The 57,671-nt window shown below is 59.9% G+C and carries 50 protein-coding genes and 1 pseudogene (1 of these 51 running past the window's edge); 35 read left to right on the forward strand and 16 right to left on the reverse strand.

The annotated features are described in order from the left end of the window. Positions 1-208 precede the first annotated feature (208 nt). The 5 genes from QD357_RS10715 to QD357_RS10735 all read left to right on the forward strand — a co-directional run bounded on the left by QD357_RS10715 (position 209) and on the right by QD357_RS10735 (position 2,420). A complete protein-coding gene (locus QD357_RS10715) occupies positions 209-361 on the forward strand; it encodes a hypothetical protein (protein WP_183938121.1) in 153 nt (50 codons plus the stop codon). Between the two features lie 76 nt (positions 362-437). Then, on the forward strand, positions 438-752 hold the full coding sequence (locus tag QD357_RS10720; RefSeq protein ID WP_183938122.1) for a plasmid stabilization protein: 315 nt from the start codon (positions 438-440) through the stop codon (positions 750-752). 30 nt (positions 753-782) lie between these two features. Beyond that, entirely contained in the window at positions 783-1,073 is a 291-nt protein-coding gene (locus QD357_RS10725) for a DUF3175 domain-containing protein (RefSeq protein WP_414124277.1), read from the forward strand. Positions 1,074-1,101: 28 nt separating this feature from the next. Beyond that, positions 1,102-1,839 carry a glutathione S-transferase gene (locus tag QD357_RS10730; protein ID WP_414124279.1) on the forward strand — a complete coding sequence of 246 codons (738 nt, stop codon included), beginning with the start codon at positions 1,102-1,104 and terminating at the stop codon, positions 1,837-1,839. Beyond that, positions 1,836-2,420, forward strand: a complete 585-nt coding sequence (locus tag QD357_RS10735) for a methyltransferase family protein (protein WP_183938125.1) — start codon at positions 1,836-1,838, stop codon at positions 2,418-2,420. The genes QD357_RS10730 and QD357_RS10735 overlap by 4 nt, the downstream gene beginning before the upstream one ends. Here the strand turns inward: QD357_RS10735 and ligD are convergent. From ligD to QD357_RS10760, 5 genes are all read right to left on the reverse strand, one after another. Continuing rightward, positions 2,417-3,304: a non-homologous end-joining DNA ligase gene (gene ligD / locus QD357_RS10740; RefSeq protein WP_414124280.1), complete on the reverse strand. Its 888-nt coding sequence runs from the start codon at positions 3,302-3,304 to the stop codon at positions 2,417-2,419. The genes QD357_RS10735 and ligD overlap by 4 nt on opposite strands. Before the next feature lie 102 nt (positions 3,305-3,406). After that, complete coding sequence (locus QD357_RS10745; RefSeq protein WP_183938127.1) at positions 3,407-4,201, reverse strand: SDR family NAD(P)-dependent oxidoreductase; 795 nt, start codon at positions 4,199-4,201, stop codon at positions 3,407-3,409. A 157-nt stretch (positions 4,202-4,358) separates the two neighbouring features. Then, the gene (pcaF, locus tag QD357_RS10750; protein ID WP_414124281.1) at positions 4,359-5,564 is read right to left on the reverse strand and encodes a 3-oxoadipyl-CoA thiolase; all 1,206 of its coding nucleotides are present in this window, start codon (positions 5,562-5,564) and stop codon (positions 4,359-4,361) included. 116 nt (positions 5,565-5,680) lie between these two features. Then, positions 5,681-6,370, reverse strand: coding sequence for a CoA transferase subunit B (locus QD357_RS10755; RefSeq protein WP_183938129.1), 690 nt, complete (start codon positions 6,368-6,370; stop codon positions 5,681-5,683). Next, positions 6,367-7,074 (reverse strand): 3-oxoacid CoA-transferase subunit A, encoded by a 708-nt coding sequence (locus tag QD357_RS10760; RefSeq protein WP_183938130.1) that lies wholly within the window; start codon positions 7,072-7,074, stop codon positions 6,367-6,369. The genes QD357_RS10755 and QD357_RS10760 overlap by 4 nt, the downstream gene beginning before the upstream one ends. A 150-nt stretch (positions 7,075-7,224) precedes the next feature. Here QD357_RS10760 and QD357_RS10765 point away from each other — a divergent pair, with 150 nt between their 5' ends. Further along, the gene (locus QD357_RS10765; protein WP_414124282.1) at positions 7,225-7,980 is read left to right on the forward strand and encodes an IclR family transcriptional regulator C-terminal domain-containing protein; all 756 of its coding nucleotides are present in this window, start codon (positions 7,225-7,227) and stop codon (positions 7,978-7,980) included. Positions 7,981-8,217: 237 nt separating this feature from the next. On the opposite strand, the gene QD357_RS10770 is transcribed toward QD357_RS10765, so the two are convergent. Beyond that, a complete protein-coding gene (locus tag QD357_RS10770) occupies positions 8,218-9,105 on the reverse strand; it encodes a helix-turn-helix domain-containing protein (RefSeq protein ID WP_183938304.1) in 888 nt (295 codons plus the stop codon). Positions 9,106-9,217: 112 nt separating this feature from the next. Here QD357_RS10770 and pobA point away from each other — a divergent pair, with 112 nt between their 5' ends. Next, complete coding sequence (gene pobA, locus QD357_RS10775) at positions 9,218-10,390, forward strand: 4-hydroxybenzoate 3-monooxygenase (protein WP_414124283.1); 1,173 nt, start codon at positions 9,218-9,220, stop codon at positions 10,388-10,390. 5 nt (positions 10,391-10,395) lie between these two features. Here the strand turns inward: pobA and pcaQ are convergent, their stop codons facing one another. Then, the gene (gene pcaQ, locus QD357_RS10780) at positions 10,396-11,322 is read right to left on the reverse strand and encodes a pca operon transcription factor PcaQ (protein WP_183938133.1); all 927 of its coding nucleotides are present in this window, start codon (positions 11,320-11,322) and stop codon (positions 10,396-10,398) included. Between the two features lie 93 nt (positions 11,323-11,415). On the opposite strand from pcaQ, the gene pcaD reads away from it, so the two are divergent. The 14 genes from pcaD (at position 11,416) to QD357_RS10850 (ending at position 26,810) form a co-directional block, all read left to right on the forward strand. Further along, positions 11,416-12,225, forward strand: coding sequence for a 3-oxoadipate enol-lactonase (gene pcaD / locus QD357_RS10785; RefSeq protein WP_414124284.1), 810 nt, complete (start codon positions 11,416-11,418; stop codon positions 12,223-12,225). Continuing rightward, a complete protein-coding gene (pcaC, locus tag QD357_RS10790) occupies positions 12,222-12,626 on the forward strand; it encodes a 4-carboxymuconolactone decarboxylase (protein WP_183938135.1) in 405 nt (134 codons plus the stop codon). The genes pcaD and pcaC overlap by 4 nt, the downstream gene beginning before the upstream one ends. A gap of 12 nt (positions 12,627-12,638) precedes the next feature. Then, a complete protein-coding gene (pcaH, locus tag QD357_RS10795; RefSeq protein ID WP_414124285.1) occupies positions 12,639-13,388 on the forward strand; it encodes a protocatechuate 3,4-dioxygenase subunit beta in 750 nt (249 codons plus the stop codon). A gap of 2 nt (positions 13,389-13,390) precedes the next feature. Then, complete coding sequence (pcaG, locus tag QD357_RS10800; RefSeq protein ID WP_183938305.1) at positions 13,391-14,002, forward strand: protocatechuate 3,4-dioxygenase subunit alpha; 612 nt, start codon at positions 13,391-13,393, stop codon at positions 14,000-14,002. A 3-nt stretch (positions 14,003-14,005) separates the two neighbouring features. Next, entirely contained in the window at positions 14,006-15,055 is a 1,050-nt protein-coding gene (locus tag QD357_RS10805; RefSeq protein WP_414124286.1) for a 3-carboxy-cis,cis-muconate cycloisomerase, read from the forward strand. 63 nt (positions 15,056-15,118) lie between these two features. Beyond that, complete coding sequence (locus QD357_RS10810; protein WP_414124287.1) at positions 15,119-16,306, forward strand: IS701 family transposase; 1,188 nt, start codon at positions 15,119-15,121, stop codon at positions 16,304-16,306. Between the two features lie 332 nt (positions 16,307-16,638). Then, positions 16,639-17,811 (forward strand): ABC transporter substrate-binding protein, encoded by a 1,173-nt coding sequence (locus tag QD357_RS10815; RefSeq protein ID WP_183938138.1) that lies wholly within the window; start codon positions 16,639-16,641, stop codon positions 17,809-17,811. 108 nt (positions 17,812-17,919) lie between these two features. Next, a complete protein-coding gene (locus tag QD357_RS10820) occupies positions 17,920-18,783 on the forward strand; it encodes a branched-chain amino acid ABC transporter permease (protein ID WP_183938139.1) in 864 nt (287 codons plus the stop codon). A gap of 1 nt (position 18,784) precedes the next feature. After that, the gene (locus tag QD357_RS10825; RefSeq protein WP_183938140.1) at positions 18,785-19,789 is read left to right on the forward strand and encodes a branched-chain amino acid ABC transporter permease; all 1,005 of its coding nucleotides are present in this window, start codon (positions 18,785-18,787) and stop codon (positions 19,787-19,789) included. Beyond that, a complete protein-coding gene (locus QD357_RS10830) occupies positions 19,786-20,550 on the forward strand; it encodes an ABC transporter ATP-binding protein (protein WP_414124288.1) in 765 nt (254 codons plus the stop codon). The genes QD357_RS10825 and QD357_RS10830 overlap by 4 nt, the downstream gene beginning before the upstream one ends. After that, positions 20,531-21,247, forward strand: coding sequence for an ABC transporter ATP-binding protein (locus tag QD357_RS10835; protein ID WP_183938142.1), 717 nt, complete (start codon positions 20,531-20,533; stop codon positions 21,245-21,247). The genes QD357_RS10830 and QD357_RS10835 overlap by 20 nt, the downstream gene beginning before the upstream one ends. 152 nt (positions 21,248-21,399) lie before the next feature. After that, positions 21,400-25,026 carry a hydantoinase B/oxoprolinase family protein gene (locus tag QD357_RS10840; RefSeq protein ID WP_414124289.1) on the forward strand — a complete coding sequence of 1,209 codons (3,627 nt, stop codon included), beginning with the start codon at positions 21,400-21,402 and terminating at the stop codon, positions 25,024-25,026. Positions 25,027-25,167: 141 nt separating this feature from the next. Next, the gene (locus QD357_RS10845; protein ID WP_183938144.1) at positions 25,168-25,698 is read left to right on the forward strand and encodes a winged helix DNA-binding protein; all 531 of its coding nucleotides are present in this window, start codon (positions 25,168-25,170) and stop codon (positions 25,696-25,698) included. Between the two features lie 281 nt (positions 25,699-25,979). Further along, the gene (locus QD357_RS10850) at positions 25,980-26,810 is read left to right on the forward strand and encodes an MBL fold metallo-hydrolase (RefSeq protein ID WP_414124290.1); all 831 of its coding nucleotides are present in this window, start codon (positions 25,980-25,982) and stop codon (positions 26,808-26,810) included. Between the two features lie 57 nt (positions 26,811-26,867). Here QD357_RS10850 and QD357_RS10855 read toward each other — a convergent pair whose 3' ends face one another. Together QD357_RS10855 and QD357_RS10860 are read right to left on the reverse strand one after the other, a co-directional pair. Further along, positions 26,868-27,617: a polysaccharide deacetylase family protein gene (locus QD357_RS10855; protein ID WP_183938146.1), complete on the reverse strand. Its 750-nt coding sequence runs from the start codon at positions 27,615-27,617 to the stop codon at positions 26,868-26,870. Then, entirely contained in the window at positions 27,607-28,710 is a 1,104-nt protein-coding gene (locus tag QD357_RS10860; RefSeq protein ID WP_183938147.1) for a glycosyltransferase family 4 protein, read from the reverse strand. Before QD357_RS10860 ends, QD357_RS10855 begins: the two co-directional genes overlap by 11 nt. A gap of 199 nt (positions 28,711-28,909) precedes the next feature. On the opposite strand from QD357_RS10860, the gene QD357_RS10865 reads away from it, so the two are divergent. Together QD357_RS10865 and QD357_RS10870 are read left to right on the forward strand one after the other, a co-directional pair. After that, the gene (locus QD357_RS10865; protein WP_183938306.1) at positions 28,910-30,634 is read left to right on the forward strand and encodes an adenylate/guanylate cyclase domain-containing protein; all 1,725 of its coding nucleotides are present in this window, start codon (positions 28,910-28,912) and stop codon (positions 30,632-30,634) included. A gap of 85 nt (positions 30,635-30,719) precedes the next feature. Continuing rightward, positions 30,720-31,598, forward strand: a complete 879-nt coding sequence (locus QD357_RS10870) for an FkbM family methyltransferase (RefSeq protein ID WP_414124291.1) — start codon at positions 30,720-30,722, stop codon at positions 31,596-31,598. A 3-nt stretch (positions 31,599-31,601) separates the two neighbouring features. Here QD357_RS10870 and QD357_RS10875 read toward each other — a convergent pair whose 3' ends face one another. Continuing rightward, positions 31,602-32,081, reverse strand: a complete 480-nt coding sequence (locus QD357_RS10875; RefSeq protein ID WP_414124292.1) for a class I SAM-dependent methyltransferase — start codon at positions 32,079-32,081, stop codon at positions 31,602-31,604. Between the two features lie 135 nt (positions 32,082-32,216). Between QD357_RS10875 and QD357_RS10880 the strand changes: the two genes are divergently transcribed. From QD357_RS10880 to QD357_RS10935, 12 genes and pseudogenes are all read left to right on the forward strand, one after another. Continuing rightward, positions 32,217-33,422, forward strand: coding sequence for a DUF3095 domain-containing protein (locus tag QD357_RS10880; protein WP_183938150.1), 1,206 nt, complete (start codon positions 32,217-32,219; stop codon positions 33,420-33,422). 347 nt (positions 33,423-33,769) lie between these two features. After that, on the forward strand, positions 33,770-35,110 hold the full coding sequence (locus tag QD357_RS10885) for an adenylate/guanylate cyclase domain-containing protein (protein WP_414124293.1): 1,341 nt from the start codon (positions 33,770-33,772) through the stop codon (positions 35,108-35,110). A 162-nt stretch (positions 35,111-35,272) separates the two neighbouring features. Beyond that, positions 35,273-37,171 (forward strand): ABC transporter ATP-binding protein, encoded by a 1,899-nt coding sequence (locus QD357_RS10890; RefSeq protein WP_414124294.1) that lies wholly within the window; start codon positions 35,273-35,275, stop codon positions 37,169-37,171. Further along, a complete protein-coding gene (locus QD357_RS10895; protein WP_414124295.1) occupies positions 37,168-39,084 on the forward strand; it encodes an ABC transporter substrate-binding protein in 1,917 nt (638 codons plus the stop codon). Before QD357_RS10890 ends, QD357_RS10895 begins: the two co-directional genes overlap by 4 nt. Next, positions 39,077-40,075 (forward strand): ABC transporter permease subunit, encoded by a 999-nt coding sequence (locus QD357_RS10900; RefSeq protein WP_183938153.1) that lies wholly within the window; start codon positions 39,077-39,079, stop codon positions 40,073-40,075. Before QD357_RS10895 ends, QD357_RS10900 begins: the two co-directional genes overlap by 8 nt. Continuing rightward, positions 40,072-41,247, forward strand: a complete 1,176-nt coding sequence (locus QD357_RS10905) for an ABC transporter permease (protein WP_414124296.1) — start codon at positions 40,072-40,074, stop codon at positions 41,245-41,247. The genes QD357_RS10900 and QD357_RS10905 overlap by 4 nt, the downstream gene beginning before the upstream one ends. A gap of 348 nt (positions 41,248-41,595) precedes the next feature. After that, positions 41,596-42,978 (forward strand): transposase, encoded by a 1,383-nt coding sequence (locus tag QD357_RS10910; RefSeq protein WP_004126092.1) that lies wholly within the window; start codon positions 41,596-41,598, stop codon positions 42,976-42,978. A 14-nt stretch (positions 42,979-42,992) separates the two neighbouring features. Beyond that, positions 42,993-44,141 (forward strand): annotated as a pseudogene (locus QD357_RS10915) (glycosyltransferase family protein); the annotation flags it as partial. A 17-nt stretch (positions 44,142-44,158) separates the two neighbouring features. Beyond that, entirely contained in the window at positions 44,159-45,418 is a 1,260-nt protein-coding gene (locus QD357_RS10920) for a glycosyltransferase (RefSeq protein ID WP_414124297.1), read from the forward strand. After that, a complete protein-coding gene (locus QD357_RS10925) occupies positions 45,400-46,572 on the forward strand; it encodes a glycosyltransferase family protein (protein WP_414124298.1) in 1,173 nt (390 codons plus the stop codon). The genes QD357_RS10920 and QD357_RS10925 overlap by 19 nt, the downstream gene beginning before the upstream one ends. Positions 46,573-46,807: 235 nt before the next feature. Continuing rightward, a complete protein-coding gene (locus QD357_RS10930; protein WP_183938158.1) occupies positions 46,808-49,522 on the forward strand; it encodes an ABC transporter ATP-binding protein in 2,715 nt (904 codons plus the stop codon). 52 nt (positions 49,523-49,574) lie between these two features. Then, a complete protein-coding gene (locus tag QD357_RS10935; protein ID WP_183938159.1) occupies positions 49,575-50,051 on the forward strand; it encodes a cyclic nucleotide-binding domain-containing protein in 477 nt (158 codons plus the stop codon). Positions 50,052-50,310: 259 nt separating this feature from the next. On the opposite strand, the gene QD357_RS10940 is transcribed toward QD357_RS10935, so the two are convergent. From QD357_RS10940 to QD357_RS10965, 6 genes are all read right to left on the reverse strand, one after another. Beyond that, positions 50,311-51,453, reverse strand: a complete 1,143-nt coding sequence (locus QD357_RS10940; RefSeq protein WP_414124299.1) for a fumarylacetoacetate hydrolase family protein — start codon at positions 51,451-51,453, stop codon at positions 50,311-50,313. Between the two features lie 177 nt (positions 51,454-51,630). Then, positions 51,631-53,001, reverse strand: coding sequence for an alpha-glucosidase/alpha-galactosidase (locus QD357_RS10945; protein ID WP_414124300.1), 1,371 nt, complete (start codon positions 52,999-53,001; stop codon positions 51,631-51,633). A 19-nt stretch (positions 53,002-53,020) separates the two neighbouring features. Continuing rightward, positions 53,021-54,691 carry an ABC transporter ATP-binding protein gene (locus QD357_RS10950; protein WP_183938162.1) on the reverse strand — a complete coding sequence of 557 codons (1,671 nt, stop codon included), beginning with the start codon at positions 54,689-54,691 and terminating at the stop codon, positions 53,021-53,023. Positions 54,692-54,704: 13 nt separating this feature from the next. Beyond that, a complete protein-coding gene (locus tag QD357_RS10955; protein WP_414124302.1) occupies positions 54,705-55,835 on the reverse strand; it encodes an ABC transporter permease in 1,131 nt (376 codons plus the stop codon). After that, positions 55,835-56,845: an ABC transporter permease gene (locus QD357_RS10960; protein ID WP_414124303.1), complete on the reverse strand. Its 1,011-nt coding sequence runs from the start codon at positions 56,843-56,845 to the stop codon at positions 55,835-55,837. Before QD357_RS10960 ends, QD357_RS10955 begins: the two co-directional genes overlap by 1 nt. Positions 56,846-56,999: 154 nt before the next feature. Then, positions 57,000-57,671 carry the 3' end of an ABC transporter substrate-binding protein gene (locus tag QD357_RS10965; RefSeq protein WP_414124304.1) on the reverse strand. Its footprint extends 1,416 nt past the window's final position, so 672 of the gene's 2,088 nt are visible here — the last part of the coding sequence; its start codon lies beyond the right edge, outside the window — the gene reads right to left on this strand; it ends in the stop codon at positions 57,000-57,002.

The following is a 57,671-nucleotide window of genomic DNA, read 5'->3' on the forward strand; positions in this document are numbered from 1 at the left end:
CCGGGCCGTTGTCTTTTGGCGGCACGTTACAAAATTTCCCAAGGATTTCGGTAAATTATGCGTATCGCGTGAATAGATGTCACATACCGATGGTACTCGATGAAGAGGGAGCTCGCCATGGGTAATAACGATATGAATCGCGTTGAAGTCTTCGTTCTGGCTGTCGCCGGGGCGAGCTGCCGCGTCATGGCTATACTGATGTAATTCCATGCTATCGCTCCTCGTTCTCGCCATCCTTTATTTCTTTGCGGCGCTGGTTCTGATCCTCATCATCGACCGTTCCGTCGGCATCATGTTCCCCGCATCGGTTGATGATGCGGGCACTGCCGCGGCGCCATCGCTTCCCGATGTTTCGAACTGATCGCGTATTCCGCTGAAACCGGAACTTTTTCCGCGGCGCTGGGTTGGCTTTCTCATAGGCAATAAGGAGAAAGACCATGCCACGAGGAGACAAATCCGCGTACACCGACAAACAGAAGCGCAAGGCTGAACATATCGAGGAAAGCTATGAAAGCCGCGGCGTTCCCGATGAAGAAGCCGAACGTCGTGCCTGGGCCACCGTGAATAAGGAAAGCGGCGGCGGTAAAAAATCCGGCTCCGGCCGAGGCCACAGCGAAAGCCATGCATCCTCTGAAAAAGGCGGACGCATTGGCGGCAAGGCATCGGCGAGCCGCCCTGCGAGCGAACGTTCCGCATCGGCAAAGAAGGCCGCGGCAACGCGCAAGCGCAACGAGCACCGCGCTCATCACTGACATCATATTCTTGAGGAAGGGAGCCCTGCTATGGCCCGGTCCCAAAAGAAGAAATGGTCACATGATGTGACTGAGAACAGCGACGCCTTGGATTTGAAAGACGGCATCTTCAAATCGCGCGATCCCAAGGCCATAGCCGACTCTCTCAAGCATTCCGCAGAGGCGAGCGATCGCCGCAAATCCAGCCCCTTCCGTTCCGCCATGTCGATGCTAAATTTCTATATCAATCGCGCCGGCAGCCATCTCAGCAAGCGGCAGAAAGAGACGCTCGAAGCCGCCAAGGATGAGTTGTGCAAGGATTTTGGCCGCGAACAGAAATAGACCTGCAACGGGACGGAAGGATTCTTGAATGCCCTATGAGCTTTATTATTGGGACGGCATCCAGGGCCGTGGCGAGTTTGTGCGCTTGGCGCTCGAAGAAGCGGGGGCCGACTATATCGACGTCTGCCGCGGTCCGGCGAGCGAAGGCCAAGGCATTCACGCGATGATGGCGGTGATGAAGAGCAAGTCCGAGGCGCATATCCCGCTGGCTCCGCCCTTCCTGAAGGACGGCGACCTCTTCATCTCCCATGTCGCCAACATTCTGATGTATCTCGGGCCTAAGCTCGGTCTGACGCCGGAGGATCAGGGCGCGCGCCATGTCGTGAACGGCCTACAGCTCACGATCACCGATCTTGTTGCCGAAGTGCACGATACGCACCACCCCATCGCCACCTCGAAATATTATGAGGAGCAGAAAGAGGAAGCCAAGGCTCGTGCGGCCGAATTCATCGATAACCGCATGCCGAAATTCCTGGGTTATTTCGAACGCGTCCTGCGGCAAAACCCGAAAGGACCGGCCCATATATTCGGCGATCGGCTCACCTATGTCGATCTGTCATTGTTTCAGGTGTTCGAGGGGCTTCGCTACGCCTTTCCCCGTGCGACGGCGCATTTGACCACCCAATATCCGCATCTGGCCGCCCTGCATGATGCTGTCGCGGAACGACCGAACATCGCCCGCTATCTCAAATCCGAACGCCGCATTCCCTTCAACGAAGATGGTATCTTCCGGAACTATCCCGAGTTGGATAAGAATGCGGCATGAGCGAAGCAACATTGCTGGCCCTGTTCCTGCCGGTCTGCTGGGGCATTTGGGCACTGATTTGGTTGATCGCATCGTTCCGCGTCAAGAAGACGACGCGGAGCGAGGACCCGTTGTCGCGGATGTCGAATACGGCACCAATCTGGATCGGCGCATTTTTGCTGGCGGTGCGGCCGTCCTGGCTCGGCCCCCTGTCGTTCCGGCTCGTCCCGCAAAATCTGGCCTATTATGGCATTGGCGCGGTGCTGACCATCATCGGCCTCACCTTCGCCGTCTGGGCGCGTTATCACATCGGCCGTAATTGGAGTGGCGTGATCACCGTCAAGGAAGATCATGCGCTGATCCGCACCGGCCCCTACGCCATCGTTCGTCATCCAATCTATTCCGGACTGCTGCTTGCCATCATCGGCTCGGCACTCGCCCGCGGCAATATCGCCGCGATGCTGGCGATCGCGTTCATGCTGTATGCCGTTTTGCGCCGTGTCAGTATCGAGGAGCGCTGGATGGGCGAGACATTCGGCCAAGCCTATGCCGACTACAAAACCAAAACGCCGGCGCTGGTACCGTTCGTTGCATATGGCTAGCTCTTCAGCGGTTCAGCCGCCTCGAAGAAATCGGCCCACGGGTCGGCGGAGCGTTCGTCGAGCCGCGAGGCCGCATTTTTCACCTTAAATGAAGACGGGCCGGTGCGATCCGTCAAGTCGTCCCATGCGAGCGGCATCGACACCGCCGCTCCCGGCCTTGCGCGCGTCGAATAGGGTGCGACTGCCGTGTTGCCACGGCCATTGCGCAGGTAGTCGATGAAGATGTGGCCGGTCCGTTTCGCCTTCGCTGCAACGGAGAGGTATTTTTCCGGATTGTCGGCACTCATGCCCTCCGCGATTGCCTCCGCCGCGACTTTGACATCCGGCCATGTCGCCTTCGGCTTGAGAGGGGCGACGACATGCAACCCCTTGCCGCCGGAGGTCTTGACGAAGGAGGCGAGGCCCAAAGCCTGGAGCCGTTCCTTTATTTCCTTCGCCGCCGCGATGACCGCGCTCCAGGCGACATCTTCGCCGGGATCGAGATCCATGATGATCATGTCCGGCTTCTCCCAATGTGCCGTCGTCGTGCCCCAGGGGTGGATTTCGAGCGAGGCGGATTGGACAAGTGCAACAAGGCCGTCGAAATCCTTGATCCGCAGCAGCTTTTCACCGCCCTCGTTTTCTGGATCGACTATCTCTTCAATATGCGGATTGATGCCTTTCCAAGCATGTTTCTGGAAGAAACGCGGACCCTTTATACCATCCGGGCAACGCAGCAATGCCAAGGGCCGATCGACCACGAAGGGCGCCATACGCGACCAGGCAAGCGCATAGTAATCGACAAGATCCTGTTTGCTGACGCCGTCATCCGGCCAATAGATCCGCTCCGGATGTGTCAGTTGCACGGAGGTCTTCGCAAGGTTCTGAGTGGGCGTCTTTGCCATGCCGCGTACGCTCCATCATGGATGTGCACATCGCCCTAAAATGACTGTGCCGGGTAAAGGTTACCATTGCCCGGCACAAAAAGTCGATCGCTGGCCCTCGCCTCACGGCATGAGCTGGCCGCCGTTGACCTCGATGACCTGCCCGGTGATGTAGCCGGAGAGGGTCGGAGAAGCCAGGAAGAGGTAGGCGCCGACGCAATCTTCCGATGTGCCGACAAAGCCCATCGGGATGGTCTTGCGCTGCAGTTCCATCTGCTCGTCGTTGGTATAGCGCTCATGGAAAGGCGTGGCGATGACGCCTGGCGCCACGGCATTGACGCGGATCTTGTCGGCGACGAATTCCTTGGCATGACCATGGGTGATGGTCGAGACGAAGCCCTTGGATGCCGCGTAGAGGATCGCGCCGTTGCCGCCGCCATTGCGGGCGGCGATCGAGGTGGTGTTGATGATGAAGCCGCCCTGCTTTTTGAGATAGGGATGCGCGGCGCGCGTGGCGGCGAGGACCGAGCGGGCGTTGAGGTTCATCACGCGCTCATAATGTTCGTCAGTCATCGCCGAGGTCGGCAGGCGACCGAGCATGCCGCCGGCATTGTTCACCAGACCGTCGAGGCCACCGAACGCTTCCGCTGTCTCATTGACGACGCGTTCGGTCTCGCCATCCTGCGAAACATCACCTTGGACCAGATGCACATGGCCACCGCCGGCGGTGATCTCCGCCGCCAACTTTTCGGCCGGCTCACGGCTKGCGTTGAAATGGATGCCGACTTTCATCCCTTGCTGCGCAAAAGCCCTGGCAAGGGCCGCACCGATGCCCGTGGACGCGCCGGTTATTAGTACCCGTTTGCCAGCGAGATCGGGAATGCGGATGGACGCAAGTAGTTGCGCGAGTTCTGCCATGACGACTCCTCCAGAATGTCAAAAAAAGGTCAGGGAGAAAGATAGTTGGTATTGGTAATATCATTCGAAACCGCGGCCAGGCAATGCATTCGGCGCAAACAAAAAGCGGGCGGCCGGGAAAACTCCCCGCCGCCCGCCGTCAAATTCCCGTGATGCCTCAGACCCGTTCGAGCGCGATCGCGATGCCTTGGCCGACACCGATGCACATGGTCGAGAGCGAGTAACGTCCGCCGGTCTCCTTCAGTTCCAGCGCCGCCGTGCCGGTGATGCGAGCGCCGGACATGCCGAGCGGATGGCCGAGCGAGATGGCGCCGCCATTGCGATTGACCCGGACGTCGTCATCGGCAATGCCGAGTTCGCGCAGTACGGCAAGACCCTGCGAGGCGAAGGCTTCGTTGAGTTCGATGACATCGAACTGCTCTTGTTTCAGGCCGAGGTGGGCCATGAGCTTGCGGGATGCCGGGACCGGGCCGATGCCCATGATGCGCGGCGGCACGCCGGCGGCGGCCCCGCCGAGGATGCGGGCGATCGGCGCCAGACTGTATTTCTTCGCTGCCGCTTCCGAGGCGATGATCAGCGCTGCGGCGCCATCATTGACGCCGGAGGCATTACCGGCGGTCACGGTACCGCCCTCCTTTTTGAAGGGCGTGCCGAGCTTTGCCAGCGCTTCCATCGTCGTTGCGCGCGGATGTTCGTCCTTGCCGACGACGATCGCATCGCCCTTACGCTGAGGAATGGTGACAGCGGTGATCTCCTTGGCGAGACGGCCATTTTCCTGCGCTGCCGCAGCCTTGGCTTGCGAGCGGACCGCGAAAGCGTCCTGGTCTTCGCGGCTGACCGTGTAGTCTTCGGCGACATTCTCCCCGGTTTCCGGCATGGAATCAACGCCGTATTGCTTTTTCATGAGGGGATTGATGAAGCGCCAGCCGATGGTGGTGTCATAGATTTCGGCATTACGGGAAAAGGCGCTGTCGGCCTTGGGAATGACGAAGGGCGCGCGCGACATGCTTTCGACGCCGCCGGCGATCATCAGCTCTGCCTCGCCGGCGCGAATGGCACGGGCCGCCGTGATGACGGCGTCCATGCCCGAGCCGCACAGGCGATTGATCGTCGTACCCGGGACGGAAACCGGCAACCCCGCAAGCAGCGTCACCATTCGGGCGACGTTTCTGTTATCCTCGCCCGCCTGGTTGGCGCAGCCGTAGATTACATCGTCGACGGCTTCCCAATCGATGGAACCATTGCGCGCGATCAACGCCTTCAGCGGCACGGCGCCGAGATCGTCGGCACGAACAGAAGAAAGCGAACCACCGAAACGGCCGATCGGCGTGCGGATATAGTCACAGATAAAGGCTTCGGTCATGGGTCTTCTCCCTGCTGCACGTCGGGCAAAAATATGCGGCGATTTGCGATAACGACATGCGAAATTATTATAAGCTTAAAGCATATCGAGCGAATCCGAAAGATCGCAACGTGCTTTTAGAGCGTCGGCACGACGAGGTCGGCAACGGGGCGGTCGGTATGGAGCGGAGCGCCGGTCATCGCCTGCAACTCGTTCATCGTCATGGCAGCGAGCTTTTCGCGAACGACGAAACCTTCCTTGGCAATGTCGATAACCGCATGGCTCGTATAGACCCGGGTGATGCAGCCGACGCCGGTTAGTGGGAAGGTGCAGGCCTCCACCAGTTTCGGCTTGCCGTCCTTGGTGACATGTTCGGTGATGACGAAAACTTGCTTGGCGCCGTGCACCAGATCCATGGCCCCGCCAACGGCAGGCACGCCCTTGGAGCCGACGCGCCAGTTGGCGAGGTCGCCATTCTGCGCCACTTGGTAGGCGCCGAGGATTGCGACATCCAGATGGCCGCCGCGCACCATGGCGAAACTATCGGCGTGATGGAAGAAGGAGGCGCCGGGCTTTAGCGTCACGGCCTTCTTGCCGGCATTGATCAGATCCCAATCTTCCTCGCCCTCCGCGGGCGGCTCGCCGAAGTTCAGGATGCCATTTTCGGTGTGGAAGATCGCCTGACGGCCTGGAGGCTGGTAGCGGGCGACCATTTCCGGAAAGCCGATGCCAAGATTCACATAGGCGCCATCCTGGATATCCTGAGCCGCGCGCCAGGCGATCTGGGCGTTGGAGAGTTTGATGTCTTCGCGTGTGTCGATGGTCATACGTATACCATTCCGGCTCGAATGAGGTCTTCTTCTTGTTGCGGATCGGCGACTTCCACGACGCCGTTGATGAAGATGCCGGGGGTAATGATGTGCTCCGGATCGAGCTCGCCGGCGGCGACGATTTTCGAGACCTGCGCGATCGTTTTGGTCGCGGCCATGCACATCAGCGGATTAAAGTTGCGACCGGCCTTGTTGTAGATGAGATTGCCCTGCACATCGCCGACATGCGCTTTGACGATAGCGAAATCCGCCTTGAGCCAGCGTTCCTGAACATAGTGTCGGCCGTCGAATTCCGCGATGACCTTGCCGCTCGCAAGTTCGGTACCGTAGGCGGTTGGAGTGTAGAAAGCCGGAATGCCCGCACCGCCGGCACGGATGCGTTCGGCGAGAGTCCCCTGAGGCACCAGTTCCAGCTCGATTTCGCCGGCCAGATAGCGGTCCGTGAAAGCGCGTGGATCGGATGAGCGCGGGAAGGAGCAGATCATCTTCCTGACCATGCCGGCATCGATCATCGCCGCGATGCCGATACGCCCGTTGCCGGCATTGTTGTTGATGACGATCAGGTTCTTCGGGCCTTTATCGATCAGCGCATGAATGAGTTCGATCGGCGCGCCGGAGCCACCGAAACCGCCGATCATTACGGTCGCGCCATCGCCAATATCCGAGACGGCAGCCGTCGTGCTCGCAATTGTCTTGTCCATAGGGATTCTCCCGTTTGCCCTTGCGGGCGGATTGGGGCGCCCCGCCCTCTTCTTTTGAATAGATCAGCATGGGTTGGGCGGCAATCATTTTGTGCGGTATTTGACTTTTGTTCATATATCGCACAAAATGTTTCCGCGTGAGGGATGACTATGCGTGAAACCGATTTTGTAAGCAGCTTTGCCAAAGGATTGAACACAATCGAAGCTTTCGGCGAGACCCGTCAAAGACTGTCGATTGCCGAAGCGTCAAAGCTAACGGGGCTGGACCGTGCCACGGTCCGCCGCTCGCTACTGACGCTCGCTGAACTCGGCTATGCCGAATACGACGGAAAGTTCTTCACGCTGACGCCGAAGATCTTGCGGCTCGGCCACGCCTATCTGTCGGCCACGCCGCTTCCGACGATCATCCAGCCCTATCTCGATCAGCTCTCGGAGCGGGCCGGTCACAATGCATCGGCTTCGGTGCTGGACGGCACCGAAATCGTCTATATCGCCCGTGCGTCACAACGCCGGGTGATGTCGATCAATCTCACTCCCGGCAGCCGCCTGCCCGCCTATTGCGCCTCCATGGGGCGGGTCCTGCTGAGCGGCTTGCCAGAAAGCGAGGCGCGCGCCGTGCTCGCCCGCTCGGAGATCAAGGCCAATACAGCGAACACCAAGACGGATACCGAAATGTTGATGGCTGAGTTTCGCCAGGTACGGGCGCAGGGTTATGCCGTCATCGACCAAGAGCTGGAAATCGGCCTCTGCTCCATCGCCGTTCCAGTGGAGAACGATCGTGGGCAGGTGGTCGCTGCCATCAATATCGGCGCACCAGCCGCTTACGTAGCCGCGGCCGATATGGCGGAACGTTATCTGCCGCTGCTGCGGGAAACGCAGAAGATGTTGCGACTGGTTCTGCGTTAGCCTTCACGTCCCTCGGGGCCATCCTCGTGGTTCGAGGGTCGCTCCTTCGACAAGCTCAGTCGCTCCCACCTCTGGATGAGGATGGAGCGAGCCTCGTCTTCGATATGGCTTACTGCGTTTTGATGTCGGAGTGAGGAGGTAGCCCTCATGGTGAGGTGGCGCGCAAGCGCCCTCGAACCACGAGGGCGGATGGTTGGTTCCTTATTTTCCGTCCATTGGCATAGGCGATTGCCTTGCTCACATTCCGAGCCTCTCTCGTTCCTCAATTCGCCATGCGCGCGGTGCCTGGCCGGTTTGCTTGACAAAGAAACGTGAGAAGTAAGTGGGATCGGTAAAGCCCAGGCGATAGCTGATCTCCTGCACGCTGCCCAGGGTAAAGACCAGTTCGCGCTTGGCCTCGTCGACCAGCTTGCGGGCGATGAGCTCATGGGCGCCATGGCCGGTTTTGGCGCGTACGATGCGGTTCAGATGTGTCGTTGAGATACCAAGCGCTTCGGCATAAAAGGCGGCAGTCTCATGCGAACGGAAATGGCGCTGAATGAGGCCGTAGAGCATCTCCATCCGCCGCTCACCTTCATCGGACGCACCCTGTCCTTCGCCTCCCTGCTGGGAAAGACGAGCGGTCAGCAGCAGCGCCGAGGTCAGATAGGCTTCGAGCAGGTCATTGCGGCCGCTGCGGCGATTGGCGAATTCCTCTCCAAGGCGCTTCAAAGTTCCGGCGACATGAGCGGCGTCGCCATTGCCCATATCGAGTGGCGTCAGATGCGGCGCCCCMAGCCATTCGCCAAACCGGCTACGGTCACCGGGCGCTGCCTTGAGATGCGAGATCAGCACGGTGATGACGAAGCCATCAATGTCCCTGGAGAAACGGAAGCCGTGATTGAGACGCGGCGGGATGGTGATGACAGCCGGGGGCACGATGGCGTGGCTTTCGCCATCAAAAATCGCATCTCCGGACCCGGCATCTATGTACAGGATCTGAAAGAAGCGCTCATGGCGATGCGGTCGGATTTCCCAATGGTGCAAGCTGCTGCGCGACGGGATTGTTTCGCAATGCAGCCAGAAATCCGGTTTTTTGCCAGCATTTTCGCCGTAGAGTTCATAGGTCGGCACCGATTTCGACACGGCTCTCCCCTTCACCATGTTCGATTTGTGCAATTTCTTGGGTGAAATGTCCATTGTTGGCATTCGCTCCACCGCGCAGAATTGGAAAAAAGACGAAGCGCGGGAGGAGATCATGCGCACTCAGGTGGCCATCATCGGTTCGGGCCCATCCGGCCTGCTCCTTGGCCAATTATTGACGGAAGCCGGCATCGACAATGTCATCCTCGATCGCGTCGGCAAGGACCATATCCTCGGACGCGTCCGGGCCGGCGTTCTGGAGGAAGGCACGGTGGGGCTGATGGATAAGGCGAAATCCGGCACGCGTCTGCATGCCGAAGGCCTGCCGCATGACGGCTTCTCGCTGGCCTTCGACGGCCGTGATCATCGCATCGATCTCCATGGCCTCACCGGCGGCAAGCGCGTCATGGTATACGGCCAAACGGAACTCACCCGCGATTTGATGGCTCACCGCGAACAGAGCGGCGCCTTGACGATCTACGATGCGGCCAATGTTCAGCCCCGTAATTTCGACGGAAGCACACCCTATGTCACCTACGAGAAAGATGGCGTAAGCCACCATATTGATTGCGATTTTGTCGCCGGCTGCGACGGTTTTCATGGTGCGAGCCGCAAGGCGGTTCCGGAAAAATCGATGCGCAGCTTTGAGAAAATCTATCCCTTTGGCTGGCTCGGGCTGCTCGCCGACGTTCCGCCGGTCAATCACGAACTGATCTATGCCAACCATCCGCGTGGTTTTGCGCTCTGTTCGATGCGGTCGATGACGCGCAGCCGCTATTACATACAATGCCCGCTGGACGAGAAGATCGAAAACTGGAGCGACGCTCGCTTCTGGGACGAGCTGCGCCGCCGCCTGCCGGCGCACCATGCCGAAGCGCTGATCACCGGGCCTTCATTCGAGAAATCGATCGCACCGCTGCGCTCCTTCGTCGCCGAGCCCATGCGCTTCGGCCGCATGTTCCTCGTCGGCGACGCTGCGCATATCGTACCACCGACTGGGGCCAAGGGGCTCAACCTTGCCGCAAGCGATGTGCACTACCTCTTCTCGGGCCTTGCCGAACATTATCAGGATCGCTCCAACGCTGGCCTCGACGCCTATTCCGCCCACGCCATTGCTCGTGTCTGGAAGGCCGTGCGCTTCTCCTGGTGGATGACGACGATGATGCATCGTTTCCCCGACACCAGCGATTTCGACCAGAAGATCCAGGAGGCGGAGCTGGATTATCTCACCCATTCCCGCGCCGCCTCGACCGCTCTCGCGGAAAACTATGTGGGTCTGCCGTATTAGGCAGCTCAGCTCTTCTTGGCGACTTCGATTGCCGCCTCCCGGATCGTCTGCATCAGGATCGACAGCGGCATGGTGGGAATGGCGTCGGTGCGCATGGTGAGCCCTACGGGGCCTTTCGTTTCGCTGGCGTCGATCGGCAGCAGGCTGAGCAAACCATCCTCGACATCGCCGGCGACGACGCCGGTCGAGATGATCCAGACGGCGTCGCTCGATCGCACGAAGGCGCGGCCGAAGGAATCCGATACGGTCTCGATCTGGTTTGGCAGGCTGGAGACGCCATTGGCGATCAGGAAGCTCTCGACAAAGGGCCGAATGATCGAGCCGCGTGTCGGCATCAGGATCGTGTACTTGCTGAGATTAGAAAACAATGATTGTTTCGCCGCAAGCAGCGGATGCCCTGCCCGCACCACGAAGACCACCTGCTCAGAATAAAGATGCTCGAAGGAAAAGCCAGCCATCTTGTCGGGACCGGCCAGGCGGCCGACGACGAGATCGAGATCGCCGACGCGCAGTTGCTCCAGCAACACCGCGTTTTCGCCGGTGACGATCTTGATGCGGCTCCAGGTTTGCTCCTTCAGGAACAATTCCATTGCCCTCGGCATGATCCGCGTCGAAACGGTTGGCAAGGCACCGATCCTGATCGGCGGTGCTTCGCCAGACCGCTCCTGCGAAATAGAGTCGAAACCCTGCCTGAGCGCCGTAAGCGCCGCCCCGGCATGGCGCAGGAAGACCTCACCGTAGCGTGTGATCTTGATGCCGCGCCCGTCGCGTTCGAAAACAGCGACGCCCAGCGCCTCTTCCAGCTCGCGGATAGTCTTGGTCACCGCAGGCTGGCTGACATGCAGGAGTTCGGCCGCCTTGATCACGCTTTTCTGGCGCGCGACCTCGACAAAGGTCTGGAGATGGCGGAATTTGACGCGGAAGTCGATCATGGTTTTCATAACCCTGGAGTTATTGAAAAGCCATGAAATATCATTTTACCTAACCAGATTAAACATCCAATCTCGTTGTCGAGGAGATTTCCAGTGCAGTTCGCCCGTATCAACAACGTTACGATCCACTATCAGATCATCGGCGCTGCCGGCGACAAGCCGGTGCTTGTCTTTATCAATTCGCTCGGCACTGATTTCCGGATCTGGCGTGATGTGATCGTGCGGCTGGCCGGCGATTTCGCCATCGTGCTCTACGACAAACGCGGCCATGGCCTCTCCGATCTCGGCCAGATGCMCTACACGATGGAGGATCATGCCTCCGATCTTGCCGGACTGCTGGACCTGCTTGCGGTGAAGAACGCCGTTATCTGCGGGCTCTCGGTCGGCGGACTGGTTGCGCAATCACTTTATCGGCAGCGGCCGGATCTGGTGCGGGCACTKATCCTTTGCGACACGGCCCATAAGATCGGCACCATCGAGAGTTGGAGCAACCGCATCGCCAAGGTCGAGGCTGAAGGTATCGAGTCGATTGCCGACGGCATTCTCGAGCTTTGGTTCACGCCGGCCTTTCGCCGTCCTGAAAATACTGCCTTCGGCGGCTATCGCAACATGCTGATCCGCCAGCCGGTGGAAGGCTATGTTGCCACTTGCGCCGCTCTTCGCGACGCCGATTTCACCGAGGCGGCGAAGAAGATCGCGGTGCCGACCATCTGCATCGTCGGCGATCAGGACGGCTCGACCCCGCCGGAACTGGTGCTGTCGACCGCCAAGCTCATTCCGAACGCGCGCTATGAAGTGATCAAGGATGCCGGACACATCCCTTGTGTCGAGCAGCCCGAGGCACTGACCGCGATTATCCGCGCTTTCATCGATTTCGCCTTGCATGGAGAAAAAGGCCCATGAATGATCCCCTCGCCCCGTCCGAGCGCTATCTCCAGGGCATGGCGACGCGCCGCGCCGTTCTTGGCGACGACCATGTCGACCGCGTCCAGTCGGGATCGACGGATTTCGACCGGCCGTTCCAGGACCTGATCACGGAAGCGGCCTGGGGGCATGTCTGGTCACGCCCGACACTCAGCAAGCGCGAGCGCTCGATCGTGACGATCGCGCTTTTGGCGGCGCTTGGCCAGGATGATGAGGTGGCGATGCATGTTCGCGCCACGAGCAATACCGGCGCGACGCGCGACGATGTCTGCGAGGCGCTGTTGCATGTGGCAATCTATGCCGGCGTGCCGGCTGCCAATCACGCGATCAAGATCGCCAAGCAGGTTTTCGACCAGATGGACGCCGAAAAGGCGGCGTGAAACGAGGCAAATATGTCCGACAAAACCAACAGCAAACCGGAAACCGGCGCCTTTTTCGCCCGCGATCGTGCCTGGCATCCACCGGCCTTCGCGCCCGGCTACAAGACCTCGGTTCTTCGCTCGCCGCAACGCGCGCTCCTGTCGCTGGACGGAACGATCTCCGAAATCACCGGGCCCGTATTTGGACATTCCATTCTCGGCGAACTGGACAACGATCTGATCCATAACTTCGCCAAGCCGGGCGAAAGCGCGATCGGCGAGCGCATTATCGTGCATGGCCGTGTGCTGGATGAGCGGGGCCGGCCGGTTCCGGGCGTCCTGCTCGAATTTTGGCAGGCCAATGCCGGTGGGCGTTATCGCCACAAGAAAGAAACCTATCTTGCCGCCATCGATCCGAATTTCGGCGGCTGCGGCCGTGCCATCACCGATGAGGACGGTCATTATGCCTTCCGCACGGTGCGGCCAGGCGCCTATCCCTGGCCGAACGGCGTCAACGACTGGCGGCCGGCGCATATTCATTTCTCGGTCTTCGGCCACGGCTTTGCGCAGCGGCTGATCACGCAGATGTATTTCGAGGGCGATCCGATGATCTGGAAATGTCCGATCGTCGGCACGATCCCGGACAAAGCGGCGATTGAGCAGCTCATCGCGCCGCTCGACTGGGGTAATACGATCCCGATGGACGCCCGCGCTTATAAATTCGATATTGTGCTGCGCGGCCGCCGCTCGACGCTGTTCGAAAACCGGCTGGAGGGCAATTGATGGTGCAGGAAATCGGCTACCTCAAGGAAACGCCGTCGCAGACGGCCGGTCCTTATGTCCATATCGGCCTCACCCCGAACTATTGCGAGATCGGCGGCGTGTATGATACCGATCTCGGCGCATCCATGGTCAACGACAAGACGCTCGGCGAGCGTATCACCGTCAAGGGTTGCGTCATCGACGGTGCCGGTACGCCGGTGAAGGATGCCGTCGTTGAGATCTGGCAGGCAGACAGCGCCGGGCTTTATAGCAGCCCTTCCGAGATGCGCGGTACGGCCGATCCGAATTTTGCCGGCTGGGGTCGCTGCCCGACCAGCGCCGAAGATGGCGTCTTCCGCTTTGAGACGGTGAAGCCCGGCCGCGTTCCCTACAAAGACGGCCGCAAGATGGCGCCGCATATCACGCTCTGGATCGTGGCGCGCGGCATCAATATCGGATTGCACACACGCGTGTATTTTCCGGACGAGGCTGGAGCGAATGCGGAGGATCCCTTGCTTGCCCGCATCGAACATCGCGATCGCGTCGCCACCCTGATCGCGAGCCAAGAAGGATCGGTCTATACGTTCGATGTGCATTTGCAGGGCGACAAGGAAACCGTTTTCCTCGATATATAGCCCATGAGCATTTCCGCCTTCGATCACCCGTTTCTCTCCGGCCTCCTCGGCGACGAGGAGGTCTCAGCATATTTTTCAGCGGAAGCAGATATCCGTGCGATGCTGACATTCGAGGCGGCGCTGGCGAAGGCGGAGGCGCGACACGGTATCGTTCCGCAAGAAGCGGCGCAGCGGATTGTTGAGGTTTTCGCGCATTTCCAGCCCGATGTCGCCAGCCTGAAGTCCGCAACGGCAATGGATGGCGTCGTCGTTCCGGACCTCGTGAAGCAATTGCGCAAAGCGGTTGGCGGCGAGGCAGCACAGCATCTGCATTTCGGCGCCACCAGCCAGGATGTCATCGATACCAGCCTGATGATCCGCCTGAAGGCGGTCGCCTTCCTTTTCACCGGCCGCCTCTTCGCTGTTACATCAGCGCTGGGAAAACTCGAAAAGAAGTGCGGCTCGAACCGCCTGATGGGCCATACCCGTATGCAGGCGGCCATCCCGATCACCGTGTCTGACCGGCTGCGCACCTGGCGCGATCCGCTGGACAAGTACCGCGATCGGCTGACACAGGAGACTTTTCCAATCCAGTTCGGCGGCGCGGTCGGCACGCTGGAAAAATTGGGATCGAAAGCTGCGGCTGTTCGTGCATCGCTGGCGCAGGAACTCGACCTCGCGGACGAAGCGCAATGGCAGAGCCAGCGGGCCAAGATTGCCGAACTCGCCAACCTGTTCTCCCTGATCTCCGGCAGCCTCGGCAAGATCGGCCAGGACATTGCCCTTCTCGCGCAGGCCGGTAACGAAATCGAACTCGCCGGCGGCGGCGGCTCCTCGGCCATGCCGCACAAACAGAACCCGGTCGCGGCCGAGGCACTCGTATCGCTCGCCCGTTTCAACGCCGTCCAGCTTTCCGGCATCCATCAATCGCTGGTCCACGAGCAAGAACGCTCAGGCGCCGCCTGGACGCTCGAATGGTTCCTGTTGCCGCCGATGGCAATGGCAACGGCGGCGTCGCTGCGATTGGCACGAGAACTGATCGGCAAAGTGAAGCGGTTGGGAGGGGCTTCTTAGTACTACAGTTGCGTTTATATCGAAATCGTGATTCACTTCTTGTATTTGACAGGAGGGAATTCAATGTCGGTTGGGGGTTGGTCTGGATCATCGCTGGCTTGGCAGCAAGAACTGGATGCCTTGAAGGAGCGGTTGGGGCCGGTTTTTGGTCGGCGTGAACTGCGCGCGTCGGCGAGTTCCTTTCTGGATGGTTTGCTGTCGGGAGTGGAGCGCAAGACTGGCTGGCTCATGGCTGAGCAGGCGGGACTGGAGCGCCCTTATCGGATGCAATCGCTGTTGGGGCGCAGCCAGTGGGATGCCGATACGTTGCGCGACATGGTTCGCGCTTATGCAACAGAGTCCCTTGGTGATGCGGACGGCGTTCTTGTGGTCGATGAGACTGGGTTCCTGAAGAAAGGCACGCATTCGGTTGGTGTCGCGCGACAGTATTCCGGCACGGCCGGCCGCATCGAGAACTGTCAGGTCGGCGTTTTCCTTGCCTACGCAAGCCGCTACGGTCAAACCCTGATTGATCGGCAGCTTTATCTGCCCAAGGAGTGGGCTGAAGACGAAGCGCGCCGTGCATCTGCCCACATCCCGCAGAAGCATGCCTTCGCGACCAAGCCAGCTATTGCAGCCAAGCTCATTGCCGATGCGCTTGATGCTGGCGTGCCTTGTGCCTGGGTATTGGCCGATGCGCTTTATGGTTCGGACTCCAAGCTGCGCCGTATGCTGGAAAGCCGCGGCCAGCCCTATGTTCTCGCAGTTCGCTCTAATCATTGTCTGCGCTTTGTCCGTGAACAACACTTCGAGCAAACCGATCCGGAAACGATGGCTGCGGAATTAAAGCCGGAGGCCTGGTCAAGTCACGCAGCTGGAGAAGGCGCCAAGGGCCTCCGGCTCTACGATTGGGCTCGTATTCCTCTGAGCTCTCGCGCGGATGCACAATGGGAGCGCTGGCTTCTGATCCGTCGCAGCCGGCGCGATCCTGACGCACAGGCCTATTATTTTGTCTTTGCACCCGCCGGCACCGAACTGAGCGAATTAGCTGGTGCTGCCGGACTACGCTGGACAGTAGAAGAATGCTTCCAGCGCACCAAGGACGACCTTGGCCTAGATCATTGCGAGGCGCGCTCCTGGCATGCCTGGAATCGACACATGACGCTTGTCATGGCAGCTGCAGCATTCCTCGCCAAGCTCGGCGCCGATCTACGCCGTATTGCTGCTGGCAAACCGAACGAAAGGAGTCCAAACCCGCCAATCGCCGCCTGACCAACACCATCGCACTGCTGCCCAGCGTCGCAGAGATCCGCTATCTGATGACACGTCTCCTCATGCCGCCACCGATCAGAGCTCGCTTCATTCTCGCATGGTCACTCTGGCGACGCATGCATCAAGCGTCTGCAATGCTCGCTCACTACAAATTAAGAGATAAAACGCAACTGTAGTATTAGGCTGAAAGCTAGGCACTAAACATAACTTCCAAATTATGAATATGAGCTTTTATTTCATTTTACATTACCATTTCGCATGCCAAATTGGTGGTCACAAAGTTTATCAAAGCAAGCCGGTCCGGGAGTAGATTGGCTGCGGGAGGAGAAAATATGAGACGGCTCGTTTTGGCTGCGGTCGCGGCTATCGCCATGGGAGGTGCGGCTTATGCCGATACGATCAAGATCGGCGTTATCGGCCCGTTTTCTGGCCCTTTCGCCCTGCAGGGCAAGAATTTCAAGGCCGGTATCGATGCCTATATGGCGATGCATGGCAATAAGGTCGGCGATAACGAGATCGAGGTGATCTATCGCGACGTGCCGCAGGCTGATCCGGCACAATCAAAATCCTCGGCGCAGGAATTGGTCGTCAAGGAGCATGTGCAGTATCTAGCCGGCTTTTATTTCACCCCGGACGCCATGGCCGTGACGCCGATCCTGAAGCAGGCGAATGTGCCGATGGTGATCTTCAATGCCGCCACATCGGCGATCGTCACCAAGAGCCCGCTGGTGGTGCGCACCTCGTTCACTACCTGGCAGACCTCCACGCCGATTGCCAAGGTCGCGCATGACAGTGGCGTCAGCAAGGTCATCTCCGTCGTCAGCGATTACGGGCCGGGCATCGATGCCGAAAATGCTTTCAAGGCAGGTTTCGAAAAGGCGGGCGGCCAGGTCGTCGAGACGGTCCGCATGCCGCTGTCGACCAATGATTTCAGCCCGATCATGCAGCGCATCAAGGATTCCGGCGCACAGGGCGTGTTTGCCTTCCTGCCCTCCGGCCCGACCACGCTTGGTTTCGTCAAGGCCTACAACGAAAACGGCCTGAAGAGCGCTGGCATCAAGCTGTTTTCCCCCGGCGACCTGACGCAGGAATCGGACCTGCCGGCGCTCGGCGATGCAGCGCTCGGCATGCAGACCACCTTCCATTATTCGATCTCGCACGACTCCCCGGAAAACAAGGCCTTCGTCGCTGCCGCCGGCAAGGCGATCGGCAATCCGGCAGAACTCACCTTCCCGGCCGTCGGCGCCTTCGATGGCATGTATGTCATCTACAAGATGATCGAGGCGACCGGTGGCAAACAGGATGCGCTGAAGGCCGTCGATGCGGTGAAGGGCCTTTCCTGGGTCAGCCCGCGCGGCCCGGTCACCATCGACCCGGAGAGCCGCCATATCACGCAGAACATCTATCTGCGCGAGGTCGCCAAGACGGCTGACGGCACATATATCAACAAGGAAATCCAGACCTTCGAAAAGCAGGGCGATCCGGGCCTTGCCGCGGCGAAATAAGGTCGGCCTCCATCCTATTCTTCCCGTTGCTCAAGGAGTGGGTGGCTTGCGCCCGCTCCCATGGAGGAGGATTAAGGTAGGACCAGAAAAGGTAATCGGACCAGCATCATGCAAACCGTGCTTAGCATAGCAGTGGATGCCCTCGCCTACGGCATGGTGCTGTTCGTGATTTCCATCGGCCTCTCCATCACCATGGGGCTGATGCGCGTCGTCAATCTAGCGCATGGCGCCTTCGCCATGATCGGCGGCTACATCGCCTCCTATGCGGCGCGCGATCTTGGCATGGGCTATGCGGCTGCGGTGCTGCTGGCCGTGGTAGGCACGGTGATCATCTCCATCCCGATCGAGCGGCTGCTTTACCGCCGCATCTATGGAGCGCCGGAATTGACGCAGGTGCTTATGACCATCGGCATCACTTTCTGCATCATCGGTATCGCTAATTATGTCTTCGGTCCGACCTTGAAGACCATTCCCCTGCCAAACGAGCTGCAGGGCTCCGTCAATCTCGGCTTCCGCACCATCGGCACGCATCGCCTCTTCGCGATCATCTGCGGGCTCATCGTCGCGCTGGCATTGTGGTACACGATCGAGAAGACCTCGTTCGGCGTGAAGCTCCGCGCCTCCGTTGACAATGCCTCGATGGCGGCTGCCCTCGGGGTGCGCACGGAGATCGTTTATGCCGTCAGCTTTGCCGTTGCCGTCGGGCTTGCCGCTTTCGGCGGTGTGGTCGGCGCCGAGCTCCTGCCGGTCGAACCCTATTATGCCCTGCGTTACATGGTGACCTTCCTCGTGGTCGTTTCGGTCGGCGGGGCCGGCTCCATATCCGGGGCGTTGCTTGCCTGCCTCGTCCTCGGCTGTATCGATACGACCGGCCGCTATCTGATGCCGGAATATGGCGAATTCTTCTTCTATCTCGCCGTCATCGCCATTGTCTGCGTCTTCCCGCGCGGCCTTGCCGGAAGGGCTAAGTGATATGGCACTGATCATAGACAGCACGGCCGTGGCCGCCGCCAGCAAACGCCGGGCACTCGGTCGCGACGCCATCGCCATAGCGGTTATCCTTGTGCTGGCTGCTGCCGGCTATCTGCTGTTCCCCGACAATCTCGCCCTTCTCACACGGTTGCTCGCCATCGCCCTACTCGTTTTGTCGCTCGATCTTGTGACCGGCTATTGCGGCGTGGCGACGCTCGGTCATGCGGCTCTCTTCGGGGCCGGCGCCTACGCTGCCGGTATTGTTTCGGCGCATTATGGCATCAATGATCCCCTGATCATGACGGTAGCCGGCATCATTGGTGGAGCGGTCGCGGGGTTGATCTGCGGCATCGTCATCCTTAGAGCACAGGGCTTGCCGCAGCTCGTGCTGTCGATCGCCCTGATCTACCTCTTCCATGAATTCGCCAACAAGGCGTCTAGTTGGACTGGCGGCAGCGACGGACTTTCCGGCATCTCCACCGATCCGCTGTTCGGCCTATTCGAGTTCGATCTCTATGGGCATACGGCGTATATCTATGCAGTAGCACTTCTGCTGATCGTACTGCTGTTGCTGCGCTTTCTTGTGCGGTCGCCCTTCGGCATGCTTTGCCGCGGCATTAAGGAAGACCCTCTGCGCATCCGCGCCATGGGCGCCTCGCCGAAGGCAGCGCTCATCAAGATGTATGTCATCTCCGGAGCTGTCGCCGGCGTCGGTGGTGCGCTGAACGCGATCTCCACCCAGGTGGTCGGCCTCGACAGCCTTTCCTTCACGCAGTCGGCCGAAGCGCTGGTCATGCTCGTGCTCGGCGGCACCGGCTCACTGTTTGGCGCGCTCGCCGGCACCGTGATCTTCATGCTGTTCGAAGACTATGTCTCGGCGGCCAATCCCTTCCATTGGCTGACCATCGTCGGCCTGCTGCTAATCTTGGTCGTCTTGTTCGCGCCGAAAGGCATCTACGGCACGGCCGCCGCCTATTTCGCCCGCAGGCGGGAGGCCCGTTCATGAGCGCGATTTTCGAAGTAGATCATCTGAAGAAAGCCTTCGGAGGACTGGCGGTGACCAACGATGTCAGCCTGTCGATGGCGCCCGGCGATCGGGTGGCGTTGATCGGGCCGAACGGCGCTGGGAAGACCACTTTCGTCAATCTGGTCAGCGGCAATCTGCGTCCGGATTCCGGGGCAGTCCGCCTCGGCGGCGAGACGGTGACCAAGATCGATGCCATCGGCCGTGTCCGGCGCGGGCTAGTGCGCTCGTTTCAGGTGACGCGGCTTTTCCAAGACATGACGCCGGCTGAGCATGTCGGCCTCGCTATTCTGCAGCGTTCCGGCCGCTCCGGTCGCATGTTCGGCAATTTCCTCGCCATGCGCGACGTCATGGCCGAGACCAGCAATCTGCTCGACACATTGGGGCTGGCCGATCTGATGCATCGCAAGGTCAGCGAGATTGCTTATGGCCAGCAGCGGCTTTTGGAGATCGCTGTCGCTATGGCGCTGAAGCCGAAGGTGCTGCTGCTCGATGAACCTGCCGCCGGTGTGCCGCAGAGCGATACTGGTCGCATCGAACAGGCGCTCGCCGATCTGCCCGCCGATCTCGCCGTTCTGATGATCGAGCATGACATGGATCTGGTTTTCCGCTTCGCCAAGCGCGTCGTGGTCCTGGCCGCCGGCACCATCATTTTCGACGGTTMGCCTGCCGACGTCACCAGGGATGCGCGGGTGCGTGAAGCTTATCTCGGGAGTTATGCCAATGCCGGCCACGCCGCTTGAGGTGGAAAATGTCTGTGCCGGCTATGGGCCGACTCGGGTGCTGGAAGGTGTCTCCTTTTCCGTTCCCGCTGGCGCGCGGCTTGCCGTGCTCGGTCGCAATGGCATGGGCAAGACKACACTGCTTGCAACGCTTGCCGGTCAGACACGGCGCTATGACGGCCGCATTCGCCTGGGCAGCACCGACGTGACCGGCCTGCCGAGTGCCAAACGGGCGCATCACGGTCTCGGCTACGTGCCGCAGACGCGGGATGTTTTCCCAACGCTGACGGTCGAGGAAAACCTGTCCGTGGGTTTGAAAGGTCGTCCGAGGGCAGCCTTGCAGGAAGCCTACGACATGTTTCCGCGGCTGAAGGAGCGTCGCAGAAATTTCGGCAGCCAGCTTTCCGGCGGAGAGCAACAGATGTTGTCGACGGCGCGGACCATCCTTGGCCGTCCCTCCGTGCTCCTCCTCGACGAGCCGCTGGAAGGGTTGGCGCCGGTTATCTGCGAAGAGCTAATGGCCGCTTTCGCCAATCTCGCCAAGACCGGCGACATGACCATCCTGCTGGTCGAACAGCGCATTCAGAGCGCACTGGATTTCGCCGATCAGGTCATCATCCTCGAGCGTGGACGGCTGGCCTGGCAAGGGACGCCCCATGCCCTTTCCCAGGATCATGGTGCCGTTGAACGCCTACTTGGTGTCGGCGGCCTGCACTGAACAAAGCGTCCGACATTGCCGCGAACCCGGATTTGGGAGCCTTTCCGCGGTCGTTAAACCTGCCTTGAGCCGGATTCATTGTTGACGACAAAACATCGACGATTTATCGATATTTTATAAGCGAACATCACGCGGTTTCAGTGGAGGCGGTCTTGTCGGGCAGCGCAGCGGGTCATTGGGATTTCTGGATCGATCGTGGTGGCACTTTCACCGACATTGTCGGACGCGATCCCTCGGGAGAATTGCACGCCCGCAAGGTTCTTTCGGAAAATCCCGAGGCCTATCGCGACGCCGCAGTTTGCGGCATCCGCCTGCATCTCGGCCTGACGAATGGCGAGCCGATCCCGGCGGGCTTGATCGGCGAGGTGCGCATGGGCACGACGGTCGCCACCAATGCGCTTCTGGAGCGCAAGGGCGAGCGCCTAGCCCTGATCACGACCAGAGGATTCCGCGACGCGCTGCGCATTGGCTATCAGGAGCGCAAGAAGATTTTCGCGACCGAAATCATCAAGCCCGAAGCGCTCTACGATGATGTGGTTGAAATCGGGGAGCGCGTGCTTGCCGACGGCACGGTGGAGTTGGCCCCGGACGAGCGGGCGGCGGAAGCGGCATTGCGGGATCTGCGCGCCAAAGGCTATCGCGCGATCGCGATCGTCTTCATGCATGCCTATAAATTCCCGGCGCATGAGGCAACCGTTGCCAAGATCGCAAGACGGCTCGGTTTCGAGCAGGTCTCGGTCAGCCATGAGGTCTCGCCGCTGATCAAGCTGGTCGGCCGCGGCGACACGACCGTAGTCGATGCCTATCTCTCGCCGGTGCTCGGACGTTATATCAACCAAGTCTCCGAAGAGCTTGATATTGCTCGCACAGGCGCGCGCGTCATGTTCATGATGTCGTCCGGCGGGCTGACCGCCGCCGACATGTTCCAAGGCAAGGATGCTATCCTTTCCGGTCCGGCCGGCGGCGTGGTCGGCCTCGCCAAGACCGGCGAGCAGGCGGGGTTCGCCAATGTCATCGGCTTCGATATGGGCGGCACGTCGACGGATGTGGCGCATTTCGACGGCGAATATGAGCGGGCTTTCGAGACGGAAGTCGCCGGTGTCCGCGTCCGTGCGCCGATGATGTTGATCCATACGGTGGCGGCCGGTGGCGGCTCGATCCTGCATTTCGATGGCGACCGTTTCCGCGTCGGCCCGGACTCCGCCGGCGCTTTTCCTGGCCCAGCCTGTTATCGCAATGGCGGACCCTTGGCGGTGACCGATGCCAATGTCATGACCGGCAAACTGCTGTCGGAATTCTTCCCGGCGATCTTCGGGCCGAACCAGGACCAGCCGCTCGATGTCGAAACCGTGCGCAGCAAGTTCGCCGCGCTGGCCGCCGAGATCGGCGATGGTCGCAGCCCGGAAGAAGTGGCTGACGGTTTCATCCGCATTGCCGTTGCCAATATGGTCGAGGCGATCAAGAAGATTTCGGTGCAGCGCGGCTATGACGTGACCCGCTATGCGCTCAACTGCTTCGGTGGCGCCGGCGGACAGCATGCTTGCCTGGTTGCCGACGCGCTTGGCATGAAAAGCATTCTGCTGCATCCGATGTCCGGCCTGCTCTCGGCCTATGGCATGGGCCTCGCCGATATCAGGGCTACGCGGCAGAAGGCGCTTGGCGTACCACTCGACGATGCCGCGCCGGCAGCCATTGCCGCATTGGGCAGGGAATTGCAGGGCGAATGCGTACCGGAATTGCAGGCGCAGGGCGTCGCTGCAGACGATATCCGCACTATCGAGCGCGCTCACGTCCGCTATGCCGGCACGGATACGATGCTGGCTGTCGAGGTCACCTTCCCCGAGATCGACAATTACGCGCGACTGCGCAGCGAATTCGAAGTGCTGCACAAGCGCCGCTTCGGTTTTGTCGCGGAGGATAAGCCGCTGGTGGTCGAGGCGGTCGAAGTCGAGACGATCGGCGGTGCGGCGGCCGAAATTGACGCCGAGCGGACAGAGGCAGGTCAAGGCGAAGCTGATGCGGCCCGCCGCACGTCCTTCCATTCTCAAGGCGAAAGCCATGACGCAGCCGTCGTGCTGCGCGAGGCGATCTTGCCCGGTCAGACGATGACCGGACCGGCCATCATCATCGAGCCGAACCAGACCATCGTCATCGAGGATGGCTGGCAGGCGAAGTTGACGGCGAAGGATCACATCATTCTGACCCGCATCAAGGCTCTGCCGGCCCGCACTGCCATCGGCACCAAAGCCGATCCGGTCATGCTGGAAATCTTCAACAATCTCTTCATGTCCATCGCGGAACAGATGGGCGTGACGCTGCAGAACACAGCCTATTCCGTCAATATCAAGGAGCGGCTGGACTTCTCCTGCGCCGTCTTCGATGCCGAAGGCAATCTCGTTGCTAATGCACCGCATATGCCGGTGCATCTCGGCTCGATGGACGCCTCGGTCGCGACTGCCATCCGCGAAAACCCGGTCATTCATCCCGGCGACGTCTTCCTGATCAATGCGCCCTACAATGGCGGGACACATCTGCCGGACCTGACCGTCTGCACGCCCGTCTTTGACGATGCCGGCAAGGACATTCGTTTCTGGGTCGCCAGCCGCGGCCATCATGCCGATATCGGCGGCATCTCGCCCGGCTCCATGTCGCCGCTTGCCACGCATATCGAGGAGGAAGGCGTCTATATCGATAATTTCAAGCTGCTCGATCGCGGCCGTTTCTGCGAAGACGAGCTGGCAAAGCTCTTGACCGGCGCGCGCTATCCGGTGCGCACGCTGGCGCAGAACGTCAACGACCTGAAGGCGCAGGTCGCCGCCAACGAGAAGGGTGTCGCCGAACTGAAGAAGATGATCGTCCACTTCGGTGAAGATGTGGTCGATGCCTATATGGGTCACGTCCAGGACAATGCGGCCGAAAGCGTGCGCCGCGTTCTCGATCGCCTGCCGGAGGGCGAGTTCAGCTATGAGATGGATCAGGGCTGCAAGATCGTCGTCAGGATTTCGATCGACAGGGATAAGCGTGAGGCGACGGTGGATTTCACCGGCACCTCGGAGCAACGCGCCGACAATTTCAATGCGCCGCAGCCGGTCACCCGTGCCGCCGTGCTCTACGTCTTCCGCGTTTTGGTCGAAGCCGATATCCCGATGAACGCCGGCTGCCTGAGGCCAGTCCGGATCATCATCCCGGACGGGACGATGCTGACGCCGAAATATCCGGCTGCCGTCGTCGCCGGCAATGTCKAGGTCAGCCAGGCCGTCACCAATTGCCTGTTCGGGGCCGTCGGCACGCTGGCCGCCGCCCAAGGGACGATGAACAACCTCACCTTCGGCAATGATGCCTATCAATATTACGAGACGATCTGCTCCGGCGCTCCGGCCGGTCCGGGCTTCAATGGCGCCGATGCGGTGCATACGCACATGACGAACTCCCGCCTGACCGACCCGGAAATTCTCGAGACCCGCTTTCCCGTGGTGCTGGAGGATTTCCATATTCGCCCGAATTCCGGCGGACGCGGCCAATGGAACGCCGGCAACGGCACGCAGCGCACCATCCGCGCCCGCGAGACGCTGGAATTTGCGATCCTCTCCGGCCATCGCCGCGTGGCACCCTTCGGCGTCAAGGGCGGCGAACCCGGCCAGACCGGCCGCAACTATGTCCGGCGTAACGACGGCACGATCGAGGAACTGATCGGCGCCGCCCATACGGTGCTGGACGCCGGCGAGGCCTTTACCGTCGTCACCCCGACGGGGGGCGGTTACGGCAAGCCGGAGGCGTAGAAAAGGGATCAGTGGTCGCCTTGAGCGCGGTGATCTCCGCCGCAGAAGCCGGCTACTCATAATGAAATTTTAGCGATAACTTGTTGAAGAATTGTCTTTGTCGACTAGTCTGCTTCTTCAATCCGGATATGTGAGGGTTCTTTGGGCAAGCCGAAGGAACGGAAATCGTCCCGCGAATTGATCGTGTCATCCGCTCATCTGGCGGTTGGCAGTTCTCCGGCCCTCTCCGAACTGGAGTATGGATTGATCCTCTTTTCGCATGCGTTCAATCGCTGGACGGTGCGCTGCATGGCGGCTGCCGGTGTGCCCAGCCTCTCCCCGATCGAGATCCTGATCATCCATTCGGTGCGGCACCGCGGCCGGCCGAAGACGCTGTCCGATCTTTGCCTCGTGCTCGATATAGAAGACACCCATGTCGCCAACTATGCCGTGAAGAAGCTGGAGGCTGCCGGTCTCGTCAAGACCGGTAAGACCGGCAAGGAAAAGATGATCGAGGTGACCGACAAGGGCCTGGGAGCGCTGACGCGCTATTCCGAAATCCGCGAGCGGCTGCTTGTCGAAGCCACCAAGGTTTCCGGCCTCTCTCAGGACGATCTTTCCGACATTGCATCACATTTGAGAGCTCTGTCGGGTTATTATGAACAGGCAGCAAGATCAGCGGCAACCCTGTAAGGTCCTGTCGATCTTCTCAAGGCAGCCCCGAACGCATCCGGCAGATCCGCAGCGCCGATTCGAGATCTATCACTTGTGTTCGGGGCTTTATCTTTTTTTGGCGTCTCATACCTATATTAGTCCTGTGCGATCCATTGTTGAACATTGGCCGAAGCATTTGCGTTGATGAAACGGCGGGATTGGGTTTTCACGGAAGCATGACTTTTGCGAAAATTGCTGGCTTCGCACGATAGGAAAAGTGTGCTTACGTTGACCGAAAGGGGAATGGTGTCAAAACTTCTATGAAAAACGATAGTTTCGAGCTTAAATTCTGGGGGGTGCGGGGAAGTATCCCCGTATCTGGACCGGAATTCGAGCGTTACGGCGGGAATACATCCTGCATTGAAATACGGCACGACGGCAGACACATGATTTTCGACGCGGGCACCGGCGCGCGAGAAGCGGCATTGTCGCTTGCGAAAGAAGGTGTTCGCGACGTCGATGTCTTTTTCACTCACTCACACTACGACCACATCATCGGTCTGCCGTTCTTCAATCCGATCTACGACCCCAAGGTCAGCGTCGATATCTGGTCGGGCCATCTTGCCGGCAAGACGACGACGCGGCAATTGATCGGCCAGTTCATGCGGCCGCCCTGGTTTCCGGTCGAGCCCGACATTTGTCGTGCGACGATGAAGTTTCGTGATTTCATCGCCGGCGATACGCTGAAGCCGCATCCGGGCATCGTCATCCACACCGCCAAGCTCAACCATCCCGGCGGCTGTATCGGCTACCGTATCGAATGGGCGGGCCGGACCATTGCCCTGGTCTACGATACCGAGCATCTGGCGGGTCAGCTCGACGAAGCAGCCCTTTCGCTGATGAAGGATGCCGATCTCGCCGTCTACGACACGACCTATACCGAGCCGGAAATGCCGAAACATCTGGGCTTTGGACATTCGACCTGGGAGGAAGGCATCAAGCTGGCGGAGAAAGCGGGCGCGAAGCGCCTAGCACTCTTCCACCACGCGCCGGCACGCACCGACAAGGAGCTGGACGACATGCAGCGGGATGCACGGGCAAGCTTCCCTGGCGCCTTTGCCTCCTTTGACGGTCAACTACTCGAGCTTTGAAGCACCAATCCCGGACGCGGAAAAAGCAGTTTGGAATAGGATCGCGCTTGCCCGCAGTTAGCCCATGAAGTCGCTGACTTGGCGCCAGTCGATGGCCGTGTGTGCAGCCGTCTCTTCGAACAGCGTTGCAATGAAATCCCACGCCAAGGCATCGTGGACGAGGTGATGGGTGAGGATGCCGATCGGCTCATCATTGCCATCGAAGCGATTTTGCAGTTCCCGCACCAGGTAGCCGACCAGCTCCCCATGCGGCCGGCCTCCATGTGTCCCATGCCAATCCATGATATCGACATGGGTGTTGACCAGCGCAATCGGCTGATCCGGCTTTGCCAATCCATAGACCGAAACGGCACGGTATCCGAAAGCGGCCAGTTCGGGCAGCAGCGCCTTATCGATCCGGTTCCATGGCGGCACCAGCATCGGCGCGAATTGCTTGGGATAGAGCGTTTTCAGCTTGTCGAAACCGCGGCGGAGTTCATCGAGGACGACAGCTTGCGGACGATGCGGGCCAAGTTCCTGTTTTTTCGTCTCGTCCGGTGCATAGTTGTGGTGCGTCCAGCCATGCACGGTCACGGTCAGCGCTTTCTGGCTCGCCAGCCGCGCCGCGAGCGGCTCGCCGGTAGGGGCGGGGATCACTGCCAATGTCATGGGCACTTCGTATCGATCCGAGAGCGCTAGCAGATGGTCAAGCACGTCTGTTGGCTCGATGGCGTCGTCGTCACGAAACCATAGCTTTGCCCTTCGGCCAGCATCGGCCCAACGCTGCAATTCACCGCGCAGAGGCTGCCATGCGGCTCTATCGCTCATAATAGGAATCTCCCAAATGCTTCCGCAGGATGGCTTCAAGTCGTTTCGAGGCAGCGGTCAAGGACCGCTCTTCATGAACGAAGCGGTAGGCCGCCTCGCCCATCGCCCCGCGCTTCCGGTCGTCGTCCAGCAAACGCGCGACAGCGTCGGCATAGGCTTTCGGATCGCCCTCGGGCGTCAGAAAACCGGTGACATCGTTTTTTACCACTTCCGGCACGCCGGCGGTTGCCTGCGCCACGACGGGCAGGCCGGCGGCCTGTGCCTCGAGATAGGCAAGGCCGTAAGCCTCACCGCAGCCCGGCCAGACATAGATGCCCCCTGCCTGCAGCTCGCTGACGATCTCCGGCGTTGAGCGCTCTCCGAGCCAGGTGATGCGATCGGCATCGAAGGCGGAGAACAGCGTCCGCACCTCCCCTCGCATCGGTCCGCCGCCGACGACGGTCAGCGTCCAGTCGCGATCCCGGATCAGCTCTAGCGCCTGCGCGAGCATTGCATAGCTGTCGAACTTGTCGCCGCGCCGCATCATTGCGACGGTTATCAATCGGTGCGGTGCGGTTTCATCGGCCAGCGGTGCAAAGGGCATCGTATCGATGAACGGCAGGAAGCGCTCGTAGCGACCCTCGGGAACGGCGTCCAAAAGCCCGATCCGGTCGCGCTCGGTAAAACAGAGATTGACGGCAGCCTGCCGTACGGCTTCGGCGATCAAGCGCTGGTTTTCGCCCCAGCCGCTACTATCGTGCCGCCTGCTGTAGGATGCCTCGGCAGTCACGTAGGGAATGCCAAGTGACGCTGCGGCGCGCGGGCCGATCAGGTCTGGCGTCTTATAGTAGGGATGATAGGTGAACCAGAGATCCGGCGGCAGTTCCGTCCGCCATTCCTCCAGCAATCTGTCGGTCTCGTCAGCCGCTTTCCGATCGATCTCGGCACGCGAGGCATCCTGCGGAGTCGGCGTGAAACTGCGCAACTCGGAGGCGATCTCGACCTTATGCCCCGCCATCTCCAATGCCGCAATGATCAAGCGTGCCATCAGCCGGTCGCCCGACGGCACCGGATGATTGGGCGATTTCAATGGGGCATAGAAGGCGATCTGCATGGCACGCACGAATAGTTGACAATAAAGTGATAGTTTGGCCCGGAAATGTACGGTAAATGCCCGAATTCCGACAGGTTGCTTGACAATAAGGCTTCCGCTGAAAAAGCCGCATCCTCGACAGTATGTGGTATTGTAGCTAGATCATTAGGCGATAACCGCTTTCCGTTCTTTTGTGAACGGGCAATATAAATTGGATTTGATGACCACCGAGGCGCGAAAACCCATCATCTCCGATCGTCTTGCGCGAAAGTTCCGCCTCGGCTCCGGTTTGGTCATCTTCGTCTTCGTGATCATGCACCTGGCCAATCATTCCCTCGGATTGATTTCGCTGAGTGCCGCCGATCACGCGCAGCACTGGTTCATGGCCGTCTGGCGCAATCCGGTTGGCACCGTCCTTCTCTACGGCGCGCTGATCGTTCATATCCTGCTCGTCCTGCGCATGCTTTACAAGCGCCGCACCCTGGTCATGCCGGCCGGCGAGGCCTTCCAGATCGTCACCGGTTTACTGGTTCCGGTTCTCTTGATCGATCACATCATCGGCACGCGCATTCTGCACGATATCTATGGCTATAATGATAGCTACCGCGCCATCGTCCATAGTCTGTGGATCACGTCGCCGGCGAACGGTGTACGCCAGACGATCGTGCTGATCGTCGTCTGGATTCATGGCTGCATCGGTATTCATTTCTGGCTGCGCTATCGCTCGTGGTATACGGCCATTGCGCCCCTCATGCTGTCTTTCGCCATCGTGCTGCCCGTGCTCGCCCTGCTCGGTTTCGCCGCCATGGGCCGAACGGTCTCGCATGAGGCGGCGCAGAATGACGAGCGCGGTTTCAGGGGCGGCTATTACAGCGACATGCGTAGCTATGGCGAAAGCGGATCCGTACCTGGCCGGCAGGTGGTCAGCGCCTTATGGCCCTATCGCGCCGGCTTCTACGGTGCTTTCAGCGCATCGATCATCGGCCTTTTCGCCTTCCGCACCCATCGCAGGCTGCGCGAACGGCAGCATCAGGTCACGATCCGCTATCCCAGCGGCGAAGTCGTGCATGCGCCCCGCGGCTTCACCGTGCTCGAAGCGAGCCGCCTTGGCGGCATTCCGCATTATTCTGTCTGCGGCGGCAAGGGCCAGTGTTCCACCTGCCGCGTCCAGATCATCGAAGGCGCGGACAATCTGCCGCCGCCGGAGGCGCTGGAACAGAAGACGCTGAACCGCATCGGCGCCACACCGGACGTCCGCCTCGCCTGCCAGTTACGCCCGACAGGAAACGTCAGCGTCGTGCCGCTGCTGACGCCGATGGCGGAATCGACCATTCCTGTCTACAGCCAGACGGCAAGCCCCGGTCGCGAGCGTGAGATCGTCGTCTTTTTCTGCGATCTGCGTCATTTCACGACGCTGACCGAATCGCGCCTACCTTTCGATATCGTMTTCCTGCTCAACCGTTATTTCGCGATCGTCGGGCGCATCATCGAGAGCAATGGCGGCCGGATGGACAAGTTCATCGGCGACGGCGCCATGGCCTTGTTCGGCCTGCGCACCACGCCGCAGGAAGCCAACCGGCAGGCGCTGAAAGCGGCGGCCGAGATCATCAGGGAAATCGACAAACTTGGCGAAGAGCTGGCGGATGAGCTATCGGTCCCGCTCGAAATCGTCGTCGGTCTGCATACCGGCTTAGCCGTGGTCGGCTCGATGGGCTACGGCAACGTCAAGAACGTGACGGCGATCGGCGATACCGTGAACGTGGCAAGCCGCCTGGAAAGCGTCGCCAAGGAATTCAACCGCGCGCTGGTCTTCTCCGAGCCCGTGGCAAGCCTTTCCGGCGTCGATATCGCCAATATCGAAAGCCGTGAGATCGCCGTTCGCGGCCGCGGCGAGCCTTTGCGCGTCTATATCGTTCCGAAGGAAGAGATCGGTCGCTTTGCCTGAGCGTCGCGCGCTAATTCCTTGAATCCAGAACATTCCTTCAGCGGTTCCATTTGAAAGCATCATGTTCTGGTGTAGGGATGGCGCGATGTCTGACCACAAGATCCTGACCGCGAAATTCTGGAGACGCGCCCTTCGCAAGATCAGGGATCGTATCGCCACGCGCCTGTTCGATACCCGCCTCGGCCGCGACATCCTGATCAGTGCCATCGGCCCGCGCGTCAAGACCATGACGGTGGATTGCGGCGATCATGTCCTGAGCTTTTCGCCCACCGACTACATCGGCCGCAAAGTGTTTCGCAAAGGCCATTTCGAGCGCGATCATGTCGACCGGCTTCTGACGGTTCTGCGCGAGCGCGGCCTGTTGCGAAAGGGCACCGTCCTACTTGAACTCGGCGGCAATATCGGCACGCAGACCTGCTATTTCGCCCTGAGCGGCGCCTACCGCCATATCGTTACCGTCGAGCCTGATCCGCGTAATTTCCGGCTCCTGTCGATCAATATCGCCGACAATGGGATGCGAGATAAGGTGACGGCGATCAATTGCGCCGCTGGCGATCGCGAGGGACAGCTCGATTTCTATCTGAACCATAAGAACCATGGCAAAAGCAGCGCCTTTCGCMAAAGCGAAAACGATGAAAAGATTTCGGTACCCGTCCGTCCCGTCGCCGATATTCTCGTTGATGCCGGCGTCAAGACCGCCGATATCGGGCTGATCTGGATGGATATCGAGGGCTACGAGCCGGTGGCCGTCAGGTCGATGCAGGCGCTGACGGCTCGCAAGGTGCCGCTCTACATGGAATTTACGCCGGCCTTTTATGGCAAGGATCAGGCGGTCACCTTCATCGCCGACCTCGCCGGCTACTACGTCGAATGTCTGGTCTTTTTCGAAGACCGCACCATAGCGATGAAGGTTACCGATCTGCCGGTTGAGGGCGACCAGTTCAACGTGTTGTTTTTGCGCTGACGGCTATCTGCGCCGATAGATGAAATAGCGCCCGTCTTTCACGCCCGATGGTAAGGACAACTCTTCAAGATCGGGATGCTCAAGCGGCAGGCCGCTGACGGCGAGGCCGCGCGAGGCAAGAACGCCAGCCATGATTTCGGGCAGCCAGGTCAGCGTGACGGCATCCTTTTCTTCATAACCGGTACCGATATCGGCATGGGCGAGCGACGCGCCGATGCCGATGAAATCTCTGGCGGTGTCCTTGATTTCGCCGAGGACGAGATTGCCGTCCTCCGGCATCGAGGAGCCATAGGCATTTGCAGCCCGGTCGAAGGCGACGACGCGGCGGTCCGGAAAAAGTTCGCGCAGATGATCGAAAGTGCGGCCATTGCCGAGCCCAAGTTCCAATACGGGGCCGTCGAGCGCTTTGATCTCGTCGGCGATGGCATTGAGAATGTCTCGCTGTGCGGTCAGGCGGCGGATGAAACTATCCAGGCGGCTCATTCGTATATTCCTTGGCGTCGTGGTGTCTCTCGCGCAGTCGGAGTAGCATGGCGGATGATACCGCGTCGACCGCCTGCTGGTTTTTCGGTGCAGTTGTTGTAGAGGTGTCGCGTCGCACGCCTTGGGGGGATGATCATGACTGATCTATCGAACGACGATTTCTTCCGTTCTTTGCCGGTTTTCACCGATTTCGAGGGCGTCACCGACAGCAACAACTATCAGCCCCTTCCTAATGATTGGCTCCTGGCGGTGGCCGATATCGTCAGCTCGACAAAGGCGATCGCATCGGGCCACTACAAATCCGTCAACATGGCCGGCGCCAGCGTGATTTCAGCGGTGCTCAACGCGCTGGATAATGGCGACTATCCCTTCGTCTTCGGCGGCGATGGCGCTCTGGTGGCCATCCCTCCCTCCGGTGAGGATCGCGTCCGACACGCCCTTGCGGCGGTGCGGACCTGGGTCACCGAAGAGTTGGAACTCAACCTGCGTACCGCGCTGGTACCGATGGCGGACGTCCGGGCGGAGGGGCTGGATGTGCGGGTTGCCCGTTTCAGCCCCAGCGATTTCGTCTCCTATGCTATGTTTTCCGGCGGCGGCGCGAGCTGGGCGGAAAAGCAGATGAAGGCGGGACGTTTTGCTGTCGAAGCGGCGCCGCAAGAGACACGGCCTGATCTGACCGGTCTTTCCTGCCGCTGGAATCCGATCGACGCGCATAATGGCGAGATCGTCTCGATCATTGCCGTTCCCGATGCCGCCGGTAACGGCCCCGAGTTCCAACGCCTCGTTGCCGATATCATCGCCATCTCCATGGAGCAGAACCGCGGCGGCCACCCTGTGCCGGTCGAGGGCCCGACACCGGCGCTTGCCTTCGAGGGCGCCGAGATGGAAGCGCGGGCAACCGCGTCCGTTGCCAATCGCTGGCTGCGGAAGCTTTCGATCGCTGCGCAGATCGTTGTCATCTACATCCTCGACAAGTTCGGCATTCGCGCGGCAACCTTCGATGCCAAGATCTACCGGCGTGACCTCGCTGCAAATTCCGATTTTCGCAAATTCGATGACGGCTTGAAGATGACCATCGATGTGGACGCTGCGCATCTTTCCCGCATCGAAGCCCGGCTGCGCGAGGCCGAAGCCGCGGGCATCTGCCGTTATGGCCTGCATCGGCAGCAAAGCGCGCTGATGACCTGCTTCGTGCCGACGCCGCTGATGCGCGACCATATGCACTTCATCGACGGAGCAAGCGGCGGTTATGCAATGGCGGCAATGGCGTTGCGGGAGAAGTTGCGTGCTGCCGTTTCGTCTACATTGGATACGTCCTTGGCGTCGCCCGGTACACCCTGACGTTTATTCTCTTTGGCGAAATTTCTTGAACCGCATCGTTTTTGGCCATTGTTTCAGCGGCATGACAGGCTTATCTAAACAAGAACAAAACGAGAGCCGGCAATTCTGGCGGCCCTTTTTTGTTGTGCTGTCTGTCCGCCAGGACGCGTAGGAGGCGCAGCAAGATCTTTCAACGCGCCGGCGCTGCTCAAACCTTCTGGGAAAATGTGCCGTCGCCTGCTGCATGGTTCGCTCATCCGACCGTGCCAAAAATGCTTGGACACGACCTTATCGCCGCGCCCACATCATTTGGTAGACGGCGCGCCGTCGCGGAGGAGCATTTGGGATTGCAAGGATAGGCCGCAGGAATGATGACCGTTCACTCAAGTGTTTCCGATATTTTTCTCGACAAGGTCGCCGAATGGCTGACCCAGTCGGCACTGACAGGCGAAAATCTCGAAAGCATCGTTCGCGGTTTCTGCGAACGCATCGCCGCTTCCGGCCTGCCGATTGCCCGCGTGCATCTGACCTTTTCGATGCTGCATCCGCTCTATGACGCCCTCGGCTTCACCTGGCGCCGCGCCGGAGGGTTGACGATCGAAGGCTATCGGCACGTGAACGACAAGCCGGAGCGCTTCGTGCAGAGCCCCTATTATTATCTGCTCTCCAACAATCTCCTGCACTTGCGCCGCCGTGTCGATGTTGACGGGCCGTTGGAGTTTCCCGTCTTCGAGGACCTGCGCAAGGAGAAGATCACCGACTATATCGCCTTCGTGCAGACCTTCGGCGCCGGTTCCGCGCAAGGAATGATGGGCTCCTGGTCGACCGACAGCACCAACGGCTTCAGCGAGGAGATGATCGGCGCGCTGATGCGCATGCAGAACCATCTTGCCATGGCCGCCAAGATGGCAGTGCTCGGCAGGCTCGCCAACAACATGCTCACCACCTATCTGGGCGGCGATGCTGGTAAGCGCGTGCTGAACGGGCAAATCCGCCGCGGTGATGGCGAGACGATCCGCGCCGCGCTCGTCATGGGCGACATGCGGCAGTCGACCCTTTATGCCGAGAAAGAAGGCCGCCAAGCCTATATCGATACGCTGAACGAGTTCTTCGACGCCATCGCGGCGCCATTCAACCGCAATGGCGGCGAGATCTTGAGTTTCCTTGGCGACGGCTTCCTTGCCGTCTATCCCTGCGGCCGGCACAAGGACCCCTCCAAAGTCGCTTGCGAGGCGGCGCTGTCAGCCGTTTTCCACGCCCAGGGCCGCGTTTCCGCGCTCAACAAGGATCGCAAGGCGCGTGGCATGAGCGAAGTTCGTTATGGCATCGGCCTGCATGTTGGAAACGTCATGTTCGGCAATGTCGGACTGAAGGATCGTTTGACCTTCTCCGCCTTCGGGGCTGCMGTCAACGAAGTGCAGCGGCTGCAATCCCTCACGAAGAAATATTCGAAGGAAGTCATCGCGAGCCAGGCCTTTGCCGGCTATACGGGCGGCGAGTGGGTCACGCTTGGCGAAGAGAGGCTGCGCGGCGTCCGCCAGCGCTTCACGGTCGTGCATCCGAAGGCCATAGCCGGGACCAATGGGACAACGGAAGTCTTTTATGATGCGGCCGCCGACGGTCTGTCGGAGGCAGAACAGGTCATCCTCCTGCATCGCGATGCCAAGAAGTTGGAGAACCATCCGCAGGTCGAGAAGTTCGTGCAGTGACGCCCAAGAACCCACAGTTGAGCATCCGCCGATAGATCACTGGAAAAGCGACAGTTTTTTTAATGGTTGTGGCCTTCCTTTGTCTAACTGGACACCCGTTATGGCCTACGTTAGTGTGCCATATGGGGCCATAAAGGTCGTGCAAGCAGGAACTACATCAGTATGGCGTCTGGGACTGATTTATTGCGTATCGAGAACCTGGACGTCTCGTTCTCGATTTACGGCGACAAGCTACGTGTGGTGAAGAACGCCAATCTCCGGGTGCTTCCCGGCAAGGTAACGGCGCTGGTTGGCGAGTCCGGTTCGGGCAAATCGATCATCAGCCAGTCGATCATGGGCATTCTGCCCACGCCAGCCAAGGCGACCGGCCGCATTCTTTTTACCGATCCGCTGAACGGTGAGACAACGGACGTTCTCCAGTTGCCGCGCGACAGCTTGGAGATGCGCCAGCTTCGCGGCGCGCGCATGGCCAAAATTTTTCAGGAGCCGATGACCTCGCTCTCGCCGCTGCACAGGATCGGCAATCAGATTAGCGAGGCGCTTCGCATCCACAATCCGGGCATCAGCCGAACCGAGCAGCGTGAGAAGACCGAGGAGATGCTGGGCCTCGTCGGGTTTCAGAATCCGCACCGCACCTTCGATATGTACCCATTCGAACTGTCCGGCGGCATGCGCCAGCGCGCGATGATCGCCATGGCGCTGATCTGCAATCCGGCGCTGCTCATTGCCGACGAGCCGACCACGGCATTGGACGTCACGATCCAGGCGCAGATTCTCGGCCTGCTGCGCAATCTGCAGCAGAAATTCAACATGGCCATGCTGCTGATCACCCATGATCTCGGCGTCGTCGCCAATATGGCCGACGAGGTCGTGGTCATCTATCACGGCGAGATCATGGAGGCCGGACCGGTCGATGCGATCTTCCGCCAGCCGCAGCATCGCTATCTCAAGGCATTGATGTCTGCGGTGCCCCATTTCGATATGAAACCCGGCGAACGGCTGAAATCGCTGCGCGACGTGCCGGTCAATCTCAGCACGTTCTCGGGCAAGAAGAAATTGGCCAAAACCGATGGCAACGCTCCGCCGCCGGTGCTGCTCACGGTGCGCAATCTTACCAAGACCTATACATCGAAAGGCACCGGGCTGTTCGGGCGGAAGGCGGGTACGAAGTTCCGCGCCGTCGATGACGTCAGCTTCGACATCCGCCGCGGCGAATGTCTGGGCCTCGTCGGAGAAAGCGGGTGCGGAAAGACGACGGTCAGCAAAATTTTGATGCGCGCCATCAGGGCGGATAGCGGCTCGGTGACATTCGAGGACCGTGACGGCAAGATCGATGTGCTGGCCGTCAAGGGCGACGAACTCATGGAGCTCCGGACCAAGATCCAGATGGTGTTCCAGGACCCGGTTTCATCCTTGTCGCCGCGCATGACGATCCGCAATATCCTGAGCGAACCCCTTGAAATCCACGAGCACGGCGACAGCAGCGAGCGCAAGGAGAAGGTCAAAGGGCTGATGCAGGCCATCGGCCTCGACCAGCACTATCTGAGCCGCTATCCCCACAGCTTTTCCGGCGGTCAGCGCCAGCGCATCGGCATCGCTCGCGCTTTGGCGCTTGGGCCGAAGCTGCTGATTCTCGATGAGCCCGTCTCGGCGCTCGACGTCTCCGTGCAGGCGCAGATCCTTAACCTTCTCAAGGATTTGCAAAAGGAACTTGGCCTTACTTATCTTTTCATCTCGCACAATCTCGCCGTCGTCGACTATATGGCCGACCGCATCGCCGTCATGGCTCGTGGCCGCATCGTCGAAATCGCGCCGCGCGAGATCATCCTGCGCGATCCCGTCCATCCCTATACCCGCTCGCTGCTCGCGGCAGTCCCCTTCCCCGATCTCGACCGGCCGCTTGATTTCTCTACCTTGAATGCCGAGGGCCCGGCCGCCAAACAAAGCTGGGGACCGCAATTCGCGGCGGATGAAGGCGGAGATTTCGCCTACGCCGATCTTGGTGGCGGTCATTTCGTCCATGCCCGCCGCGGCGCCGATGTGAAGGAGTTGCGCTCGTGATCGATCGTCGCACTTTTCTCGGCCTTCTCGCCTCCACCGTGCTGCCGCTGCCGGCGATTGCGGCGGATGCCGACAACGAACCGGATTTCCTGCACGACTGGCTGCGTTCCGGCCAGATGCCACCGCTCGCGCAGCGCTTGCCGAAAAATCCGCGCATCATCAATCTCGCCGCGCTCGGACGTGAGCCTGGCCGTTACGGTGGTTCGCTACGCACGCTCATCGGCAGCCAGAACGACCTGCGTCTCATGAACGTCTATGGTTATGCCCGTCTCGTCGGCTATGATCAGACGCTGACATTGCAGCCGGATATTCTGGAATCCTTCGAGGTGGAGAATGATACCGTCTTCACCTTCAAGCTGCGCGACGGCCATAAGTGGTCGGATGGGAAGCCGTTTACCTCCGAGGACTTCCGTTACTGGTGGGAAGACGTMATTCTCAACAAGACATTGACGCCGGGGGGTGGCGCGCTGGAGCTACGTCCGCACGGGGACCTGCCGCGCTTCGAAGTCATCGATCCGCTGACCGTGCGCTATAGCTGGGATCAGCCTAATCCCTTTTTCCTGCCGAACCTTGCCGCCCCGCAGGCCCTGACGATAGTCGGCCCCAGCCATTATCTCCGGCAGTTTCATCCGAAATATCAGGACGAGATCCGCCTTTCCGCGCTGATGAAGCAATATCGCGTCAAGAAAGTCGCCGACCTGCACATCAAGATGGCTCGTGTTTATCGCCAGGAGAATCCGKAGCTGCCGGTGCTGGACCCCTGGCACAACACGACCGCACCGCCGGCAGAACAATTCGTGTTCGAGCGTAATCCCTACTTCCATCGCATCGATGAAAACGGCAAGCAATTGCCCTATGTCGACCGCTTTATTCTAAATCTCAGCTCCTCGGCGATCATCCCGAATAAAACCGGCACCGGCGACAGCGACCTTCAGGCGACGGCCATTAACTTCGACAATTATACTTTCTTCAAGGACGCGGAGAAGTCCTTTCATCTCAAGGTCAATCTGTGGAAGGCGACGCGCGGCTCGCGCGTGGCGCTGCTGCCGAATCTGAATAGCGCCGATCCGGTATGGCGGCAGGTATTGCGCGACGTACGGGTGCGCCGTGCCCTGTCGCTGGCAATCAACCGCCACGAGATTAACATGGCAGTTTTCTATGGCCTCGGCACTGAAAGCGCCGACACGATGCTGCCGGAAAGCCCGCTCTTCAGGCCCGAATATGCCAAGGCATGGATCGCTCATGATCCGGATCAGGCCAATGCCCTACTCGATGCCGCTGGCCTCGACAAGCGAGACCAGGACGGTATCCGCCTGCTGCCGGATGGACGCCGCGCCGAGATCACGGTCGAGACGGCAGGCGAAGGCACGCTCGACACGGACGTGCTCGAACTCGTTACCGACCATTGGCGCAATGTCGGCATAGCTTTGTTTACCCGCGCCTCTCAGCGCGACGTCCTGCGCAGCCGCGCCATGGGCGGGCGTATCGTGATGTCGATTTGGTTAGGGCTCGACAACGGCGTGGCGACGGCGGACATGAATCCTGGCCAGCTTGCACCGACGATGGACGACCAACTGCAATGGCCCCTCTGGGGCATGTATTATCTTTCCCGCGGCACGCAGGGCACGGCGCCTGACGTGCCGGAAGTGGTGCGGCTCGTCGAGTTGGTGAACCAATGGGGCAAATCTACCTCGTCTTTCGAACGCGCCGAGATATGGCATGAGATGCTGGCGATCTATACCGATCAGGTTTTCTCCATCGGGCTTATCAACGGCACGCTGCAGCCGATTGTGCACGTTGATCGATTGCAGAATGTTCCCGAAAAGGCGCTCTACGGCTTCGATCCCACCTGCTATCTCGGTGTTTATATGCCCGACACCTTCTGGCTGAAGGAGGATCAACCGCGTGTTTAAATATATTCTTTGGCGCATTGCGGTGATGGTCCCGACTCTGCTTGTCATCTCGATGTTGGTCTTCACCATCATCCAGCTTCCGCCGGGCGATTTTTTCGAAAGCCAGATCGCCGAGTTGCGGGCGCAGGGCGAGACGGCCAACATGCAGGAGATTCAGGATCTTCGCCACGAATACGGCCTCGATAAGCCCATAGCGCTGCAATATGTCTATTGGGTCGCCGGCATGCTGCACGGCGATTTCGGCTATTCCTTCGAATATCAACTGCCGGTATCGGATGTGGTGGGCGACCGCTTGTGGCTGACCATCCTGGTGTCGACGGCCACKATCGCTCTTACCTGGCTGATCGCCTTTCCGATCGGCATCTATTCGGCAACCCATCAATATAGCTGGGGCGATTATGGGCTGACCTTCCTTGGTCTGCTCGGCATCGCCATTCCGAACTTCATGCTGGCGCTCATCCTGATGCATTTCGCCAATATCTGGTTCGGTGTGTCGATCGGCCATCTGATGGATCTGCAATATCTGTCGCAGCCTATGAGTTGGGCAAAGGCGCGCTCGATCCTAGCGCACCTATGGATTCCGGTCATCATTGTCGGCACCGCCGGTACCGCCGGCATGATCCGCCGCCTGCGCGCCAACCTGCTCGACGAGATGCAGAAGCAATATGTCGTCACCGCCCGCGCCAAGGGACTGCATCCGCTCAGAGCGCTGGTAAAATATCCGCTGCGCATGGCGCTCAATTTCTTCGTCGCCGATATCGGCTCGATCCTGCCATCGATCATTTCCGGCGCCGAGATCACCGCCATCGTGCTGTCTCTGGAGACAACCGGGCCGATGCTGATCAAGGCGCTGCAGAGCCAGGATATGTATCTCGCCGGCTCGTTCCTGATGTTCCTCGCTTTCCTCAACGTTATCGGCGTGTTGATTTCCGACATAGCCCTTGGCTTCCTCGATCCGCGTATCCGCTTGCAAGGCAGGAGCACAAAGTGAACGCACCCCTGCCGCGCCCGGGCGCACCCCTAGAACACTATGTTTCAACTGCCGACTTCGATCCGGATCAGTTCGAAGCGATGTCGGCCGGTCAGGCCCGCTTCTACAAGGCCTCGCAGAAGCGGTTGATGTGGTGGAAATTCAAGCGGCACCGGCTTGCTCTCGCCTCCGGCATCTTCCTGCTGCTGCTCTACAGCATGATCTTGATTGTTGAATTCCTGGCCCCCTATGGCCTGCACACCCGCAATGTCGATTTTATCCATGCACCGCCGCAGCGGGTTCACTTCTTCAATAACGGTGAATTCGTCGGCCCCTTCGTCTATGGCCGCAAGATGACGCTCGACATCGATACGCTGCGGCGGATCTATACCGACAAAAAGGACGACGTGCAGCCGATCCGCTTTTTCTGTCGTGGTGATGGCTATCGGTTCTGGGGCTTGGTGGATGCGAATATCCATTTGGTCTGCCCCGCTGTCGGCGGCCAGATGTACCTGCTCGGTACCGACCGGCTGGGGCGTGACGTATTGTCCCGTATCATCTATGGCGCGCGCATCTCCCTGACGATCGGGCTGGTCGGCATCGCCATCAGCTTCGTGCTGGGGATAGTCATCGGCGGGCTGGCGGGATATCATGGTGGCATCTTCGACCTTCTCGTCCAGCGGGTCATCGAAGTGCTGCAATCGTTGCCGAGCCTGCCGCTGTGGATGGCGCTCGCGGCGATCATGCCGGTGACCTGGAGCCCCATCATCATCTATTTCGGTATTACCATCATCCTCGGCATTCTCGATTGGACCGGATTGGCGCGCGCCGTTCGCTCCAAGCTCTTGTCTTTGCGCGAAGAGGACTATGTACTTGCTGCGCAATTGATGGGTGCAAGTTCTCCGCGTATTATCGGACGTCATCTTGTACCTGGATTCATGTCGCATCTGATCGCGACGGCGACGATTTCGATTCCCAGCATGATCCTCGGCGAAACTGCGCTGAGCTTCCTGGGTCTCGGTCTTCGCCCACCGATCACTAGCTGGGGTATCCTGCTCACCGAAGCGAGAGACGTCAGCGTCATTGCATTTTATCCGTGGCTACTCTTTCCGATGGTCCCGGTGATTTTGGTCATTCTGGCGTTCAACTTTTTAGGAGACGGCTTGCGCGACGCAGCCGATCCCTACAAATAGCGAAAAGCGTGGCCAAGAAATGGATTGCAATTCGAAGAGCGGCCGCGGACGTCGTTTGACCAACCGCGAAAATGACTTTCATTCCTGAGGTTTTGCCCATGAAGCGGCGCTTAGAAGATGCTCGAATCCTCATGTATAGCCATGACACATTCGGTCTCGGTCACCTTAGCTTGACTTTGTACAAAATCTCTTTGGAGTTTCGGGTTTGTAGCGGCGGCGCTGATCTTCCGCGTACTGGCAGCGTGGCGCGCGCGGCACTCTCATTTTGAGGCAATTTGAGCGGGGTGAATCAATTCGCCGCAGTCTCTCTGACTTGCCTGTTTCGCGTGACCGGATTCGAACCGGTGGATGACCGATCATAATGAGAACTGCGTCGGGTCGGGTGATCCTGTTCCGCAAATCCTTCGCCAGTGGCTGTCGTCGTTTCGTCCCTGGTTCACGGCACCCAGCTGGGAGCATCTCCTGGTCCTGGTGATGGGTGCGATCCTGTCTCCAGGCAAACGAACAGTGACGTCCTGTTTGCGGATCACCGGCCGCGCCGAGGCTGGCAATTTTTCCCTCTACCATCAGCTCCTCAATCGCGCGCGTTGGAACCCGCGTACGTTGGCTTCGCGGCTGTTATCGGTCGTTGTCGCCAGCCTCGTACCCGATGGTCCCATTGTGATCGGTATGGATGACACCATCGAACGCCGATGGGGACCAAAGATTGCCGCGCGTGGCATTTATCGCGATCCAGTGCGCTCCAGTCACGGTCACTTCGTCAAAGCCAGCGGCTTGCGCTGGTTGAGCTTCATGGTTCTTGCCCCGGTCCCATGGGCCAAATGCATCAAGGCCCTACCAGTCTTAACGCTTTTATGCCCCTCAGAGCGCTACGACAAAAAGAGGGGACGAAGGCACAAACTGCTGACGGATTGGGCAAGACAGGGCGTGATGCAGCTTTGCCGCTGGCTGCCTGGACGCGATCTCATCTTTGTTGGCGACAGCAGTTTTGCTGTCCACACATTGGCTGCAGCGCTACCAGGCAGAGCCACCCTCATCACACGCCTGCGTCTCGACGCCAGTCTGTTCACCCCGCCAGATCCGCGACACGAACATACGCTCGGGCGGCCCGCACAAAAAGGCATGCCCTTGCCCAAGCTCAAGGCGGTCCTCAACAATCCCAAGACCGTCTGGCAACGCGTCATCGCGTCAACCTGGTATGGCAGACAAACCGATAAACACCTTGATATCACGACAGGCACTGGCTTGTGGTATCGGCGGGGAACCCCACCAAGGCCAATTCGCTGGGTCCTGGTTCGAGACCCGACCGGCCGCCGCGAACCGCAGGCGTTTATGAGCACCAATACCGAGCTCGAGCCGACCCAGATCATCGCCTATTTCGTTCGGCGCTGGCAGATCGAAGTGACGTTCGCCGAAACACGCGCCCATCTCGGTGTGGAGACCCAGCGCCAGTGGAATGGCAACGCCATCATCCGCACAACACCTTCGCTCCTGGCCCTCTATAGTCTCGTGACGCTGTGGGCGGGAGATGTTCTCAGCCAAAGCACGCGCCCTTACGCCGCCGCATGGTACAGGAAAACCGATCTGACATTCACAGATGCGATTGGCGCTGTGCGTCTCGTTTTGTGGAGCGACGATCTTTATCGACACTCACCGTCAAACCTGGAAATGCATAAAATACCGCCAGGGCGACTTGTCCGTATGGCGCAGGCGCTTTGCTTCGCCGCATAATGCACAAAGTCGAGCTTAGGCGGTGCCGAACGATCGCGCATGCGCTCGTCGAGGACTATCGAGGGTTGACCGTCCTGATCATTTCCGGCGCGACGATTGCCGGTGCTTTCGATTATCGAGCCCGAGTCGATTTTGTGAAGGTGCCGAGCGTCATCAAGCTGCGCGATGGCGAATACACGTCGATGGCAAGCCACGTTGATCTTCAGGAAACCCTGAAGATGCGCCAGTCGATCATCCGTCACACGGCGGAGACCTTTCAGCCCGACATCTTCATCGTCGACAAGGAGCCGATGGGTCTGAAGGGCGAGGTCGAGGAGACGCTGCAGTATCTGAAGGCGCGCGGCACCACGCTCGTGCTCGGCATGCGCGATGTCATGGACGCGCCGCACCTGCTGGAAGCGGAGTGGAAGAAGAACAACGTGCTGCAGAAGATCGATCAGTTTTACGATCGTGTCTGGGTCTACGGCCCACCGGATTTCCATGATCCCCTTGTCGGTCTCGATGCGCCGCCCGGCGTACGCCGGAAGATGGAGTTCGTCGGCTTCCTGCAGCGCAGTGTATCCACTCTGGGCACGAAGTCGGAACATGTGCCCGACGAGGATTACATTTTGGTCACGACCGGTGGCGGCGGCGACGGCGCCGATCTCGTCAGCGATGTCGTCGGCGCTTTCGAGCAGGACGATACGCTTCAACACAAAACGTTGATCGTGCTCGGCCCGTATATGCCGGTCAAGGAACGCAACCACCTGATCGAACGCGCAAATAAGATTGCCTGTCTGCAGGTAATAGAATTCGACAACAAGATGGAAGAGCTGATCGCCGGTGCCAAGGGCGTTGTCGCCATGGGTGGCTACAACACCTATTGCGAGATTCTGTCCTTCGACAAGCCGGCGCTGATCATTCCGCGCACGCGCCCACGCGAGGAACAGTTAATCCGCGCCCAAAGGGCAAGCGAGCTCGGCCTTGTCGACATGCTGCTGCCGGAGGAATCCGCCGATCCGAAACTGCTTGCGGCTGCGCTGAAGCGCCTGCCGACGCGCGCACCACCATCGGCGAGCGGCGAGAACATGCGGCTGGAAGGGTTGGTGCATATTTCCCGCATTGTCGGCGATTGGTTTGACGACCGCGACCATTATCCGCCGCTGTCGATCGTCGCCGAATAGAGCATCGGAACCGATCGATGCGAAAAAAAATCCTGGTGGTGCTCAAGGGCTATCCCCGCCTGTCCGAGACTTTCATCGCGCAGGAGTTGCTTGGCCTGGAAAGGGCCGGCTTCGACCTGACGCTGATCTCGATGCGCAAGCCGACGGACAAGAAGCGCCATCCCGTCCATGACGAGATCAAGGCCCGGGTCGTCTATCTGCCGGAATATCTGTACAACGAGCCGCTGCGCGTGCTGCGTGCCTTCCTAGCCGGGATCAGGAAACCCGGCTTCAAGCCGCTGCTCCGGCAGTTCTGGGCCGATCTCAAGCGCGACATTACGCCGAATCGCGTCCGGCGTTTCGGCCAGGCGCTGGTGCTGGCGCATGAATGGCCGGACAATGGCGAGTGGCTGCACGCGCATTTCATCCATACGCCGGCCTCGGTGACAGCCTATGCCAGCATCATGACCGGCATTCCCTGGACGTGCTCGGCGCATGCCAAGGATATCTGGACCTCGCCGGATTGGGAGCTTTCGGAAAAGCTCGAACGCGCCCGCTGGACGGTGACGTGCACGCGTAGCGGCTTCGAGCATATGCGAGATCTGACGGCGGTGCCCGAGAATGTGCACCTCAGCTATCACGGCCTCGATCTCGCACGTTTCGCGCCCTTTACAGGCCATCATTCCGATCGTGATGGCGCACAGGCATCCGATCCAGCGCTGCTGCTCAGCGTCGGGCGTGCGGTGGAGAAGAAGGGTTACGACGTGCTGCTGAGAGCATTGGCGCTGCTGCCCGTCGATCTCCATTGGCGCTTTACCCATATCGGCGGCGGCGATGGGCTGGCGAAGCTGAAGGCGCTTGCCGAGACGCTCGGCATTGCCGACCGCATCACCTGGAAAGGCGCGATGGCGCAGGAAGATGTGCTGGCGCGTTATCGCCAGGCGGATCTCTTCACCCTTGCCTGCCGTGTGGCGGCGGATGGCGACCGCGACGGTCTGCCGAATGTGCTGGTCGAGGCTTCCAGCCAGCGCCTCACCTGCCTCTCCACCAATATTTCCGGCGTGCCGGAGCTGCTGACCGATGGCGAAAACGGCTTCCTCGTGCMGCCGGAGGACCCGAAGGCGCTGGCGGCGGCGATGGAACGGGCGATCCGCAACCCGGCGCTGCGCCATCGGCTTGGAGACGCTGCCGAAAAACGAGTGCGCGAGCATTTCGATCATCATTCCAGCATTTGGCAATTGACGCGGCTGTTCGAGGAACAGTGGCAAAAAGAAGAGCAATGGCGCAAATCCGCATGACGCCCCTCCGCAATTCATCTTTCCCTACTTCGTCCCCCCGTGTTTTTTTCTATGTTCAGCATTTGCTCGGCATCGGCCATCTTGCTCGTGCCAGCCGCATTGCCAGCGCCTTGGCGAAGGATGGTTGCCAGGTAACGGTCGTCACCGGCGGTGTGCTGGTAAACGGCTTTCCGGGCCTGGATGTCACCTCCGTCACCCTGCCGCCGGTTGTCGCCAGCAGCGCCGGCTTTTCGGGACTTGCCGATCAGTCGGGAAACGCCGTCGGCGAGGAGTTTCTGGCCGCGCGCCGCGACCGGCTGCTGGATGCTTTCCGGACGGCGGCGCCCGATGTCGTCATCATCGAGGCATTTCCCTTCGGCCGCCGTCAAATGCGCTTCGAACTCCTGCCGCTGCTCGATGCCATCGCCGGAGCCAACCCAAGGCCGAAGCTCTACACCTCCGTGCGCGATATCCTGCAGCAGCAGAGGAAGCCGGGGCGCGACGAAGAGACGGTTGCGCTGCTGCGTGATCATTTCGACGGCGTTCTCGTCCATGGCGATCCCAATTTCGTTCGATTGGAGGAGACATTTCCCCTCACCTCGGCCATATCCGACAAGATCACCTATACCGGTCTGGTTGCACCACCGCTGCCGCCCGAACCGGCCGAAATCTTCGACATCATGGTTTCCGCCGGTGGTGGTGCCGTCGGTCGCGATCTGATCCGCGCCTCGCTGGAGGCGGCAAGCCGAGGGGCGGTCGACCGTCGCTGGCTGTTGGTCACTGGGCCGAACCTGCCGGAGCCGGATTTCGCTGCATTGACAAAGGATGCACCCGGCAATGTCAACGTCGTCCGTTTCCGCAAGGATTTTCCGTCCTTGCTGCGGGGGGCGGAACTGTCGATCTCGCAGGCGGGCTATAACACGGTCGGCGATCTCCTTGTCACCGGCTGCCGCTCGATCCTGGTTCCGTTCACGGCCGGAGGCGAGACGGAGCAGTCTGTGCGTGCCGAGCGGCTGGAGAAACTCGGACTGGCGCTAGCCTTGCCGGAAGCAGGGTTGACGACGGATCAGCTCGCCAACGCGGTGGAAATAGCGCTGTCGCGGCCGAAGCCGTCGAACCCTGATATTGACCTTACCGGCGCCGAGCGAACCTCGGCGATCATTCGCGAAGCGTGACGGTTGCAGCAAATGCATCTGTCACAACACCTCATCGTTTTGCTCTGCTCGCTTTGTGTAATCTTGTGATATAAATCGAAATTCAATGAATCGGGATGTGCTTGGACGACTGACCGGGCGGCGTTCCGTTTTCAAAATGGGGCGCGTATCCACGATGAACTCCTCCCGCACGTCTGCAGCACTGGCGCCGACACCGGCCGCCAAGACCGTTGAATTTGGAAGCACGCAATAAGCGATGGAAAAAAGTCTAGCGCGTTACATCTGGTCGAATACCCGGCTGGAGCAGATCTGGATCCTGACGATCGTCGCCGCTTCGATGATCCCTTACTTTCTGTCCTTCGACTTGCCGAAGCAGATCGTCAACGGACCAATCCAGGGCAAGGGTTTCGAGCATCCAGGCCAAACCCAAACCTTCATGCACATCTCCTTCGATGTGCCCGTGCTGGGGCACATCGAAGTATTTCAGGGTCTGCAGCTCACCCGTTTTTGGATGCTGATCGCCCTGAGCCTGGTGTTTCTAGCGCTTGTCGTCCTCAATGGTCTCTTCAAGCTTTACATCAACACCTATAAGGGCCGGTTGGGTGAGCGCATGCTGCGCCGCATCCGCTTCGAGCTGATCGACCGCGTGCTGCGTTTTCCGCCGGCGCATTTCAAGCGGGTGAAACCAGCCGAAATCGCCACCATGATCAAGGACGAGGTGGAGCCGATGGGCGGCTTCACTGGCGACGCTTTCGTGCAGCCGGCACTTCTCGGCGGCCAGGCGGTCACTGCGCTCGTGTTCATCATCCTGCAGAATTTCTGGCTGGGTATGATCGCCGCGGCCATCGTCGCCGTGCAGGCCGTCGTCATCCCGCGCATGCGCAAGCGACTGCTGGAGCTCGGGCGCCAACGGCAGCTCACGGCGCGTGAATTGTCCGGTCGTGTCGGCGAAATTGTCGAAGGCATTGGCACGATCCATGCCAACGACACCACCAATCTGGAGCGCGCGGATATTGCCTATCGTCTCGGGCTGATCTTCTCGATCCGCTACGATCTCTATCAGTGGAAGTTCCTGGTGAAATTCATCAATAACTTCCTCGCCCAGGTCACGCCCTTCCTGTTCTATTCGATCGGCGGCTTCTTTGCGCTGCAGGGCCGGCTCGATATCGGCCAGCTCGTGGCCGTCATCAACGCTTACAAAGACCTGCCGGGGCCGCTGAAGGAACTCATCGACTGGGATCAATCGCGCCAGGACGTGCAGGTCAAATACAATCAGGTGGTCGAGCAGTTCAGCGTCGACGGCCTGATCGAACCGAAAATCCAGCTTGTCTCGCCGGCGCCCGCCGGCCGCATTACCCACCCGCTGGTCGCGACCAATCTTACCGTGATCGATGACAGCGGCGCCCGGGTTCTGGATCACGTCTCGGTCGAAATCCACCCCGGCGAGACGGTAGCGATCGTCGGCGATAGCGGTGCCGGTGGCGAATATCTTGCCGAGGCGCTGGGCCGGCTGGTCTGGCCGGATACCGGCCGCATCACCATCGATGGCCGCGACCTTTTGGAACTGCCGGAATCGCTGACGGGGCGGCGCATCGCCTATGCCTCGTCGGAGACGTTCTTCTTCCATGGCACATTGCGCAACAATCTTCTCTATGGCCTGAAGCATGCGCCGCTGACCTCGGCGGATTATGACGACGAGGCGGCCATCAAGCTCAAATGGCAGATGGTGGAGGCCCGCCGCGCCGGTAACCCGGAGCTGGATATCAGCAGCGACTGGGTCGATTATACGGCCGCAGGCGCCACCGGCCCGCAGGATATCTACGCAGCCATCCGCCCCGTTCTCGATGCTGTGGCCATGTCCCAGGATATTCTCGACATGGCGCTGCGCTCGAATGTCGACACGGTCACGCATGACGATCTGACTTCACGCATCGTCGAGCTACGCCAGGCGCTGCGTCTCAGACTGCAGGAGGAGAACATCGAAGGGCTTGTCGTGCCTTTCGAATTCGACGCCTACAATCCGCAGGCCACGGTCGGCGAAAACATGTTGTTCGGCACGCTTAAGCGGCCGCTGATGACCAACCGCAAGCTCGCCGCCCATCCCTATTTCCAAAAGCTGTTTACGGAGACCGGTCTCGATACCGACCTCTACGACATGGGCCTGGAAATCGCCGAGAACGCCGTCGAACTCTTCACCGACCTGCCGCCGGATCATCCCTTCTTCCAGCAGCTCACCTTCATGACGGCGGAGGATATCCCGACGTACGAAGCGTTGGTGCAGAAGCTGAACGGCAAGGGCTTTAGCGCCGCGACGCCGGATGAGCGGGTGGCTATCATCCGCCTCAGCTTTTCCTATATCGAACCCCGGCACCGTTTCGGTCTTCTGACGCAGACGCTGATGGACAAGATCGTCAAGGCGCGCGCCAAGTTCCACGAACATATCCCCGCCGATCTGGCCCGCGTGATCGAGCGTTACGACCCCGAGCGCTTCACCGCTTCGGCGACATTAATGGACAACATGCTGTTCGGCCGTATCGCGCATCAGCAGGCCGATGCGCCCGAGCGTATCCACACCATCATGTACGACGTCTTCGAACGGCTCGGCATGCAGGACAGCGTATTGTCGATCGGCCTCGATTTCGACGTCGGTTCCGGCGGCAAGCGCCTGACCAATGTGCAGCGGCAGAAGCTCAATCTCGGCCGCGCCTTGCTGAAGCGAGCCGATTACATCATCTGCAATCGCCCGCTGCCGGCGCTCGACCATCGCGTCCAGGATCAGATCGCCCGCGCGATCCTGACGGGGCTAGACAGAAGCGAAAATGCGCCTGCGGTCATTTGGGTGCTATCCAATCCGGGCTTTGCGGAGCTATTCGATCGCGTTCTGGTTTTCGATCGCGGCAGCCTGGTGGAAAGCGGCACAACCACCGATCTTTTGGAGAAAAACGGTATGTTCAAAGAACTGTTATCGTAATATCCTATTGCAACGGTGGTATCTGGGGCCCGACACTGGGGGTTTGAAGCTCATGCTTCTGAAAGACGAAGTTGAAATGCTGAAGCGGGTGCCGATTTTTTCGCGCATCGCACCCGCAAAGTTGAAGCTTTTGGCATTCACGTCGGATCGCGTCAGCTACAATGCCGGTCAAGTTTTGTTTCATCAGGGCGACCAGGGCGATGCCGCTTACGTTGTTCTTTCCGGAACTGCTGATATTCTTGTCGATAGCCCGGCTGGAGAAATCAAGGTCGCCGAAGTCGACATCAACTCCATCGTCGGCGAAATCGCCATTCTCTGTGACGTCTCCCGCACCGCCACCGTGAAAGCGACCTCACGACTGGAAGCATTGAAGATCAGCAAGGAGCATTTTCTGAAACTGCTCAGCGATTTTCCCGAAATGGCCGTCGAAATCATGCGCGTCCTAGCCGACCGCCTCAATCACACCACCTCCGAACTCACCGCCGCCCGCAGCCGCCAGAACCAACAGCAGCCAGTGTCGACGCATTGAGGTCGCTTTTCGGTCGGAATGCCGAGGTGCGGAAAACGCCGAGGTCGTCCCCTCGCCCCATTGCGGGGAGAAGATTAGGGGCTGCGCACATAATCGCGGCTTGGCGGCTGTGCTTGACTTCATCTGACAGAGAGCTCGGAAAGCCTTACCGCAATTGCTGGTTCCGAGAAGGACCCTCATCCGAGGCCTCGACATTTCACGATGTTCAACGTCTCCGCCCCACCTTCTCCCCGCATTGCGGGGCGAAGGAGCGGGCTTTTTAAATCAGCCCACGCCCAGCCAAATTGCGCATCAGGAGCGACGTTCCGAACGTCCAGGGCGCGCATTCCGTCGACAGCAAGACCCGGTTCTTCAATGCGCCGAGCTTGTCGTTGGAAATAGTGACGATATCGCCGACCTTGTGGGTGAAGCCCTGACCGGGCATGTCGCGGTCTTCGACAGGCGCAAAGAGTGTGCCCATGAAGAGGACAAAGCCGTCCGGGTATTGGTGGTGGCGGCCAATGGTCTGGGCAACGAGGTCGAGGGGATCGCGGCTGATTTCCTTCATCGACGAGCGGCCGTGCAACACATAACCGTCCTCGCCCTCGACCTTGAGGTCGAGATCGGCACTGCGCACGTCGTCGAGCGTATATGTCTCGTCAAACAGGCGGATGAAGGGGCCGATCGAACAGGAGGCGTTGTTGTCCTTCGCCTTGCCGAGCAGCAGCGCCGAGCGGCCCTCGACGTCGCGGAGGTTGACGTCATTGCCAAGTGTGGCACCTCTGACGCGGCCCTGGCTGTCGACAGCCAGCACGATTTCCGGCTCAGGATTGTTCCACTTCGAGATCGGGTGCAGGCCGACATCCGCGCCGGTGCCCACAGAGGACATGACCTGCGATTTGGAGAAGACCTCCGCGTCCGGGCCGATGCCGACTTCGAGATATTGCGACCACACCCCCTCCTCGATCAGCGCCGCCTTCACTTTGGCAGCTTCCGGCGAACCGGCCTTCAGGTTACGCAGGCTGTCGCCGATGAGGGCCGTCACCTTGCCTCGGATCGCTTCCGCAAGGTCCGGATTGCCGGCCGCACGCTCCTCGATGACGCGTTCCAGCATCGAGCGGGCAAAGGTGACGCCGCAGGCCTTGATCGCCTGCAAGTCGATGGGAGCTAAGAGATGGACGGCCGACATGTCGGCTTTGGCGGCGAGCAGATCATCGAGCTTGGCGACGGCTTCGCCCTTTTGCGCACGGACAAAACCGACCGGATCGTCTTTCTCCAGGAGGTCACGCATTGTCGGCGCGTCCTTCGAGGTGATGTCGTGAAGCGCACCGTCGCGGACGACGACAAGAGCCGGGCCCTTCATCTCAGGACGCCAGATGCGGCCGACGAAGGTTCCCGTGCCGAAAATGTCTGAACTTGCCATGTGTTTGATCTCTCCCAGGTTCGCCCTGTTTTTAGCGCAGGCGGAAAGGCTTTGCCATCTTAGATCGGCTCAACGAACAGCCGGCTTTGGATTTTCACTTTCTCCATCAGGGCAAAAAGAGAAGGCCCCGCAGCGACGCTGCGAGGCCTTCTGGCCGCAAAACCGGGAGAGAGGGTTTCAAGCGGCCTGCACCTTGCGGTCACTGCGCGCCCATTCCGGCAGCCATGTACCATGGGTTGCCAGAAGCTCGTCGACCAGCKACCAGATCTGGTCGAGATCGAGCTCGGCAGCCGTGTGCGGGTCCATCATCGCCGCATGGTAGATGTGCTCGCGGTTCTCGGTCATCAACGCCTGCACTGTCAGCTCCTGCACGTTGATGTTGGTGCGGATCAGCGCGGTCAGTTGCGGCGGCAGATCGCCGACGAAGGTCGGCTGGATGCCGGAAGCGTCGACCAGGCACGGAACCTCGGCGGCACAATTATAGGGCAGCGAGGTGATGCAGCCATTGTTGCGGACATTGCCGTAGATGACGGAAGGTTCACCGGTCCAGATCGAATTGATAATCGAGGACGCATATTCCTTCGATTGGACCACCTCGATCTTGTCGGCGCTGCGATATTCATCGGCCTGGTTCTTCCAGCGTGCGATCTGTTCGATGCAGCGCTTCGGATATTCATCGAGCGGAATGCCGAATTTCTCGATGAGGTCCTCACGACCTTCCTTGATGAAATAGGGCGTGTATTCGGCAAAATGCTCCGAGCTTTCGGTCACGAAATAGCCGAGCCGGGTCAGCATCTCATAGCGGACCTTGTTCGGGCAGCGCGGGTTCCAGCCGGGCTTCGGTGCACGCCCCTCGCGATAGGCCCGTACGAGATCGGGATAGAGATCACGATAGGAACCGTCCGCCTGGCGATGCTCGAACTTCAGGTAGAAGGCCATATGGTTGATACCGGCCGAGCGGTAGCGGATTTCGTCATAGGGAATGTCGAGATCCTTCGCCAGCTCCATCGCCGTGCCCTGCACGGAATGGCAAAGGCCGACCTGCTTAATGGTCGGGTATTTCTCGGCAATCGCCCAGGTGTTGATCGCCATCGGGTTGACGTATTGCAGCATGACCGCCTCGGGGCAGACGGCGAGCATGTCCTCGCAGATCTTCCAGAGATGCGGCACGGTTCTAAGCCCGCGCATGATGCCGCCGACGCCGAGCGTGTCGGCGATGGTCTGGCGCAGGCCATATTTCTTCGGCACTTCGAAATCGGTCACGGTGCAGGGCTCGTAACCGCCGATCTGGAAGGCAACCACGACAAAATCGGCACCATCCAGAGCCTGACGCTGATCGGTGAAGGTCTCGACAACAGCCGATGCGCCAATTGTCGACGCCAGTTTGCGGGCAACGACGGCGCTTTCTTCCAGCCGCTGCGGATTGAGATCCATCAGCGCAATTTTCGCGCCGGTCAGTGCCGGGCGCTGCAAAACGTCGCCGATGATGTTCTTCATGAAAACCGTCGAACCGGCGCCAACGAAAGTGATCTTGGGATTGCCTGCCATGTAGAAGTCTCCTGAATGCTTATGAAGCTACCTCGAACGCCGCCTTGACGAGGCGTTCGGTGTAAGCGGTCTTGGGATGGGAAAGAACGTCGTCGACCGGCCCCTCTTCCATGATCTTGCCGTGCTGCATGACAATGATGCGATGGCAAAGGGCGCGGACGACCTTGAGGTCGTGGGAGATGAAAAGATAACTCAGGCCCCGTTCGTCCTGCAGCTTGCGCAGGAGATCGATGATCTGTGCCTGGACGGAGAGATCGAGCGCCGAGGTCGGCTCATCGAGCAGGATGAATTCCGGTTCGAGCGCGATGGCCCGCGCAATGGCGATGCGCTGGCGCTGGCCGCCGGAGAATTCGTGCGGAAAGCGCGACAGGATATTCGAGGGCATGCCGGCGCTGACCAGTGCTTCCTTCACCCGCTCCAGCCGCTCCGCCCTGTGGGCGCCGATATTGTTGACCACCAGCCCCTCGGCGATGATCTGGCCAATCGGCATGCGCGGATTGAGCGAGGAGAAAGGATCTTGGAAAACGATCTGCATGCGCGAGCGCAAGGGTCGCATCTCGGCCCGCGAGCGGCCGTGGATCGCCTGCCGATCGAAATAGATCTCGCCGCTATCGGCATCGATCAGCCGCAGCAGCGCCTGGCCGAAAGTGGTCTTGCCGGAGCCGGATTCGCCGACGAGCCCCAATGTCTCGTGGCGGCGAAGCTTCAGGCTCAGGCCATCGACCGCGACCAGCTCGCGCATGTCCGGCTTGAGGAAGGTGCCGTGGCGCAGCATGAAAGCGACCTTGACGGATTTGCCTTCAAGGATGGTGTCGCTGTCCGGCGGCAACGGTTTCGCCTGTCCCCGCGGCTCGGAGGCAAGCAGATGTTGCGTATAGGGATGCTGCGGACGGGCGAAGAGTTCTTCCGTCGTATTGTGCTCGCGCATCTCGCCATGTTGCATGACGTAGACATAGTCGGAAAACTGCCGGACCACGGTCAGGTCATGGGTGATCAAAATCACCGCCATGCCGAGCTGCTTCTGGAGGTTGCGGATCAGGTTCAGGATCTGAGCTTGCACAGTAACGTCAAGCGCTGTCGTTGGCTCGTCGGCGATCAGCACATCCGGATCATTGGCGAGCGCCATGGCGATCATCACACGCTGGCGCTGGCCGCCGGAGAGCTGATGCGGATATTGCTTCAGCCGTGCCCCCGGATCGGGAATCTGCACCTGCTGCAACAGCGCCAAAGCCCGCCTCTCCGCTTCGCGGCGGCCGATCTTGCGATGGACGCGGATCGCCTCGACGATCTGGCTGCCGATCGTGTAGATCGGGTTCAGAGAGCTCATCGGCTCCTGGAAGATCATCGAGATGCGGTCGCCTCGCAGTTGCCGGCGGGCGCGTTCGGAAAATTTCAGCACATTCTTGCCGTCATAGCTGACTGTGGATTTCTCCGACACGACGGCGCGTTTGGTAAGCAGCCCCATCACCGTGCGCGCGGTCACCGATTTCCCCGAGCCGGATTCACCGACAATCGCGATAGTTTCGCCCCGATAAAGCTGGAAGGAGATATCCTTGACGGCGTCGACGATGCCATCTTCGACCTTGAATTTGACGGCAACGTTGCGGGCATCGATKACGGGCGGCACGGTCTTGTTGGCCGCATCAAGCCTGATATTGGGGGCAAAGGGATTGACGAGTGCGAGAGCCATGGTTCGTCTCCTCTCAATAGGGATCGATAGCGTCACGCAGACCGTCGCCAAGTGCATTGAACGCGAAGACGGTGACGAGCACGAAGGCGACGGGCGACAGGATCCAGGGATAGGAGCCGATGACCGAATAGGTGGACGTATCCTGCAGCATCAGCCCCCAGGAGATCAGTGGCGGCTTGACCGCAAAGCCAAGGAAGCCAAGGAAGGATTCGAGCAGCACGACGCTCGGAATAGCCAGCGTCACGGTGACGATGACATGGCTCATCACGTTCGGGAAAATGTGCTGCAGGATGATGCGCCAGTCCGTCGCCCCGACCGCCATGGCGGCACGCACATAGTCGATCCGCGCCAGGGCCAAAGTCTTGCCGCGCACTTCGCGCGACATCTGCGCCCAGCCGAGTGCCGACATCACGATGATGACGAAGGCAAGGAAGACGTTGGTCGGCGCGGTCACGGGGATCAACGAGGTCAGCGCCAGATAGAGCGGCAATTGCGGAAAGGCCAGCACCAGCTCGACGAAACGCTGAATCCAGGCGTCKAGCGTGCCGCCGAAATAGCCGGAGACCATGCCGACGGTGGTGCCGACGATGGTGACAATGGCAACCACAGTCAGCGCGATCATCAGCGAGATGCGAGAGCCATAAATGGCGCGTGACAGTACATCGCGGCCAAATTTGTCCGTGCCGAGGAAATGCACCGGCTGGCTATCGACAGAGCCGAAGAGGTGGCGGTTGCCGGGGATCAAGCCAAACAGCTCATAGGGCGCGCCCTTGACGAAAAAGCCGAGCAGGCGCGGATTGTTGTAGTCCGGCCCGACCACCGGCTGAAAGGTGACCGGATCAAGCTCATCGGTTTCGGCAAGCGCATAGACACGCGGCTGGAAGACGAAATTGCCGTCCTTGTCGTGGAAGCTGATCACCTGCGGCGGCGCAAAGCCGGTATCGGTCGCCTTGGGATCATCAGGGGCGATGAATTCGGCGAAGAGCKACATCAGCAGCAAGAGGATGACGAGGATCAAACCGCCCATGCCTGTCCAGGAGCGCTTCAGGCGACGCCAGACAAGTGCGATGTAGCTCTCGTTGCCGCTTTTCGGCTTGATCTTGTTGTCATCGAGCGGCGGCGCGGATGTGCTGAAGGCGAGCATCAGTGGATCCCTCCCTGTTGGCGGACGCGGGGATCGAGCAGGGCAAGCAGCATGTCGGCGATGATATTGCCGACGATCAGCGTTGCCGACAGCACCATCATGAAGGTGGCGGTGACATAGACGTCGCCGACCGCCATGGAGCCGACGATTGCCGGCCCTACGGTCGGCAGCGCGAAAATGATGGCGGTTTCGATCTCGCCGGTCAGCATGTAGGGCAATACGACGCCCTGATACATGACAAGCGGATGCAAGGCATTCGGCACCGCATGGCGCATGACGACGGCGCCGCCGGAGAGGCCTTTGGCTCGAGCGGTCTCGACATATTGGGCATTCAGCGTGTCGAGCAGATTGCCGCGCATGACCCGCATATTGTAGGCGAGCCCGCCGAAAGTGGCGATCGCCACGACCGGCCAGACATGCTTGACCAGATCGACGAACTTGGCCCAGGACCACGGCGCACCGCCATATTGCGGCGAATAGAAGCTGCCGATTTCCGAGACGTTGAGCTGGAAGACGAGGATATAAACGATGATCAGCGCCATCAGGAAGCGCGGCACCGTCATGCCGAGAAATGAGATGCCGGAAAGCAGGCTGTCGATCCAGCTATATTGCCGCGTGGCCGCCCATATGCCGAAGCCGATGCMGAGAACGGAAGCGAAGAGATGGCAAACGAGCGCKAGCGCTAGGGTCCGTGGCAGGCGCTCGCCGACGACATCGGCGACCGGCTTGTTGTAGAACATGCTGTAGCCGAAATCACCCTTGGTGACGATGCCTCCGATCCAGTTGAAATATTGAACGACCAGCGGCTTATCGAGCCCGTGTTCGCGACGGTAGATTTGCGCCTGTTCATCTGCCTGGGCGAAGGACGCACCGCCCTGGTTCATCAACTGCGAGCGGATGAAATCTGCATAGTCTCCAGGCGGGGCCTGGATGATCGCAAAAGTCACCACGCTCAAGATGACGAGCACGGGGATGGCAGAGGCTATGCGCACGAGCAGGAATCGCAACATGGGACGGTTCGCTTCTCTTCTTGCCGCCGGTGGTCTGCATCCCCTTGGGATAGCACGGACCGGCTGGGTTTACCGTTGCCCGGCTGCACCGCGATGCAGCCGGAATTCTTAAGTCGTAGCGGCATCCGGCCCAGCGGCCGGATGCCATGCTCCGTTAGTTGATCGGGCCAGCGCTGCCCGGCGCGCCCGGAAGCTGCTCGGGGAACAGCTCGTATTTGCCTTGCTTATCGGCCGCGACCCACAGGCGTTCACGGATGATGGAGTCTTCAGCCCAGTTGAACATGAAGATCGGCGTGCCCGGAGGAACGTTCGAGAAGCGCTTGTTGATGATGAGCGCGCCCGGATATTCCGTCAGACCGATATTGTAGAGATGCTCGGTCGAGAGTTTCTGGTACTGCTTCATCAAAGCCACGCGCTCGTCGCTGTTCTGCGATGTCGTGAACTTGCTGACGACATCGACCATCTCCTTTTCGAAGGGCATCAGGTCCAACTGGCCACTTTCGGGCGCGCGATGGTTCCAACTCGTGCGCGGGCCGACAGGAGCGAGCTGTTCGGTGTTCTGCACGACGGAGGCCAGCTCCGTGGTGTTGCGCCGGACCATCCAATCAAAGCGGCCGCTATAATTGGCGTCATCGCGCTTCGGTCCATCAAGTGCATTGATGATCACGCGAAGCCCGAGCTTTTCCATCTGGCCCACGACGCCCTCGGCAAGACTCTTGTCCGTCGTGTAGTCATTGTTGACGAGAAGCGTGATCTCGACATCCTTGCCGCCGGCCGTACCGGCCGGGAAGTTGACGATGCCGTCTCCATCCGTGTCCTTGAGGCC

The sequence above is a fragment of the Rhizobium sp. BR 317 genome (assembly GCF_047445835.1).
In the GTDB taxonomy this organism is placed as follows: Bacteria; Pseudomonadota; Alphaproteobacteria; order Rhizobiales; family Rhizobiaceae; genus Rhizobium; species Rhizobium paranaense.

What these genes read in the sequence shown, in the direction of transcription:
- QD357_RS10715 (WP_183938121.1), top strand. Translation starts at nt 209, where the DNA reads ATGCTATCGCTCCTCGTTCTCGCCATCCTTTATTTCTTTGCGGCGCTG.
- QD357_RS10720 (WP_183938122.1), top strand. Translation starts at nt 438, where the DNA reads ATGCCACGAGGAGACAAATCCGCGTACACCGACAAACAGAAGCGCAAG.
- QD357_RS10725 (WP_414124277.1), top strand. Translation starts at nt 783, where the DNA reads ATGGCCCGGTCCCAAAAGAAGAAATGGTCACATGATGTGACTGAGAAC.
- QD357_RS10730 (WP_414124279.1), top strand. Translation starts at nt 1,102, where the DNA reads ATGCCCTATGAGCTTTATTATTGGGACGGCATCCAGGGCCGTGGCGAG.
- QD357_RS10735 (WP_183938125.1), top strand. Translation starts at nt 1,836, where the DNA reads ATGAGCGAAGCAACATTGCTGGCCCTGTTCCTGCCGGTCTGCTGGGGC.
- ligD (WP_414124280.1), bottom strand. Translation starts at nt 3,304, where the DNA reads ATGGCAAAGACGCCCACTCAGAACCTTGCGAAGACCTCCGTGCAACTG.
- pcaF (WP_414124281.1), bottom strand. Translation starts at nt 5,564, where the DNA reads ATGACCGAAGCCTTTATCTGTGACTATATCCGCACGCCGATCGGCCGT.
- QD357_RS10755 (WP_183938129.1), bottom strand. Translation starts at nt 6,370, where the DNA reads ATGACCATCGACACACGCGAAGACATCAAACTCTCCAACGCCCAGATC.
- QD357_RS10760 (WP_183938130.1), bottom strand. Translation starts at nt 7,074, where the DNA reads ATGGACAAGACAATTGCGAGCACGACGGCTGCCGTCTCGGATATTGGC.
- QD357_RS10765 (WP_414124282.1), top strand. Translation starts at nt 7,225, where the DNA reads ATGCGTGAAACCGATTTTGTAAGCAGCTTTGCCAAAGGATTGAACACA.
- pobA (WP_414124283.1), top strand. Translation starts at nt 9,218, where the DNA reads ATGCGCACTCAGGTGGCCATCATCGGTTCGGGCCCATCCGGCCTGCTC.
- pcaQ (WP_183938133.1), bottom strand. Translation starts at nt 11,322, where the DNA reads ATGATCGACTTCCGCGTCAAATTCCGCCATCTCCAGACCTTTGTCGAG.
- pcaC (WP_183938135.1), top strand. Translation starts at nt 12,222, where the DNA reads ATGAATGATCCCCTCGCCCCGTCCGAGCGCTATCTCCAGGGCATGGCG.
- pcaH (WP_414124285.1), top strand. Translation starts at nt 12,639, where the DNA reads ATGTCCGACAAAACCAACAGCAAACCGGAAACCGGCGCCTTTTTCGCC.
- QD357_RS10805 (WP_414124286.1), top strand. Translation starts at nt 14,006, where the DNA reads ATGAGCATTTCCGCCTTCGATCACCCGTTTCTCTCCGGCCTCCTCGGC.
- QD357_RS10810 (WP_414124287.1), top strand. Translation starts at nt 15,119, where the DNA reads ATGTCGGTTGGGGGTTGGTCTGGATCATCGCTGGCTTGGCAGCAAGAA.
- QD357_RS10815 (WP_183938138.1), top strand. Translation starts at nt 16,639, where the DNA reads ATGAGACGGCTCGTTTTGGCTGCGGTCGCGGCTATCGCCATGGGAGGT.
- QD357_RS10820 (WP_183938139.1), top strand. Translation starts at nt 17,920, where the DNA reads ATGCAAACCGTGCTTAGCATAGCAGTGGATGCCCTCGCCTACGGCATG.
- QD357_RS10825 (WP_183938140.1), top strand. Translation starts at nt 18,785, where the DNA reads ATGGCACTGATCATAGACAGCACGGCCGTGGCCGCCGCCAGCAAACGC.
- QD357_RS10850 (WP_414124290.1), top strand. Translation starts at nt 25,980, where the DNA reads ATGAAAAACGATAGTTTCGAGCTTAAATTCTGGGGGGTGCGGGGAAGT.
- QD357_RS10855 (WP_183938146.1), bottom strand. Translation starts at nt 27,617, where the DNA reads ATGAGCGATAGAGCCGCATGGCAGCCTCTGCGCGGTGAATTGCAGCGT.
- QD357_RS10860 (WP_183938147.1), bottom strand. Translation starts at nt 28,710, where the DNA reads ATGCAGATCGCCTTCTATGCCCCATTGAAATCGCCCAATCATCCGGTG.
- QD357_RS10875 (WP_414124292.1), bottom strand. Translation starts at nt 32,081, where the DNA reads ATGAGCCGCCTGGATAGTTTCATCCGCCGCCTGACCGCACAGCGAGAC.
- QD357_RS10880 (WP_183938150.1), top strand. Translation starts at nt 32,217, where the DNA reads ATGACTGATCTATCGAACGACGATTTCTTCCGTTCTTTGCCGGTTTTC.
- QD357_RS10890 (WP_414124294.1), top strand. Translation starts at nt 35,273, where the DNA reads ATGGCGTCTGGGACTGATTTATTGCGTATCGAGAACCTGGACGTCTCG.
- QD357_RS10910 (WP_004126092.1), top strand. Translation starts at nt 41,596, where the DNA reads ATGACCGATCATAATGAGAACTGCGTCGGGTCGGGTGATCCTGTTCCG.
- QD357_RS10925 (WP_414124298.1), top strand. Translation starts at nt 45,400, where the DNA reads ATGGCGCAAATCCGCATGACGCCCCTCCGCAATTCATCTTTCCCTACT.
- QD357_RS10930 (WP_183938158.1), top strand. Translation starts at nt 46,808, where the DNA reads ATGGAAAAAAGTCTAGCGCGTTACATCTGGTCGAATACCCGGCTGGAG.
- QD357_RS10935 (WP_183938159.1), top strand. Translation starts at nt 49,575, where the DNA reads ATGCTTCTGAAAGACGAAGTTGAAATGCTGAAGCGGGTGCCGATTTTT.
- QD357_RS10940 (WP_414124299.1), bottom strand. Translation starts at nt 51,453, where the DNA reads ATGGCAAGTTCAGACATTTTCGGCACGGGAACCTTCGTCGGCCGCATC.